At 40.2% G+C, this 57671-nt stretch carries 48 protein-coding genes and 2 tRNA genes (2 of these 50 running past the window's edge); 36 read left to right on the forward strand and 14 right to left on the reverse strand.

What is annotated here, in order from left to right; all coding sequences use genetic code 11:
• Window positions 1-1239 carry the 3' portion of a L,D-transpeptidase family protein gene (locus tag EQG61_RS00580; RefSeq protein ID WP_129459933.1) on the forward strand. It extends 441 nt beyond the left edge of the window, so the window shows 1239 of its 1680 coding nt (coding positions 442-1680); the start codon falls outside the window, past its left edge; its stop codon occupies window positions 1237-1239.
• On the opposite strand, the gene EQG61_RS00585 is transcribed toward EQG61_RS00580, so the two are convergent.
• The gene (locus tag EQG61_RS00585; protein WP_206733867.1) at window positions 1213-1899 is read right to left on the reverse strand and encodes a murein L,D-transpeptidase catalytic domain family protein; all 687 of its coding nucleotides are present in this window, start codon (window positions 1897-1899) and stop codon (window positions 1213-1215) included. The genes EQG61_RS00580 and EQG61_RS00585 overlap by 27 nt on opposite strands.
• A gap of 243 nt (window positions 1900-2142) precedes the next feature.
• On the opposite strand from EQG61_RS00585, the gene EQG61_RS00590 reads away from it, so the two are divergent.
• From EQG61_RS00590 to EQG61_RS00615, 6 genes are all read left to right on the forward strand, one after another.
• Window positions 2143-4572, forward strand: coding sequence for a DUF5916 domain-containing protein (locus tag EQG61_RS00590; protein WP_129459934.1), 2430 nt, complete (start codon window positions 2143-2145; stop codon window positions 4570-4572).
• 90 nt (window positions 4573-4662) lie between these two features.
• Window positions 4663-6180 (forward strand): 2,3-bisphosphoglycerate-independent phosphoglycerate mutase, encoded by a 1518-nt coding sequence (gene gpmI / locus EQG61_RS00595; protein ID WP_129459935.1) that lies wholly within the window; start codon window positions 4663-4665, stop codon window positions 6178-6180.
• Window positions 6181-6314: 134 nt separating this feature from the next.
• Window positions 6315-6983 (forward strand): TetR/AcrR family transcriptional regulator, encoded by a 669-nt coding sequence (locus tag EQG61_RS00600; RefSeq protein ID WP_129459936.1) that lies wholly within the window; start codon window positions 6315-6317, stop codon window positions 6981-6983.
• 1 nt (window position 6984) lies between these two features.
• Complete coding sequence (locus tag EQG61_RS00605; protein WP_129459937.1) at window positions 6985-8652, forward strand: peptidase domain-containing ABC transporter; 1668 nt, start codon at window positions 6985-6987, stop codon at window positions 8650-8652.
• Between the two features lie 2 nt (window positions 8653-8654).
• Window positions 8655-10016: an HlyD family secretion protein gene (locus EQG61_RS00610; RefSeq protein WP_129459938.1), complete on the forward strand. Its 1362-nt coding sequence runs from the start codon at window positions 8655-8657 to the stop codon at window positions 10014-10016.
• Window positions 10017-10153: 137 nt separating this feature from the next.
• Window positions 10154-11536, forward strand: a complete 1383-nt coding sequence (locus EQG61_RS00615) for a TolC family protein (RefSeq protein WP_129459939.1) — start codon at window positions 10154-10156, stop codon at window positions 11534-11536.
• 163 nt (window positions 11537-11699) lie between these two features.
• Here EQG61_RS00615 and EQG61_RS00620 read toward each other — a convergent pair whose 3' ends face one another.
• Entirely contained in the window at window positions 11700-12974 is a 1275-nt protein-coding gene (locus EQG61_RS00620) for an acetyl-CoA hydrolase/transferase family protein (protein WP_129459940.1), read from the reverse strand.
• A 141-nt stretch (window positions 12975-13115) separates the two neighbouring features.
• Between EQG61_RS00620 and map the strand changes: the two genes are divergently transcribed.
• The 6 genes from map (at window position 13116) to EQG61_RS00650 (ending at window position 20587) form a co-directional block, all read left to right on the forward strand.
• A complete protein-coding gene (gene map / locus EQG61_RS00625) occupies window positions 13116-13934 on the forward strand; it encodes a type I methionyl aminopeptidase (RefSeq protein ID WP_129459941.1) in 819 nt (272 codons plus the stop codon).
• Window positions 13934-14704, forward strand: coding sequence for a class I SAM-dependent methyltransferase (locus EQG61_RS00630; RefSeq protein ID WP_129460672.1), 771 nt, complete (start codon window positions 13934-13936; stop codon window positions 14702-14704). Before map ends, EQG61_RS00630 begins: the two co-directional genes overlap by 1 nt.
• Window positions 14705-14756: 52 nt before the next feature.
• Window positions 14757-16001, forward strand: a complete 1245-nt coding sequence (locus EQG61_RS00635; protein WP_129459942.1) for a type IX secretion system plug protein — start codon at window positions 14757-14759, stop codon at window positions 15999-16001.
• Window positions 16002-16069: 68 nt separating this feature from the next.
• Complete coding sequence (gene apaG / locus EQG61_RS00640; protein ID WP_129459943.1) at window positions 16070-16456, forward strand: Co2+/Mg2+ efflux protein ApaG; 387 nt, start codon at window positions 16070-16072, stop codon at window positions 16454-16456.
• Window positions 16457-16586: 130 nt separating this feature from the next.
• A complete protein-coding gene (gene pruA, locus EQG61_RS00645) occupies window positions 16587-18215 on the forward strand; it encodes an L-glutamate gamma-semialdehyde dehydrogenase (protein ID WP_129459944.1) in 1629 nt (542 codons plus the stop codon).
• A 104-nt stretch (window positions 18216-18319) separates the two neighbouring features.
• Complete coding sequence (locus EQG61_RS00650; RefSeq protein ID WP_129459945.1) at window positions 18320-20587, forward strand: T9SS type A sorting domain-containing protein; 2268 nt, start codon at window positions 18320-18322, stop codon at window positions 20585-20587.
• A 31-nt stretch (window positions 20588-20618) separates the two neighbouring features.
• On the opposite strand, the gene rsmG is transcribed toward EQG61_RS00650, so the two are convergent.
• Window positions 20619-21248, reverse strand: coding sequence for a 16S rRNA (guanine(527)-N(7))-methyltransferase RsmG (rsmG, locus tag EQG61_RS00655; RefSeq protein WP_129459946.1), 630 nt, complete (start codon window positions 21246-21248; stop codon window positions 20619-20621).
• A gap of 110 nt (window positions 21249-21358) precedes the next feature.
• Between rsmG and EQG61_RS00660 the strand changes: the two genes are divergently transcribed.
• The 5 genes from EQG61_RS00660 (at window position 21359) to EQG61_RS00680 (ending at window position 25935) form a co-directional block, all read left to right on the forward strand.
• A complete protein-coding gene (locus EQG61_RS00660; protein ID WP_129459947.1) occupies window positions 21359-22453 on the forward strand; it encodes a fatty acid desaturase family protein in 1095 nt (364 codons plus the stop codon).
• 41 nt (window positions 22454-22494) lie between these two features.
• Window positions 22495-23679 (forward strand): pyridoxal phosphate-dependent aminotransferase, encoded by a 1185-nt coding sequence (locus EQG61_RS00665; RefSeq protein WP_164974865.1) that lies wholly within the window; start codon window positions 22495-22497, stop codon window positions 23677-23679.
• Between the two features lie 182 nt (window positions 23680-23861).
• On the forward strand, window positions 23862-25028 hold the full coding sequence (purT, locus tag EQG61_RS00670) for a formate-dependent phosphoribosylglycinamide formyltransferase (protein ID WP_129459949.1): 1167 nt from the start codon (window positions 23862-23864) through the stop codon (window positions 25026-25028).
• A gap of 3 nt (window positions 25029-25031) precedes the next feature.
• Window positions 25032-25358, forward strand: a complete 327-nt coding sequence (locus EQG61_RS00675) for a DUF6370 family protein (RefSeq protein ID WP_129459950.1) — start codon at window positions 25032-25034, stop codon at window positions 25356-25358.
• Window position 25359: 1 nt separating this feature from the next.
• A complete protein-coding gene (locus tag EQG61_RS00680) occupies window positions 25360-25935 on the forward strand; it encodes a Crp/Fnr family transcriptional regulator (RefSeq protein ID WP_129459951.1) in 576 nt (191 codons plus the stop codon).
• A 607-nt stretch (window positions 25936-26542) separates the two neighbouring features.
• Here the strand turns inward: EQG61_RS00680 and EQG61_RS00685 are convergent.
• From EQG61_RS00685 to EQG61_RS00700, 4 genes are all read right to left on the reverse strand, one after another.
• Window positions 26543-27385: a TlpA family protein disulfide reductase gene (locus tag EQG61_RS00685; protein ID WP_129459952.1), complete on the reverse strand. Its 843-nt coding sequence runs from the start codon at window positions 27383-27385 to the stop codon at window positions 26543-26545.
• Window positions 27382-27750 carry an Ig-like domain-containing protein gene (locus EQG61_RS00690; protein WP_129459953.1) on the reverse strand — a complete coding sequence of 123 codons (369 nt, stop codon included), beginning with the start codon at window positions 27748-27750 and terminating at the stop codon, window positions 27382-27384. The genes EQG61_RS00685 and EQG61_RS00690 overlap by 4 nt, the downstream gene beginning before the upstream one ends.
• A gap of 13 nt (window positions 27751-27763) precedes the next feature.
• Window positions 27764-28462, reverse strand: coding sequence for a bacteriocin fulvocin C-related protein (locus tag EQG61_RS00695; protein WP_129459954.1), 699 nt, complete (start codon window positions 28460-28462; stop codon window positions 27764-27766).
• 511 nt (window positions 28463-28973) lie between these two features.
• Window positions 28974-29174 (reverse strand): hypothetical protein, encoded by a 201-nt coding sequence (locus tag EQG61_RS00700; RefSeq protein ID WP_129459955.1) that lies wholly within the window; start codon window positions 29172-29174, stop codon window positions 28974-28976.
• 164 nt (window positions 29175-29338) lie between these two features.
• Here EQG61_RS00700 and EQG61_RS00705 point away from each other — a divergent pair, with 164 nt between their 5' ends.
• From EQG61_RS00705 to EQG61_RS00750, 10 genes are all read left to right on the forward strand, one after another.
• A complete protein-coding gene (locus EQG61_RS00705; RefSeq protein WP_129459956.1) occupies window positions 29339-30535 on the forward strand; it encodes a response regulator transcription factor in 1197 nt (398 codons plus the stop codon).
• A gap of 258 nt (window positions 30536-30793) precedes the next feature.
• The gene (locus tag EQG61_RS00710; RefSeq protein WP_129459957.1) at window positions 30794-31522 is read left to right on the forward strand and encodes a pirin family protein; all 729 of its coding nucleotides are present in this window, start codon (window positions 30794-30796) and stop codon (window positions 31520-31522) included.
• Between the two features lie 9 nt (window positions 31523-31531).
• Complete coding sequence (locus tag EQG61_RS00715; protein WP_073365484.1) at window positions 31532-31819, forward strand: GNAT family N-acetyltransferase; 288 nt, start codon at window positions 31532-31534, stop codon at window positions 31817-31819.
• Between the two features lies 1 nt (window position 31820).
• Complete coding sequence (locus tag EQG61_RS00720) at window positions 31821-32231, forward strand: OsmC family protein (RefSeq protein ID WP_129459958.1); 411 nt, start codon at window positions 31821-31823, stop codon at window positions 32229-32231.
• A gap of 2 nt (window positions 32232-32233) precedes the next feature.
• Complete coding sequence (locus EQG61_RS00725) at window positions 32234-32458, forward strand: (4Fe-4S)-binding protein (RefSeq protein WP_129459959.1); 225 nt, start codon at window positions 32234-32236, stop codon at window positions 32456-32458.
• A complete protein-coding gene (locus EQG61_RS00730) occupies window positions 32455-32667 on the forward strand; it encodes a hypothetical protein (protein ID WP_129459960.1) in 213 nt (70 codons plus the stop codon). The genes EQG61_RS00725 and EQG61_RS00730 overlap by 4 nt, the downstream gene beginning before the upstream one ends.
• A gap of 2 nt (window positions 32668-32669) precedes the next feature.
• Entirely contained in the window at window positions 32670-33194 is a 525-nt protein-coding gene (locus EQG61_RS00735) for an NADPH-dependent FMN reductase (protein WP_129459961.1), read from the forward strand.
• 62 nt (window positions 33195-33256) lie between these two features.
• On the forward strand, window positions 33257-34129 hold the full coding sequence (gene fabD, locus EQG61_RS00740; RefSeq protein WP_129459962.1) for an ACP S-malonyltransferase: 873 nt from the start codon (window positions 33257-33259) through the stop codon (window positions 34127-34129).
• A 1-nt stretch (window position 34130) separates the two neighbouring features.
• Window positions 34131-34391 (forward strand): hypothetical protein, encoded by a 261-nt coding sequence (locus EQG61_RS00745; protein ID WP_129459963.1) that lies wholly within the window; start codon window positions 34131-34133, stop codon window positions 34389-34391.
• 156 nt (window positions 34392-34547) lie between these two features.
• Window positions 34548-34814, forward strand: a complete 267-nt coding sequence (locus tag EQG61_RS00750; protein WP_129459964.1) for a hypothetical protein — start codon at window positions 34548-34550, stop codon at window positions 34812-34814.
• 71 nt (window positions 34815-34885) lie between these two features.
• On the opposite strand, the gene EQG61_RS00755 is transcribed toward EQG61_RS00750, so the two are convergent.
• The 3 genes from EQG61_RS00755 to EQG61_RS00765 form a co-directional block, all read right to left on the reverse strand.
• Window positions 34886-40897 (reverse strand): T9SS type A sorting domain-containing protein, encoded by a 6012-nt coding sequence (locus tag EQG61_RS00755; RefSeq protein ID WP_129459965.1) that lies wholly within the window; start codon window positions 40895-40897, stop codon window positions 34886-34888.
• A gap of 123 nt (window positions 40898-41020) precedes the next feature.
• Entirely contained in the window at window positions 41021-42034 is a 1014-nt protein-coding gene (gene galE, locus EQG61_RS00760; RefSeq protein ID WP_129459966.1) for a UDP-glucose 4-epimerase GalE, read from the reverse strand.
• A gap of 26 nt (window positions 42035-42060) precedes the next feature.
• On the reverse strand, window positions 42061-43188 hold the full coding sequence (locus EQG61_RS00765; RefSeq protein ID WP_129459967.1) for a DegT/DnrJ/EryC1/StrS family aminotransferase: 1128 nt from the start codon (window positions 43186-43188) through the stop codon (window positions 42061-42063).
• 198 nt (window positions 43189-43386) lie between these two features.
• Between EQG61_RS00765 and EQG61_RS00770 the strand changes: the two genes are divergently transcribed.
• The 3 genes from EQG61_RS00770 (at window position 43387) to EQG61_RS00780 (ending at window position 47161) form a co-directional block, all read left to right on the forward strand.
• Entirely contained in the window at window positions 43387-44631 is a 1245-nt protein-coding gene (locus tag EQG61_RS00770; protein ID WP_129459968.1) for a 3-deoxy-D-manno-octulosonic acid transferase, read from the forward strand.
• A gap of 4 nt (window positions 44632-44635) precedes the next feature.
• Window positions 44636-46789 (forward strand): S46 family peptidase, encoded by a 2154-nt coding sequence (locus EQG61_RS00775; RefSeq protein WP_129459969.1) that lies wholly within the window; start codon window positions 44636-44638, stop codon window positions 46787-46789.
• Between the two features lie 156 nt (window positions 46790-46945).
• On the forward strand, window positions 46946-47161 hold the full coding sequence (locus tag EQG61_RS00780; protein WP_129459970.1) for a hypothetical protein: 216 nt from the start codon (window positions 46946-46948) through the stop codon (window positions 47159-47161).
• A gap of 133 nt (window positions 47162-47294) precedes the next feature.
• Here the strand turns inward: EQG61_RS00780 and EQG61_RS00785 are convergent.
• The 3 genes from EQG61_RS00785 to mutS all read right to left on the reverse strand — a co-directional run bounded on the left by EQG61_RS00785 (window position 47295) and on the right by mutS (window position 50205).
• Window positions 47295-47380: transfer RNA gene (locus EQG61_RS00785), tRNA-Leu, on the reverse strand.
• A gap of 13 nt (window positions 47381-47393) precedes the next feature.
• Window positions 47394-47466: transfer RNA gene (locus tag EQG61_RS00790), tRNA-Gly, on the reverse strand.
• 132 nt (window positions 47467-47598) lie between these two features.
• Window positions 47599-50205 (reverse strand): DNA mismatch repair protein MutS, encoded by a 2607-nt coding sequence (gene mutS / locus EQG61_RS00795; RefSeq protein WP_164974866.1) that lies wholly within the window; start codon window positions 50203-50205, stop codon window positions 47599-47601.
• Window positions 50206-50354: 149 nt separating this feature from the next.
• Between mutS and EQG61_RS00800 the strand changes: the two genes are divergently transcribed.
• From EQG61_RS00800 to EQG61_RS00810, 3 genes are all read left to right on the forward strand, one after another.
• Window positions 50355-50822 (forward strand): DUF1573 domain-containing protein, encoded by a 468-nt coding sequence (locus EQG61_RS00800; RefSeq protein WP_129459971.1) that lies wholly within the window; start codon window positions 50355-50357, stop codon window positions 50820-50822.
• A gap of 61 nt (window positions 50823-50883) precedes the next feature.
• Window positions 50884-51411, forward strand: coding sequence for an RNA methyltransferase (locus EQG61_RS00805; protein WP_129459972.1), 528 nt, complete (start codon window positions 50884-50886; stop codon window positions 51409-51411).
• Window positions 51412-51418: 7 nt separating this feature from the next.
• Window positions 51419-53446, forward strand: coding sequence for an Ig-like domain-containing protein (locus EQG61_RS00810; protein ID WP_129459973.1), 2028 nt, complete (start codon window positions 51419-51421; stop codon window positions 53444-53446).
• On the opposite strand, the gene folK is transcribed toward EQG61_RS00810, so the two are convergent.
• Window positions 53435-54571 (reverse strand): 2-amino-4-hydroxy-6-hydroxymethyldihydropteridine diphosphokinase, encoded by a 1137-nt coding sequence (gene folK, locus EQG61_RS00815; protein WP_129459974.1) that lies wholly within the window; start codon window positions 54569-54571, stop codon window positions 53435-53437. The two genes, EQG61_RS00810 and folK, sit on opposite strands and share 12 nt — an antisense overlap.
• Before the next feature lie 136 nt (window positions 54572-54707).
• Between folK and sppA the strand changes: the two genes are divergently transcribed.
• Both sppA and EQG61_RS00825 read left to right on the forward strand, forming a co-directional pair.
• Window positions 54708-56465, forward strand: a complete 1758-nt coding sequence (gene sppA, locus EQG61_RS00820; protein WP_129459975.1) for a signal peptide peptidase SppA — start codon at window positions 54708-54710, stop codon at window positions 56463-56465.
• Window positions 56466-56617: 152 nt separating this feature from the next.
• Window positions 56618-57671, forward strand: partial view of an AsmA-like C-terminal region-containing protein gene (locus EQG61_RS00825; protein WP_129459976.1) — the 5' portion only. 1520 nt of this gene lie beyond the right edge of the window; 1054 of the gene's 2574 nt are visible here — the first part of the coding sequence; the start codon lies at window positions 56618-56620; its stop codon lies beyond the right edge, outside the window.

The following is a 57671-nucleotide window of genomic DNA, read 5'->3' on the forward strand; positions in this document are numbered from 1 at the left end:
GTTGCCCCGCTATTACAGGAAGCGTTGCAACAACGGAATTTGACTGCAGTTATTGAGGGCTGTAAACCCAACCATCCGGTCTATCAAAAATTAAAACGAAGTTTAAAAATCTTACGAGGTTATCCCGACAAGTTTATTGGTTTGGTGAATTTAAAAGAAAAAATTCTTCCCAATCAAAAAAGCAAGTACATTCCCATTATTAAAAAACGGTTGATGTATTGGGGCGATATGCCGGAAAAAGACACGATATTGAATCAAACCTACGATGCCAAAACCCAGCGAGCGATGTTGCGTTTTCAAAAAAGGCACGGGTTGCGTCCGGATGGAATAATCGCACGGGCTACAATTGATGCGCTGAATTATTCGCGGGATCAACGCATTGAACAAGTGATTGTCAATATGGAGCGGTGGCGGTGGTATCCGCGGGAATTGGGGTACCATTATCTGTTAGTGAATATTCCGGCCTATAATATTGTGGCGGTGAAAGACCAAGACACCTTGCAATACCAGCGTGTAGTGGTTGGCAGGGACACGCGCCCAACGCCCATTTTATCTTCCAAAATATCGAATATCAATTTGAATCCGAATTGGACCGTTCCGCCCACCATTTTAAAAGAAGATTTATTCCCAGAGGCGGAGAAAAACCCCTATCATTTCCGTAAAAAAGGATTGCAAATTTTGGATAAAGACAATCAGGAAGTCGACCCAAAACTGTGGAAAAAAGAAGATGCGTTTCGGTATAAATATGTTCAAAATCCGGGACGCAATAATTCATTAGGACTCATGAAAATTAATTTTCCCAATCGGTTTACGGTGTATTTGCACGACACCAACCATCGGGATTATTTTTCTTTGAGTTACCGATCGCTGAGTTCGGGCTGTGTGCGTTTGCAAAAGCCGTTGGAAATGGCCGAACATATTTTGAACGACAGTATCATTTGGCCCTTACAAAAAATCAAAGATACTACCGATATTGCGCATTACCAAGCGTTGCGGGAATTGAAAATCAAACAACTTACCCTGCAACAAGCCAAATTGAAAAAGAAATATCCCAATCGGGTAATTGCTCCAATCGATTTACCGAAAGCAGCACTAAAAACGATTTACATCAAAGTTAAAGATGAAATCGCCATCCATCAATGGTATTGGACGGCTTGGGAAGAAAAAGGAGTTCTCCAATTCCGGGAAGATATTTATTGTTTGGACGCCAGTTTATATACTCTGCTCCGTTATAAATGACGATTGTTCCAAATAGGTTTTTTGCGGTGCATAAATAAACAAACACGACTGGTCTTTGATCATCGGAATGATGCGGTTGGCTTCTTTTTGAGCTAAGGCAGGACAGCCCTGACTACGCCCTAAACGATTGAACTTTTGAATGTGTTTTTTGGAAACATACGTGGCGCCGTGCATGACAATAGACCGTTGTTCTGCGAGATCATTAAACCCTGGTTCTAATCCTTTTAATTTTAATGACAGGCCGTGTTTGCCATAATAAATGGATGTGGTCAAGTAAAATCCGAGGCTACTTTTAAACGAACCCTCTTCATTGGAAAAATCGGTGGGCTGCACTAATCCCGAATTCATACCGTGGGAAACATAAGTATGTTCGACCACTTTGTACTGGCGCATGTCAATTACCCACAAACGTTTTTCGGTGGATGGTAATGAAAAATCAATTAAGGTCAGATACGGTTGCTGAATTTGCCCTTCATTATCAAGCTTTAGATACCCTTGCATTCCATATGCAAAACAATCCCAATGGGGAAGTTCCTGTGAATTAATTGTCAGTTGGTCATATAAACTGCGGACTTCTTGCACCGAAAAAACACGAGAGGGCACGGTTGTAAAGGAGAAAAAAAAGAAACAGACCATCCCTGCAAAAAAGCGTAAAGGCATAGGCATTAGTAGGTTAATTGTTAAACTTGGGGAATCAAATGTAAATTTTAGTTTTGGAACTACCAACATAAAAATGTTAAAATTATCGACGTAATGATTATTTTAATCGATGTAATGCATTGTTTGCTCATTTATTTGTGCAAATTCGTATTTTTAGCACTGTTCTGATATTGGAATATCTAATGTACTGTGTTACATTTGCATGCCTTTAAATATGTATATTTGTCCACCAACCAAAACTCAATGAATCTAAAATTTGCGCCTTTATTATTTTTATTCGCAATGGCTAGCTCCTTCTGCTGGAGTCAGGCTCCTAAAAAAGTGTATCACACCAAATTCACCAGCGAAAAAATAACTATCGACGGAAAATTAGATGAAGTAGTTTGGCAACAAGCCGAAACGGCAACCGACTTTGTCATGGTGCAACCGGGTAATGGCACACCAGAAGACTCCAATCGCAAATCCATTATTAAGATCACTTATACCCATGAAGCCATTTATGTAGGAGCTTTATTATTGGATGATCATCCCGAAACCATAGCCCGTGAATTGACTACTCGTGATGATTTTGCTACTGCGGATCATTTTGGAATATTTCTAAATGGATTTAATGACGGACAACAAGACTTCCGTTTTTTTGTGAGTGCGGCTGGGGTACAACAAGATTGTGTGTATACTGATGCCAATGGTGAAGACTTTTCGTGGAATGCCATTTGGGATAGTGAAGTTCGCATTGTTGAAAATGGTTGGATTGCAGAAATGCGTATTCCCTATGCGGCACTTCGTTTTTCGCCAACAGCGAAACAAACTTGGGGGTTGAACTTCTACCGTGAAGTCAACAAAACCCGATTCAAATACACTTGGAATCTTATTGATAATAAAATCAATACCGAATCCAATCAAGCGGGGATTTTAGAAGGCATTGAAAACATCAAAACACCTACCCGTTTATTTTTTATCCCCTATTCTTCATTTTATTTGAACGGGAATAGTTTTACGAAAACGAGTGGCGAACTCAAAGGCGGGATGGATATCAAATACGGTATTAATGATGCGTTCACCCTTGATGCCATTTTAATTCCGGATTTTGGTCAGACAAAATTTGATAATGTCGTTTTGAATTTGGGTCCGTTTGAACAAACCTTTAATGAAAATCGTCCTTTTTTTACGGAGGGAACTGAATTGTTCAGCAAGGGCGATCTATTTTATTCGCGAAGAATTGGAGGTGCTCCAAGCCTTTATGAAAATTTAGGTCCGGACGAAGAAGTCGTTGACCGACCCAATAATGTCAATCTTTTTAATGCCTTAAAAATTTCCGGTCGCACGAGCAAAGGTTTGGGTGTGGGTGTTTTAAATGCAGTAACGCGTCCCATGTATTCTGAAATTCGCAATACGGTAACTGGTGCAACGCGTGAAGAGTTGGTCGAACCTTTAGCAAACTATAATATTTTGGTATTGGACCAACGTTTTCGAAAAAATTCCTCGGTAAGTTTTATCAACACCAGTGTCGTCAGAAATGGTGGAAACCGCGATGCCAATGTTTCGGCATTAGTATTTGATTTAAATACCAAAAAGAATACTTATAAGTTGAGTGGTGATTACAAGTACAGCATTATTTCGCTAGCGGATACCAAAAACAGCACGGGGTACAATACTTCATTAAACTTTGCAGAAACCAGTGGCAAGTACCGTTACAGCTTTGGTGGACAATATGTGAGTACCTTTTTTGACAACAATGATTTGGGGGTCAATTTTACGACGCATTATCATTCCTTGTACATGAATGGGAGTTATCGCTTATTGAATCAAACGCCAAAACTAAATACGTTTAATATCTTTTTCAATAATTATTCTGAATTTGATAACCGCACCGGTCGTTTGCAAGCCTTAAATCACGGTATTAATGTCAATATTGTCGATAAGAAAAATGATTATTACGGCTTTGGATTTAATGGGCGGCCGCTTCATGTCTATGATTTTTATGAACCGCGAACGTATAACGAATCGCGTTTCATCCGTTTACCTCGGGTGGTGAGTGCCTATTTTTACTTCTCTTCCAATTATGCCCGAAAATTTGCCATTGATATCAATCCATCTTTCACGCAATCGGATGAGAAAAACCGCTTTACGTATGGATTCCAGTTTGCGCCTCGCTATCGTTTTTCCAACAAATTATCCTTAGTTTTAGATTATACCTACAACCATTTGAACAACAATGTAGGCTATGTGGGACAAGATGATAGTATCAATGCCATTTACATGGGTCGCCGAAAAATCAACACCCATACGTTGAGTTTGAACGGTAAATACTCCATCAACCACAACATGACCTTTAACTTAGTTACCCGTTATTATTGGTCGTATGCGCTATACAATAACTATTATGCGCTATTGGATAATGGTGGCTTATTGAATGTAACCGATACCGTACTCTTGGATGCTGACCGTAACTTCAACACCTGGAATTGCGACTTGAACTTCTCTTGGTGGTTTGCTCCAGGTAGCCAGATGAATATTTTATACCGCAACAAAGCTTTTCTCCAGCAATCTCAAAACATTGATGAATCGGTTAAAGGAAATTTAGGTCGGGTATTGAGTTCCCAAAATTTGGACCATATCTTCTCTATAAGTATTCGTTATTTCATTGATTATAATTCATTGAAAAAAAACTAACAAACCCTGTAAATTTTTACGAATAATCCATGGCTTTTCGGTTGATTTCCAGGGGCAATTTGGCGTACCTTTGTACCAAATTTGATTACCATGAATAAGAAAGTCATTCTCATGATTTTGGACGGTTGGGGAAAATCACCCGACCCGAAAGTGTCGGCTATCGACAACGCCAACGTGCCTTTTATCAATAGTCTTTATACCGAATACCCTAACGCTGAATTACGTACTGACGGACTCAATGTTGGACTTCCTGAAGGGCAAATGGGAAATTCAGAAGTGGGCCACATGAACTTGGGGGCGGGACGAATTGTCTACCAAGATTTAGCCAAAATTAATTTAGCTGTTCAAAACCATACTTTAAGTAAAGAACAACCCTTAATTGATGCATTTGAATATGCCAAAGCCCACGGTAAAAAAGTCCATTTTTTAGGATTGGTTTCCAATGGTGGGGTACATTCGCATACCTCACACTTATACGGACTTTTAGATGCGGCAGCTTCGTATGATTTGGAACACGTATATATTCATGCTTTTACCGACGGCCGTGATGTAGATCCCAAATCGGCACAAACGGACTTGGCCAACTTGCTTGCTTACACCGAAAAATCCAACGCAAAAATCGCTACTGTAATTGGGCGTTATTATGCGATGGATCGCGACAAACGTTGGGAACGCGTAAAATTGGCCTACGATTTATTGGTTAATGCTGAAGGAGAAAAGACCAATGACTTATTGGCTAGCATTCAAAATAGCTATAGTGAAGGTGTGACCGATGAATTCATCAAACCCTTAGTGGTCACTCAAGCTGATGGGCAACCCACTGCGGTGATTGAAGAAGATGATGTGGTGATTTTCTTTAATTTCCGTACCGATCGCGGAAGGGAATTGACCGAAGTATTGTCGCAAAAAGATTTCCACGAATTCAACATGCACAAACTGAATTTGTACTATGTAACGATGACCAATTACGACGAAACCTATCAAAATGTTCATGTGATTTACGACAAAGATAACATCACAGAAACCTTGGGAGAAGTTTTGGAACAAGCGGGCAAAAAACAAATTCGAATTGCTGAAACGGAAAAATATCCGCACGTGACCTTCTTCTTTTCGGGCGGCCGCGAAGTACCTTTTGATGGCGAAACGCGTATTTTACGCAATTCTCCCAAAGTGGCAACCTACGACTTGCAACCTGAGATGAGCGCCTTTGAATTAAAAGACGCTTTGATTCCCGAATTGGAAAAAGGAGACGTCGACTTTGTGTGTTTGAATTTTGCCAATGGCGATATGGTCGGGCATACCGGAGTGATGGAAGCCGCCATCAAAGCTTGTGAAGCTGTGGATGTTTGTGTGAGCGAAATTGTAACAACAGCTTTAGCCCACGATTATACAACCATCATCATCGCTGACCACGGCAACTGCGAAACCATGATCAATCCTGACGGTTCGCCCAACACTGCCCACACCACGAATCCTGTCCCTATCATTCTAGTTGACAAAGAATTGACAACCATTCAAAGTGGGATATTAGGCGATATTGCGCCTACCGTTTTAAAACTAATGGGCATTCCCCAACCGGCGGCAATGACCTGCCATTCTTTAGTGTAAATCACAACTACAACATACGTTAAGAGGTTCCTAAAAGGAGCCTCTTTTTTTATAATTAAAAGTTAAATTCTCAAAACTGAAAGTATTACTATTATATTTGCATGAAATTATATTAAATAGCTTACAAGAATAGTATGGAATTACTTTCACAAATCGTGATATCGGTCAATCCGAAACTGTATGTTAAAAATCCCGAAACCTCTGAATTGGGACGGAAAATCATACAACAAAGTATTCTTTTGATCGACGAAATTGGTTTCGAAGCTTTTACTTTTAAAAAACTAGGGGAACGCATCGGCTCGAATGAGAGTTCGTTGTACCGTTATTTTGAAAACAAACACAAATTATTGCTTTATCTCACTTCTTGGTATTGGGGATGGATGGAATACCGAATGGTTTTTGAAACTAATAACATCTCCGACCCAAAGCAACAGTTGTTGAAAGCCATCGAAATTTTAACTGAAAAAATCAAAGACGATACGAGCACACAACATATCAATGAAGCGGTTTTAAACAACATCATCATCTTTGAATTTACCAAAACCTTCCTGACCAAAGAAGTGGATCAGGAGAACCGCGAAGGGTTCTTTATCATTTACAAAAAAGTGATCAATCGTTTGGTGCTAATGATCCAAGCGGCAAAACCCGAGTATCCCTTTGCCAAAAGCTTGGCATCATCCATTGTAGAAGGTTCATTGCATCAGCATTTTCTTAAAGATCATTTGAAAACCATCACCGATTGCAATGATACCCAATCGCCGACCCATTTTTACCAACATTTAATTGAACAAATCTTGAAATAACATGAAATATACTCCTTTTCAACGTTTAACAAACCTACTCAAACTCGACCGAAAAGATGTCGTACAAATCATCTTGTACGCCGTATTTGCAGGTTTGGTGAGTTTATCTCTACCACTAGGAATTCAAGCGATTATCAACCTGATCCAGTCGGGACGTGTAAGTGCTTCCTGGGTGCTTTTGGTAGTCATCGTGATCATCGGAGTGGCGCTGGGCGGCATATTATCCGTGATGCAATTGCGGATTACCGAAAACTTGCAACAGAAAATATTCGTGCGCTCTTCTTTCGAATTCAGCTACCGCCTACCCAAAATCAAATTGGAAGCGCTCTACAACCAATATGCGCCTGAATTGGCCAACCGCTTTTTTGACACCTTAACCATTCAAAAAGGAACGTCAAAATTGTTAATCGACTTTTCATCGGCCTTGCTTCAAATTATTTTTGGCATCATCTTACTTTCGTTGTATCACCCGTTTTTCATCTTGTTTGGTGCGTTATTGTTGGTTTTATTATATTCGATTTTTAAATTTTCGTATACCACCGGACTCAACACTAGCTTGAAAGAATCCAAATACAAGTATAAAGTCGTAGGCTGGTTACAGGAAATTGCCCGCAACAACAGTAGCTTCCGTAAAAAAGACAATTTTGAATTTGCTTTAGCAAAAAATAACAGCTTGGTCGAACAATACTTGGTGCACCGAGAAAAACATTTCAATATCATCAAACGTCAATTCCTTCAATTGATTGGTTTCAAAGTGATCATTACCGCTTCTTTATTATTGATTGGAGGATATTTAGTGGTAAGTCAGGAAATGAATATCGGTCAGTTTGTCGCCGCAGAAATCATTATCCTTTTGGTGATTAACTCGGTTGAAAAAGTAATCCTCGGTTTGGAAACTTTCTATGACGTCTTAACTTCTGTGGAGAAAATCGGTCAAGTGGTGGATATGGAAACGGAAAAAACCATTTCTAAAGAACCTGATTTTTGCTACACTAACATTCAAATGGAAACGGACAACCTAAGTTTTAAATTCCCTGATAGTCCGGATTATGTGTTATCAAAAATTAATCTCGTCATCAATCCCGGAGAGAAAATTTATTTGGATGGAAAAAATGGTTCCGGGAAATCCACCTTAATTCGGATACTTGCAGGCTTAATGCAACCTACATCGGGTTCGTTTGCCATCAATGATGACACGTATCGAAAGGTCGATATCAACCAGTTTCGTTCACATATTGGCACCATTCTTCACGAAGAAACCCCGTTTGAAGGCACCATTTTGGAAAACATTACCTTCAACAATCCGCACGTGACGCATGACCAAATTAAATGGGCTATTGACAGTGTAGGTTTGGGCGAATTCATCAAATCACTTCCTGACGGACTCGACACGATGATTTTCCCAGAAGGGCGCCAACTCTCCTCGTCCAACGCGCAAAAGATTTTGTTAGCACGCAGTATTGTCAACCGTCCGAAAATTTTGTTCTATGAAGATCCTTTGGACAAAATGGACGACGATGCCGCTGCTCGCATCATCGACTTCTTAACGGATGCTAAAAATCAATGGACGCTGATTGTCACTTCAAAAAATCCGTATTGGAAACAAAAGTGTATGCGTGTCATCGAAATTCAAGAAGGAAAAATTAATAACGATATTTTAAAATCATAACCATGCTTAACTTATCCAAAGAAAACCCCATAACTGAAAACATTGATCAGTTTAGCACGGTGAAAAACTTAAGTAACCGTCCGCATTACAAAATCCTGAACCGCATTATTTTATGGGTTTCCGGAATCACTTTGGTCATTCTCTTTTTGCCTTGGACACAAAATATTTCAGGCTCGGGAGCGGTGACCACTTTGAAACCCGACCAACGTCCGCAAACGGTGCATAACGCCATTGCGGGTCGTATCGAAAAATGGTACGTGAAAGAAGGGGATTATGTCAAAAAAGGCGACACCATCCTATTTATTTCTGAGATTAAAGAAGATTACTTCGACCCGAATTTGGTGGACAACACCAAAAACCAAGTCGAAGCTAAAAAAATGGCTGTAGAATCGTATAGTGGTAAAGTTTCCACACTTGGCACTCAAATCAGTGCCATTGAAGCGGAACGGAACTTGAAACTGCAACAGGCAAAAAATAAAATTCGCCAAAGCATCCTAAAAGTGCAAAGCGACAGTATGGATTTGGAAGCGGTGAAAACCCAATTGAAAATTGCCAACACCCAGTTCAATCGTTCCCTAACCTTGAACAAAGAAGGCTTGAAACCGCTAACGGATGTCGAGGAAAAACGCTTGAAACTTCAAGAAGTGGAAGCCAAAATCATCACCCAAGAAAACAAATTCATTTCCAGTAAAAATGAATTGATCAATGCGCAGGTAGAAGTCAACCGTATTGGCGCTGAATATGCAGAAAAAGCTTCCAAAGCGCGCAGCGATCGTTTCACCGCGATGAGCAGCCAATACGATACCGAAGCGCAAGTCAACAAATTGCAAAACCAATACACGAATTACAAAATTCGTAACGGCTTGTATTACATCACGGCGCCCCAAAACGGCTATGTGAACCGCGCTTTGAAATCGGGTTTGGGCGAAACCATCAAAGAAGGGACCGAAATCGTGAGCATCATGCCGGCCAAATACGACATCGCCGTGGAAACGTATGTGAGTCCGACCGACCTACCCCTGATCCACAAAGGCGAGAAAGTTCGCATCTGGTTTGACGGATGGCCGACTATCGTATTCTCGGGCTGGCCGAATATGTCGTACGGAACCTTTGGTGGCAAAATTGTTGCGGTGGAAAATTTCATCAGTCCAAACGGAAAATTTCGCGTACTCATTGCTCCCGACAACGAAGATCATCCGTGGCCGAAACAAATTAGTATGGGTTCGGGTGCTCAGACTTTGGCGTTATTGGACAATGTACCAGTTTGGTATGAAATCTGGCGAACGCTCAACGGATTCCCACCGAATTATTACCAACCCAAAGGTGGCGGGAAAGGCGACGCCAAATCAGAGGCGAAGAAATAATTTTTGGGAACTAATGGCTAGGGCTTCCCGGCCATCCCTATTCCTGCTTTCCGTTGCAATCTGCTTTCGCTAACGCTACAGCAGGATTTCCACTGCAATCAGGGTTAAAATAAGAGGCTATTGGCCAACAAAAAATTATGAAAAAATTACTTTTTATACTGCTTTCCTTCCCGCTCTGGAGTCAGGCTCCATCGATGAACACGCTCACTTACGACGAATATTTGGGCTATGTAAAAAAGTTTCATCCCCGGGTAAAGAGTGCCGATTTGAACATCAGCAGTGCGCAAGCCAACTTGATGATGGCGCGGGGTGCATTTGACCCTAAAATCGAAGTGGACTTTGACAACAAACAGTTCAAAGGCAAGGAATATTATTCGCTTTTAAACAGTAGTTTCAAGATTCCAACTTGGTACGGAATCGAAGTTAAAGCCGGATTTGACAACAGCGAAGGGATTTATGTGAATCCGGAGAACACTTTGCCAAATCAAGGATTGACATCATTGGGAATCACAGTTCCTTTGGGACAAGGGTTGTGGATTAACCAGCGTATGGCCGACTTGCGAAAAGCCAAAATCCAAATCAACTTGAGCAAAGCCGAACGCCAATTGGAAGCTATTAATGTGCTTTATGATGCTTCGGTTGCTTATTTTAATTGGAAACGTACGTACGATGAAGTGCAGTTGTATAAAAATTATTTGGTCAATGCCGAAACCCGATTTACAGGGATTCGGAGTTTGATCAAAAACGGAGACAAACCGGCCATAGACAGTGTAGAAGCGGGAATTGTAGTGCGCAACCGAAAACTAAGTTTGACCGATGCTACTTTGAAATTGGCCAAAGCCAAATTGGAATTGTCCAATTACTTGTGGTTGGAAAACAACATCCCGATGGAATTGCAGGATGGAATGCTTCCTGAGGAAAACCTGGACAAAACCATTCAAGAAATTTTGCGCACCAATGCGTTGCTTTCGGGGGATATCAGTATTGACAACCATCCCAAAATTACGGCCTTGGAAAGCAAAGTTAATTTATTGGACATCGACCGAAAATTGAAGGCCAATATGCTCTTGCCAAAAGCCAATGTGGGGTATTTCTATTTATCGGAGCCCAATTATTGGAATTCGACCGACTTCAACAATTATAAAGTCGGGGTGAATTTCTCGTTCCCCTTATTCTTACGCAAAGAACGCGGGAGTTTAAAGTTGGCCAAATTCAAAGTCCAAGATGCGCAATACGATTTAAGTTTAGAACGGGTGCAATTAAGTAACAAAATCAAAGCACAACAAACTGAGTTGAGTTCGCTCCTCGAGCAACAAAAACTGACGGGTGATTTGGTAACCGATTATCAAATCATGTTGCAATCGGAAGAACGTTTGTTCTCGTTGGGTGAGAGTTCGATTTTCTTGTTGAATTCCCGTGAAAACAGTTTGGTTTCTGCCCGACTCACGGCGATTGCTTTGATGAATCGGTATTTGATTTCGAATGCCGAGTTGTTTAAAATCATGGCGCAACCCGATTAGTGATTTGAAAATCGTTCGTGTCATTTAGCCCCGAAAGAGCCGGTATCCACGTAACGCAGTGGAGAGACCTACCTGCCGGCAGGCAGGTAAAGGCGAAAGCGGGAAGACATGTGAAAAAAAACCCTACTTCTGCTCCAAAAAAAACTCCCCGAAGGGAGTCTTTTTACATTTGATGGAGCAATTCGTAATACTCCTTATCAATGCGCTCCCTATGGGAAGGATGCGCGATTTTAACTAACTCATCAGCACGTTGTTTCAAGGTTTTGCCATACAAATCGGCGATACCGTACTCGGTGATCACGTAATGAATGTGGGCGCGAGTGGTTACCACTCCGGCACCTTGTTTTAGAAAAGGAACGATGCGACTCTCCCCTTTTTTGGTAATGGATGGCAAAGCGATAATGGCTTTTCCGCCCGGACTCAAAGACGCGCCACGGATGAAATCCATTTGACCGCCTACTCCGGAATACATACGTGGCCCAATGGAATCGGCACACACTTGACCGGTTAAATCGACTTCAATAGCCGAGTTAATCGCCACCATATTCGGATTTTTACGAATACGTGCGGTATCGTTCACCATCGACGATTCTTTCATTTCGATAAACGGGTTGTCGTTGACAAATTCGTATAAGCGTTTGGAACCGATTAAAAAAGTAGCCAACACGCGCCCGCGTAACGTTCCTTTGTAATTGCAATTGATCACATCTTTTTCAATCAAATCGATCACGCCATCGGAGAACATTTCGGTGTGTAAACCCAAGTCTTTATGATTGGTCAATTGGCGAAGGGCTGCGTTGGGAATGGAGCCAATACCCATTTGCAGGGTGCTTCGGTCTTCGATAAGTGAGGCGATGTATTCCCCGATTTTATTTTCCTCGGGCGTACAAGGTTCGACATCATGCGCATAAATTTCAGTATCGACTTCGACCAAATAATCGATTTCAGACACGTGTAAAATACCGTCACCAAAGGTTCGGGGCATATTGGGATTCACTTGCGCTACCACGATTTTGGCGTTTTCAATGGCTGCTACGGTCGCTTCAATGGAAACGCCGAGTGAGCAATAGCCGTGGCGATCGGGTGGGGAAACATGGATAAAAGCCACATCGATGGGCAATACATTTTTGCGAAACAAATGCGGCAATTCACTCAAGAAAACGGGCGTATAGGAACCGTTTCCTGCTTTGAGGGTGTGGCGCACATTGGATCCAATAAAAAAGGAATTCACATGAAAGCTATCCGCGAGTTCGGGATTGGCATACCGTGCTTCGCCTTCGATATGCAAGTGGCATATTTCAACGTTGCGCAATTCTTCGGCACGCTCGGTGAGGGCGTTGGCCAAAACAGTGGGTGCAGCGGCGGCGGCCTGTAAATAGACCCGATCGCCGGATTTCACGACTTGTACAGCTTCTGCTGCAGTTACATATTTGCTCATACCTGTAATTTTGGACAAAGTTAGGGTTGGATTTTAGGTAAAAATATGACATTTCTCATGGTTTATCCGTAAAGTAGTGTGGGTAAAAAAGTCCGTTTTTCGAAAAAAAATACCTACTTTTGCCCACTCATTTTCAGACTTATGATTATACCTAAAACCCGTGAAGAAATTGAAATCATGCGTGAGAGTGCGTTGTTGGTTTCCAAAACCTTAGGGGAAATTGCCAAAGTTATTCGTCCTGGTGTTACCACCTTACAATTGGATAAATTGGCGGAAGAATTCATTCGTGATCACGGTGCTGAACCCGGTTTTTTGGGGATGTATGGTTTTCCCAATTCGTTGTGTGTAAGTCCGAACGCCCAAGTGGTTCACGGCATTCCCAACAACAAACCGTTGGAAGAAGGCGATGTGATTTCGGTGGACTGTGGGGTGTTGAAAAACGGGTATTATGGCGATCATGCGTACAGTTTTGAAATTGGTGAAGTAGCACCTGAAACTAAGAAGCTCTTACAAGTGACCAAAGAAAGTTTGTATGTGGGTATTCGCGAATTTCGTGCGGGCAACCGTGTAGAAGATGTGGGGAATGCCATTCAAAAATACTGTGAAGGACATGGTTACGGGGTAGTGCGCGAATTGGTCGGACATGGTGTAGGAAAGAAAATGCACGAAGAACCTGAAATGCCCAATTACGGCAAACGCGGTCGCGGAAAATTATTTGTGGAAGGCATGGTGGTGGCGATCGAACCGATGATTAATATGGGAACAAAAAACATCAAGCAGTTGAAAGACGGTTGGACGATATTAACGGCGGATGGTAAACCCAGTGCGCATTTTGAGCACAATGTGGCGTTAGTGGATGGCAAACCTGAATTGTTATCGACGTTTCAATACATCTATCAAGCGTTGGGCATTCAAAGTAATGAGGAGGATGAATTCCGTAAAAATCCGTTGGTGCTATGATCAAAAAAGTTTTCAAATGGGTTTTAAATACAATTCCGCGTCCGGTGTTGATTCGTTTGAGTATCGTGGTGCGTCCGTTGTTGGCTTTTTTGTTGAAAGGAAACCGATTCACCGACCCGATTGACGGCAAAAGTTTCCGTATGTTTTTACCGTATGGCTACGGGAGTCAGCGCAACAACGTGCTTTCTCCGAGTACGCTTTCGTTGGAAAGACACCGCTTGTTGTGGATCTTTCTTCAACGGGAAACCGACTTTTTTACTGCGACTGAAAAGAAGAAAGTCTTACATTTTGCACCAGAGCAAGAGTTTTATAAGCGCTTTAAAAAGCAAACCAATATTGAGTATACCACAACCGATTTATTATCGCCCTTAGCGGATGTGAAAGCGGATATTTGTAACTTACCTTTTGAAGACAATACCTACGATATTATTTTCTGTAACCATGTATTGGAACACATTCCGGATGATACCAAAGCGATGCAAGAGTTGTATCGGGTGATGAAACCGGGTGGGATGGGCATTTTTCAAATTCCTCAAGATTTGAATCGTGCGGTTACGTTTACGGATGATAGCATCACCGACCCGAAAGAACGGGCGAAAATCTTTGGACAATACGATCACGTGCGTGTGTACGGGCGGGATTACTTTGATAAACTGCGCCAAATTGGGTTTACGGTTGTGGAAGAAGATTACACTTCAAAATTAAATCCAGCCGATGTAGAACGTTTTTGTTTGGCCAAAGGCGAAATCATTCCGGTTTGTTTTAAATAATTTGGCTTTTTTTTCGTTGCTTTAGTATCTTTACGAAATAAACAACGATCACATGAAGCGATTTTGGGCAGTGCTCGCCGTATTGGCAAGCGTATTCACCTTTGCACAAGAGAAAGAAGTCAATCCACCGTATTATATCAAAACCATCACTTTTGTTCAAAACGGACAAAACATGGTACCTGTTTTCCAATTGGGGGATGACATTCAATTGCAGTTTGATGACTTACAAGGCTCGGAAAGCAATTACTATTACCACATTACCCATTGTGATTACGATTGGAAACAATCCCAATTAAGCATCAATGAATATTTGACAGGGTTTAATGACCAACGTATTATTGACTATACGAATTCGTTGAACTGTTTACAGATTTATTCGCATTACCGTGTTACTTTTCCCAACAAATTCACCCAATTGAAAGTGAGTGGCAACTACATGATTAGCATTTTAAATGAAGATCGAGAAGTTGTTTTTTCGCGAAAGTTTGTCGTTTATGAAAATCTGGTTTCGGTACCGTTGCAAGTCAAACGAGCACGCCAAGTGAATGATACGCCTTACAAGCACAATATGGATTTTGCCATAAAATCTGGGACGATTAATTTCCAGAGTCCGCTAAAAAACGTCAAAGTAATGGTGCTTCAAAACGGACGTTTGAACAATGCCCTGACCAACATCAAACCCATGTATACGGTGGGCAATGATTTGATTTACAAATACGATAGCGAAACCCAGTTTTGGGCGGGGAACGAATTTTTATATTTTGAAAATAAAAACATTCGGGCGGCCACCAATACAATTGCTAAAGTGGACACCAATTCTGGTTTATACGGCTGTTATTTGTACACCAATACCGCACGTGGGAGTCAGCCCTACACCTATTGGCCTGACAAAAATGGGAATTTCTTCATCAACAATGTGAATTCGACGGTACCTGAAACAGAAGCTGATTATGCTTGGATTTACATGTCGTTATCCGCTCCCGCTTTTTATGAAAACAAAAATATTTACATTACAGGGATGTTTAATAATTACGCCTTGAATGACGAATATAAGATGGATTATAATGAAAAGAAAGGGCTTTATGAAAAAGCGATTATGGTGAAACAAGGCTTTACCAATTATTGTTTTACGGTAGCGGATTCCAATGGAACGATTGACAATGCTAATGCGATTGACGGAAATTTCTACCAAACCGAAAACGATTATATGGTATTGGTATATTACCGTGAAAACAACCAACGCTATGATCGCGTGATTGGTAAAGGCATTGCTTCCTCGGTTGACATCATTAATTAACACTATCTTTAAACGGTAAAGCGTTGATTATTACCTTTTTTTTGTAACTTTACGTCAAATAATTGAACATGGTAACCCAAATCACAAAAGGCATTAAAATTTCGGTGAGCACGGTTTTCGAAGGGACTTACTTCAAAAACTACAAGCTTCACTATGCTTTTTCGTATGAGATTACCATTGAAAATCACAGCAAAGACTCGGTACAACTCCTTTCCCGCCATTGGGAAATTTACGATTCTCTAAATGATTTAGAAATTGTCGATGGTGAAGGAGTGATTGGAAAAAAACCGGTATTGAAACCCGGCGAAACCCACACCTACACTTCCGGTTGTCTGCTTACTTCTCCTCATGGCGCCATGCACGGTTGGTTTAACATGGTGAATTTTACTACGACACGCAACTTCCGTGTAATTGTTCCTGCTTTTCGCTTGAATGCGCCTTACGCCTTAAATTAATCATTTCATGAAATTGTAACATGGGTTGACAAGTTTTTAGTCAAACCTTTGTATTTTTGTTCGTTGTTGGCAAATTCGTAAAAAGCCAGCCAACTTTTTTATTATTGTTCAATTTCAAAAAATACAACTCATGCCTAAAGGATTTTTCAATGTCCCTAAAGCGGTCAATGAACCCGTAAAATCATATATTCCGAATTCACCGGAAAAAGCAGCGGTATTAGCCGCTTATAAAAAAATGTGGAACGAAACCATCGACGTCCCAATGTACATTGGTTCGTCAGAAGTTCGCACCGGAAATACCCGCACCATGAGTGCCCCTCATGACCACAAACACATTGTGGGCACCTATCATTTGGGAGAAGCACAACACGTAACACAAGCCATTGACGCAGCTTTGGAAGCGCGTAAAAAATGGGCCAACATGCCTTGGGAGCACCGTGCTGGTATCTTTTTAAAGGCAGCCGAATTGATTGCCGGACCCTATCGTGCCCGAATCAATGCAGCGACAATGATTGCCCAATCAAAAACGATATTTCAAGCCGAGATTGATGCAGCCTGTGAGTTGATAGACTTTTTGCGTTACAATGTACAATTCATGACGCAAATTTATAGTGACCAACCGGCTTCGGTATCGGATATTTGGAACCGTGTGGAATACCGTCCGCTAGAAGGATTTGTGTATGCCATTACACCGTTTAACTTCACGGCTATTGCAGCGAATCTTCCTGCAAGTGCGGCGTTAATGGGAAATACCGTGGTTTGGAAACCAAGCGACAGTCAGGTGTTTTCTGCTAAAGTAATTATCGATGTATTCAAAGAAGCGGGAGTTCCTGACGGAGTAATCAATGTGGTGTTTGGCGACCCCGTAATGATTACGGATATAGTTTTAAAACACCCTGATTTTGCAGGTGTTCACTATACAGGCTCGACCTTTGTTTTCAAAGAAATTTGGAAGAAAATTGGCGAAAACATTCATACTTACAAAACCTATCCCCGTATTGTTGGAGAAACAGGTGGAAAAGATTTTGTGTTAGCACATCCTTCGGCAAATGTGAAACAAGTGGTGGCCAATACAATTCGCGGTGCTTTTGAATTCCAAGGTCAAAAATGTAGTGCGGCTTCCAGAGCATATTTCCCAAAATCATTATGGCCGGCTATTAAAGAAGAAATGGGCAAAGAATTGGCGAGTATCAAAATGGGATCGCCTGAAGATTTCTCCAACTTTGTGACTGCAGTGATTCACGAAGGTTCGTTTGACAAATTGGTTTCTTATATCGAACAAGCGAAACAAGATGCGGATGCTGAAATTTTATTTGGTGGAAATTATGACAAATCGGTGGGGTATTTTATTCAACCTACAGTGATTTTGACAACCAATCCAAAATACAAAACGATGGAAACCGAGTTGTTCGGTCCTGTTTTGACGGTATATATTTACGAGGATGCCGATTGGGCAAAAACCTTAGAGTTGGTGGACAGTACTTCAGAATATGCGTTGACAGGCGCTATCTTCAGTCAAGATCGTTATGCCATTGTAGAAGCCACACAAGCGTTACAAAACAGCGCGGGTAACTTCTACATCAACGACAAACCGACAGGAGCTGTCGTAGGAATGCAACCGTTTGGTGGTGCACGTGCTTCAGGAACGAATGACAAAGCGGGTTCAATGCAAAACTTATTGCGTTGGGTTTCGCCACGTACAATCAAAGAAACGTTTGTAACGCCAGCTGATTACCGTTACCCTTTCTTGGGCGAATAATCACAAGAAATTAAAAGTTTAAAATCCGATTCTTTACAGGGTCGGATTTTTTTATTCGCTTGATTCTTAATTTTTTGTACATTCGAAAATCAAAACAAAAAACTATGCATCGAAAATTACTTGTAACCGCTTTCGGATTATTTTCATTCTTCCTTCAAGCGCAAGAAAAATCCTTTGATTTATTGGAATCGGATTCAAAAACCCATATTCTTATTGATCGGGTTTGGTGCAGTTCGAAGATCAACGAACAACTGCCGACCGAATTCAATGCGAGCAATTTCCGACAACTATATAGCGAACTTCAGCGGGCCGATTTTGACCATCGCTTTCCAGAATTGTCTGATTTAGACACCCAAAAAGCGATAGCAATTGCCCAACATGAAATTCCGTTGGCAGTTTTGGTGGCTAATTTCGAATCGATACCCCAAAATCAATTCGCCAGTTTACAAAAAAACAGCCAAGGCCAATGGATAGCCCAAGGCAATTCTGGCTATTTGAAACAACATGCATTGAATTGCATCGCTCCGTTGTTTTTATCTTCGCGAACCAATACGGTAACTTTCACGTTGCCTGAGGCGCTGATTTTTAGCACCTCCAAAACTCTACAATCCGTTCAATTGCAATTGGAAAATGGAGCAACATTTGTTTTGAACAAAGGGCAGCAACTCCCCGTTACTTTTTCAACGGCTGGGCAACATACGATTCAAGCAACCTTACATTTTACAGACGGGAGTCAGACCCAAAACCAATTCACCTTGACTACAGAAGGACAAGTGTATGGCAAACACAATGGATTTACCGTTATGCCCAATGTTGTGAATTCCATTACCTCTACCCTTGCCTATCAAGGTTATGGTGAAACCGCGGCTTTTCAGGGACAAGGTGAATACGAGATTTTCATGGACACGACCAATGGTGTTTTGGATAAGCCTATCATTTTGGTGGATGGCTTTGACCCTGGAGATACCCGAAATACTTCTATCGTTTATAATGCATTGAATTATGGAACAGGTCAAAATATGGGTGATGACCTCCGAGCTTTAGGCTTTGATGTCATTGTGTTAAATTTCCCGAATTATGTTCGACCCAATACCACCACAACCGTTGACGGCGGCGTCGATTTTATCCAGCGGAATGCTTATATTTTGATTGAACTAATCAACCAAATCAATGCCCAAAAAGTCGGAAACGAACAAAATGTAGTTATTGGGCCGAGTATGGGTGGTTTGATTTCGCGCTATGCCTTACGGTATATGGAGCAAAACAGCATGAGTCACCAAACCCGCTTGTATATATCTTTTGACTCGCCACATTTGGGTGCCAATGTTCCGATTGGGTTCCAACATTTGTTCAATTATATGGCGTACGGACCTTTAGGCGACACGACGATGCAAACCATCGTCAATGGGATGTTGAAGAGTCCGGCTGCACGCCAAATGCTTATTGATCATTTGGAAGGCCATTTGCAATCGGGAAGTGCCTATGAATTCATGACGGCGACCAATTCGTTATTGCCGACTGGCGCACCCAACTACCGGGATGCTTTTCAAAACGAATTGAATGCCATGGGATTCCCTGCAACCGTTCGCAATGTTGCTATTGCAAATGGGGCAGGAAACGGCACCATGACGGGAACGCCCGATATGGTAGTGATGGATCATACGTTTAACCAATCCTCAACCCAACGTGCGATTATCAACTTACGGTTTACACCAGCAGCGGGACAAACGAATCAAGTGAGTCGTTTTCGGGGTCAAACTTTTGTGTTTACATGGATTACCTTATTGGAAAGTTTAGCCAATTGCAAATACCCAACAACAACATCCGGATTGGATTCGGCACCCGGCGGTCGCTTTGACATGAATGGTTTGAATCCGGGGACAACGAATGCATTGCTCACCGAATTCTTCAACAATTTACAAATCTTGTATTTTGATTTTATTCCTACGGTTAGCTCTTTAGCGATAATCAATACCAACAACTATTACAGTCCGGTGACTGCAAATTCAACTACTCCATTTGTCAATTATCATGTGCCCACCACTAATGAGAATCACGTGACGTTGACGCCAACGAATATGTTGTTTGCCTATAATGAAATTGTACAAGGTCAATTGGGAACGCCTTCGTATGCTTTGGATCATTTGCAAATCAAAAACCCAGTGGGAGAACAATTGGAAATCTTTGCACCTTATGCAATGCATCCGTCGCAAATGACCGTAACGGATGCTTTAGGAAAAGTGATTTGGACACACAATCAATCCAATTTCACAGGGCAGCTCACGCTACCGCTCACTTTGGAAAATGGCATCTACTTGTTGACCATCCAAAACGAAAGCGGAAAATCAACATACAAACTCATTAAATCCTAATAAAAAAGTCCCTTGCTACAAGGGACTTTTTTTATGACTTATATTTCAAGGGTAGGTAAACCACTTTCTTTGTTTCAAAAAATTCGTCTTCAAAATAATCGGAGAGATTGTACAAAACAGTCTTTTGGAACACCGCTAATTCTTCGGTCAAATCCCCGCCTTTTAAATACAATATACCGTTGTCCAAGGTATGTTTGGATTGCTTTTTCACTTTACCGCGCACCCACTTGACAAAATCGGGCATGTTAGTTACGGCACGACTCACGATAAAATCAAATTCTTGCTGTACCTTTTCGGCACGCATTTGTTCGGCTTTCACGTTGGTCAAACCCAAACCTGCGGCTACTTCATTCACCACACGGATTTTCTTGGCGATCACATCGATCAAATAGAATTGGGTTTCGGGAAATAAAATCGCCAAAGGAATGCCCGGAAATCCACCGCCTGTGCCCACATCCATCACCGAGGCACCGGGTTGAAATTCCATGATTTTGGCAATTCCTAACGAATGCAATACGTGACGGGTGTACAATTCGTCAATATCTTTTCGAGAGATTACATTGATTTTTGCATTCCATTCCGAATACAATTCGTGCAACTTGGCAAACTGAGCACGTTGATTATCAGAAAGATTAGGAAATTGCTTAAGAATTTCGTCCATGAAGTTAATTTTGTGCAAAATTACATTTTTTCGTTGATAAAATATGATGAATATCAGGATGGAAAAAATTATAATCCGTAAATTTGACACAACTTTAAAATTTAGATTACATGGAAGCAGGAAGTCCTATCTTCTCCAAAAATGACCAATTAAAATTCTTCAGAACGTTGAACAAACGTGTCAACGACTACTTCAAAGACAACAATATTGACCGTACCGGAAACTGGAAATTACATTTAAAAACCATTGTAATGTTCTCGCTATTCTTGGTACCTTACTTTTTCCTAGTCGCTATGGATATGCCCTTTTGGACCTATCTTTTACTGAACATCGTAATCGGTGTGGGTATGGCTGGCGTAGGGATGAACGTGATGCACGACGGGAACCACGGCTCGTATTCATCAAAATCTTGGATCAACAAAATCATGGGCGGAAGCATCTATATCTTGGCAGGTAACGTGTACAATTGGCAAGTACAGCACAATGTGTTGCACCATACCTACACCAACATTTTAGGCCATGATGAAGACTTGGAGGCCGGACGTATCTTGCGTTTCACCAAAGAAGCCGAATGGTACAAACACCACAAATTCCAACACATCTACTCGGTATTTTTATACGGTTTATTAACCTTCAACTGGGCAATCACTTCGGATTTCCAACAAACCAAACGCTATTTACAACGCAAATTATCGTATGGCGAGTTCAAGAGTCCTGTCTTCCGTTGGACAACATTAATCATCACCAAAATCATTTACTTCTCGATTTGGTTGGCAGTTCCGATGGTGATGGGAATCACTTGGTGGAAAGTCGTTCTAGGTTTTGTAGTAATGCACTATACCGCAGGTTTGATTTTAAGTATCGTATTCCAATTGGCGCACGTGGTGCATGAAACGCACAATCCTGTTCCGAATGAGGACGGCGAAATGGAAAACACGTGGGCGATTCACCAGTTGTATACTACAGCCAACTTCGCTCCGAAAAACTGGTTGGTGAATTATTACACGGGCGGATTAAACCACCAAATTGAGCACCACATTTTCCCTAATATTAGCCACATTCACTACGACAAAATTGCGGAAATCGTAAAACAAACGGCCAAAGAATGTAATCTCCCTTATTATGAGTTCAAAACCATGCGAGAGGCGGTGATTTCTCACTTTGGACACTTGAAGGAATTAGGAAAAAAACCACAATTCGCTTAAAAAATAGGGCTATATTTGCCCGAAACCAATAACACAACATAATGAATCCACTTTCTGACCGGATCAACAGTCTGAGCACGTCACAAACCTTGGCGATGGCTGCATTAGCCCGTGAATTAAAAGCACAAGGAAAAGATATCATCAGTTTAAGTTTGGGCGAACCCGATTTTAATACGCCCGATTTTATCAAAGAAGCGGCCAAAAAAGCCATCGATGATAACTACAGCACCTACTCACCCGTTGACGGCTATTTAGATCTTAAAGAAGCCATCTGTAGAAAATTCAAACGCGATAACAACTTGGACTATACTCCAGCCAATATCGTGGTTTCTACCGGCGCCAAACAATCCTTGTACAACATTGCTCAAGTGATGATTAACCCGGGTGACGAAGTTATTCTTCCAGCACCGTATTGGGTTTCTTATTATGAAATTATCAAAATCGCGGGCGGTATTCCAGTAGAAGTGCCTACCACCGTGGAAAGTGATTTCAAAATTACCCCCGAGCAATTGGCACAAGCCATTACACCCAAAACCAAAATGATTTGGTACAGTTCGCCCTGCAACCCCAGTGGTTCGGTATACAGCCGCGAGGAGCTAACGGCACTGTCGGAAATCATTCTACAACACGACAATCTTTACGTCGTTTCGGATGAAATCTACGAACATATCAACTTCTCGGGAACTTTCTGCAGTATTGCGTCAATCCCTGGGATGTTTGACCGCACGATTACTGTAAATGGTGTGGCCAAAGCCTTTGCCATGACCGGCTGGCGCATTGGTTACATCGGCGCTCCCGAAGTTATTGCCAAAGCCTGTACCAAAATGCAAGGCCAAGTAACGAGTGGTGCCAATTCCATCGCACAACGGGCCACGCTAACCGCAGTGGATGCCGACCCAAGCGTATTAAACGACATGGTTGCGGCCTTCCAACACCGTCGTGATTTGGTGGTCGGATTATTACAAGACATCCCAGGCATGAAAATCAACGTTCCCGAAGGCGCATTCTATGTCTTCCCCGATGTATCGTCGTTCTTCGGAAAAACATTGCGCGGAAAATTGATTCAAAACGCCGACGACTTCTCCATGTATTTACTGGCAGAAGCCAATGTGGCCACGGTAACCGGCGACGCTTTTGGTAACCCCAACTGCATCCGTTTCTCCTACGCTACAAGCGAGGATTTACTAACGGAAGCCCTACGCCGCATCAAAGAAGCCGTAGCATAAACCCATCGCCTCAAGGAAACTTGGGGCTTTTTTATTTTATTTTTTGGGCGTTCCCTTTCAGGTCGGGTGTTTCCCTACAAGTCCGTTGCCTTCGTAAACTCCGGCATCCGGGCTTTCCGGTTCACCCCCTAACGCGACCTGAAAAAGACGTTATCCATAAAGAACCTCTCAACACAACTATCATGAAGAAAAAAATTGTACTCTTAGGCTCGGGCGAACTCGGTAAGGAATTCGTAATTGCCGCCCAACGCATCGGACAAACCGTGATTGCGGTCGACAGCTATGAAAACGCACCCGCAATGCAAGTCGCCCACGGCTTTGAAGTCATCAACATGCTCGATGGCGCTGCCTTGGATGCTGTCATTGCCAAACACCAACCCGACTTTATCGTTCCCGAAATCGAAGCCATTCGCACGGAACGCTTTTACGACTATGAAGCGCAAGGAATAACGGTAGTTCCTTCTGCCAAAGCAGCCAATTTCACCATGAACCGCAAAGCGATTCGCGACTTGGCGGCCAAAGACTTGGGTCTGCGCACTGCCAACTACCGCTATGCGACCTCCGCTACCGAATTAGAACAAGCCGTTGCTGAAGTGGGCCTACCCTGTGTGGTAAAACCGCTGATGAGTTCGTCGGGCAAAGGCCAATCTACGATAAAATCAGCCGAGGATATTGCCAAAGCTTGGGCATATGCGGTGGAAGGTTCGCGCGGTGATGTGGTTGAAGTGATTGTGGAAGCTTTTGTGAACTTCCATTCGGAGATTACCTTACTCACCGTTACGCAAAACAACAATCCGACCTTGTTTTGTGCGCCTATTGGTCACCGTCAAGAACGCGGCGACTATCAAGAGAGTTGGCAACCAGCTCGCGTCTCTGATCGCGACTTGGCCGAAGCCCAAGACATGGCGCGTAAAGTTACCGAAGCGTTAGGTGGAGCAGGATTGTTTGGCGTTGAATTCTTCTTAACCGATGAAGGCGTCTATTTCTCTGAACTCTCTCCGCGTCCGCATGATACGGGCATGGTAACCTTGGCGGGTACGCAAAACTTCAACGAATTTGAATTGCATTTACGGGCCGTGTTGAGTTTGCCTATTTTTGAAATCACTCAAGAAAAAGCAGGGGCCAGTGCGGTACTTTTAGCGTCAGCCAACTCTGAAAACCCTACGTACACCGGCATGGCAAACGTGGCGGGCTTACCCAAAACTGATTTTCGTATCTTTGGAAAACCAACCTCACGACCCTATCGAAGAATGGGTGTGGTGTTGACCCACGATGTTTTAGCAACACCGATTGAGCAACTTGTTGAACGCGCGCAAGAAACGGCGCAAATGATCACTGTAAACCCGTAAGTTATGAAAAATATAGTCATTACTTTTTGCTTGTTTGTATTATCCTACACAACACAAGCCCAAACAACCCAAACGCAACCCAAAACACAGTTGGTCGAAGTCTCCTGTGGGCAATGCCAATTTGGAATGAAAGACAAGAAAGGTTGTGATTTGGCGGTGCGCATTGACGGTAAATCTTATTTTGTCGTTGGCACTAAACTGGACGATCATGGTGATGCCCATGCCGAAGACGGTTTTTGTTCGGCCATCCGTCAAGCGGAAGTGATTGGCGAAATCAAAGGGAACACCTTTGTCGTGACCTATTTTAAATTGTTACCGTTAAAACACTAACGTGCAATCCTTGATCGCACATATCCAAAAACACAGCCCCCTCACTCCGGATGAGGCGGCTTTGTTTTTGGTCCATACTGAAACCCGAAAGTACAAATCCAAATCGGTGCTACAGCATGCGGGGACGGTATGTACGGAAACCTATTTCATCACTTCGGGTTTGGTGCGGAGTTTTTACATCAACGACAATATTGTGGAGCACATTCTCCATTTTGCGTGTGAGGGTTGGTGGATCAGCGACATGTACAGCTTGTTTTCGGGGAAGCCCGGCGATTTGTTTATTGAAACGTTGGAAGACACTGAGGTCATTGTTTTGTCCAAAGCGCAGCAAGAACTCCTTTATCAACAACTACCCCAACTGGAACGGTATTTTCGCATACTGGCTGAAAATTCGTTGGTGGCTCACCAAGAGCGACTGATGGACAATATGAGCCGCAGTGCTGAAGAGCGTTTTGAAAAATTTTGCAAACGCTACCCTTCCTTGATTCAGCGTGTTCCCCAAAAGCAGATTGCTTCGTATATTGGGGTTACGCCCGAGTTCTTTAGTAAGATGAAAGGGAAAATGCTTCGGAAGTGATTGAGTTTTCTTAGAAATAAAAAAAACACTTTGACACGATTGTGCGGATATGTTATCCGTGCCCACCCTGTAGAAAGCAAAACCTACACCTAAATAGATGCAGTTTTACCTATTTTTGAAGAGTAATGTAAAAGCCAATTCTAGTGTATTGGCACGGATTGAAAATCCGCGCCATCGGGATTCCATCAGATAAAAATTTAATTGATTGGAAAAAGTGGTTTAAACGAAACAAGAAATACTTGTATTGGGATGAAAAAGAGCAAAAAGTAAAGTTAAAATTATAGACAATTCAGCTCAAAGTAGGGAAACTTCACCTTTACTTTGAAAAGCAATTAAAAAGAGTAATTTTACCCAGATGGCTCGAATTTACTTCGTCCGTTCAGCCAAAGCCTCGGGGTTACTGCAACTCAAAGTCAGGAGACTTTGCACAACAGGTTTTAAAATATGCTTTGTAAACCAACCTCACCCATTCAAATAAAAAAAGCACTCCTCTCGAAGTGCTTTGTTATCCAAACACAAAATGTATATAGACTTTTAACAGTAATATATAATTTGTGTGATATTAAAATAATTTCAATAATTGTGAAACAAATCAAACAATTATATTTTATGGCTTCAAATAAATAAAATCAAGAATAAATAACAAATCTACTGAACCTCTAAAAATAATTCTCCCATTTTTTAATACTAAAATTGTTGGAAAAGACTGAACATTGAGTTTTTCACTAATTTTTCTATTTTGAAAATAGTTTTTAAAATTATATTTTAGTGAATCCATTATAAGTTTTCCCTCTAGAATTTCATTGTTTTCTTCAAAAGAATTTATTGTAAGAAATAAGATATTATTATTCGATTTAAATTTATTTTCAAGTTTCTTGTATGAAGGAAATTTTTTATAACAAGGTGCGCAATTATTATTCCAATAGTCTAATACAATTATTTTACTTTTTAAATTTGAAATATTAATATTTTTTTTCGTTTTAAAATCATATACAATCAAATTTTTAGAATTTACTTTATAATTAACTTTACCAGTTATAGTCCCATAAAAATCAACTTGTTCACTTAAAACTGTTATTAATTGAGAAACGAAAAAAATAAAAACAAAATAAATTATTGTTGTAGAGTAAAATAATATCCTCCCTTTTTTTGAGATGTAATTCCCAAAAATTAATGAACAAAAGTTAATTGCAACAATAATGTTACCGCCTAACTTCACACCAGCGAACCCTTTAACAATTAGTGCCGTTATTAAAAAAAAAGTATGAATCAAAATAAAAAAAACAATAACTTTCAATGAAGCTTGACTAATGTTTTTTAGAAAAAATACAGGAAGAAAAAAAAAAATAAAACTAGAAAGAAATACACCAATATACCCTAATTCAACTGAGACAATACCAGAAATAGTATATAAAATTAAAACTGTAACAAATAATAATGAATTTTTCATTTTACAACTTTAGCTTTGAATTTAATAATATTAAACTTTTCTTTAGTATTTAAATTGAATGCAATTGATTCCTCATTTAATCCTATCTCTGTAGCATGAAATTCAAAAATAATTTCGACATCATGTTTAGGTTTCAAAACACCCATATTATTGTTTACTTTAACACATTGGCATGATGGCTGTATTTTATGTATGATAAGATCGCTTTCTCCTAGATTCTTTAACCTAACAATAATTCTTTTTTTATTTCCAATTTTTATCTCACCAATATATTTTTCATAGTAAATTCCTACTTCTGTAAGTTTTTCATTATTCATACAAGCTGAAACGAAATAAAATAAAAAAAGACAAATTATTTTTTTCATCTAAATCTAAACATTAATATTTACATCTTCCAGTATTGTCTGACTCCCATAAACCAAAAAAATATGTCCTTGTATAACAATTTCCACCACAAGTACCATATTCCCAACTTACCCCCCAAACACTAATTCCTGTAACTCTAACACATTCAGAACTGCTCTCACAAGTACAAGATCTTAATGCTTTACTCATATCACCTTCTTTTTCAATTTCATTTAAAGCATTAATTCTTGCTATTCTATGATTAATATTTTCAACCTTTGTTAACAGATACCACCCTTCTTTTTCACCAAAAAGATTCTTTGCGTTTTGCATTATTTCATCACTTCTATTTTGAAGAAATTCAATCCTCAAATTAGATTTTTCATCGAATAAATTTTGGTTCAATTCTGATATCAAGCTATTGATAAAATTTATTTGCTCACTAGTAAGTGAATTATTCTCTTTAAAGTTTTCTAATTTGTAAATCCAAAGTGATAATTTATCCTCTGGAGAAAGTGTTGATGCTGCAAGAATTTGTTCATTTGTATCGTTAAGTGATACAATTTTATTGAAAGTATCTTCTATTTCAGCTGAACTCATTCTTTGAACATTTGAGTTACTACTAGAGTTGAAGAAATTTGATTGTTTAGGAATATTAGAATCATCATTACTACAACTGATAAATCCAAAAACAATAAAACTAAGTACAATTTTTTTAAATAATTTTCTCATGATATTAAATTTAAATGGTTAATATTATTTATGAAAGTGAATATAAATATTCTTATAAACTTTATTAAAATTTATTTATTTTATATGACATTCTTAGAAATTCATCTAATCAAACTAATCTGTTTTGAGTCAAATGTAAAAAAAGGAAAAGTTAAAATTGAAAAAAAAGTAAAGGAAAAAACCCTGTAACTATTAGGAAAAAACCCTGTAACTATTAGGAAAAAACCCAATGGCGCAGATTTGCAAACCGTGCCCACACAACAAAAATTATATCCCTATTGATGTCGTTTTTTTACTTTTGAGAAAAACTATATAGGCCTATTTGTATTAGCACGGATTGCAAAACCAAGCTATAGGAGGTTACTGCAGCTCAAAGTCGGGAGAATTTGCGCAGCTGGTTTTAAAAAAATGTTTGTAAACCAACCTCCCCCATTCAAATAAAAAAAGCACTCCTCTCGAAGTGCTTTGTTCCCCAAATAAAGTCGGTGTCAAAATTAAGTTAACCCATTAATTAATAATGATCGAATCCTTCTTTACTTCGGTTTTTTATGGCCAATAATTTGGCGTCTCTTTCTTTTCTTTGTTTTAGAATGCTTTCCACTTCACGAATATTTTCATCCGTGAGTGCGATATCGTTTTTTAAACAAGTAAGAATGGCTTCTTCTCGTTTGGTCGAAAATAGTTTTAAAAAATTCTTGATTTGGGAAAACATATATCGAGGAAAATTTAGATTTCAAATTTCAGAAAATAAGTACAACTCACACCATTTGGGGCGGGTAGTTCGCGGGTAGTTTTTTATTTACTCTTAAAAATTTAGGTAATGTTCAATGATAATCTATATTTGCAATTCCAATTTTTTCTACAATTTTTAAGCTGATGAACTACCGATTTTTACTGCTATTCCTACTCTGCAGTAGTTTTATTTATAGTACGCCTATTACCATAGAATCGCTGGAAAAAAAGGTATTTCAATTCAACGATTCATTTGAATATGAAAAATCCATTTTGGCAATTAACACCTTTCTTGATTCTCATAAAAATGAATCCGATCAAAAGCTTAGGGCATTAATCTTAAAATCCCAAACCTACAAGCGCCTTTTTAATTACGAGGAAGTGCTCCTTACCTTAAAATTGGCAGAAAAAGAAGCAATTCGCACCAAAACTCCTCAAAATAGTTTAAATGTTGTACGTGCCGAAATGGCGTTTGCCTTGTTTGACATTCATAAATACGAAGCAGCCCGAACACTAATGTTGGAACTCGAACTTAAAAAGTTTGAGGGCTTACCTAAAATCAGTGTTATATTTCTAAAAATGCAGGAAGGCTACTTGGAGTATTTGGATAATCGCTTACCGGAATCGGAAAAAAAGCTTAACGAAGCATTGACCATGGCAAAGCGTTATTCGCCGAGGGATGTGCCCAATATATTAGCCAAACACTTGGAACTGTATGCTAAAATGGGAAATCCCGCAAAAATGGAAGCGGCGTTTCAAGAAGGATTAAGGTATTCCCGTCAGTACAAAATTCTAAAGTACGAACTGTACTTGTATGAAATCCGGAAAAAAATAGCCTTAGCGGAAAAAGATTACGAACATTTTCCAATGTATCAAAAAGTATTTGATTCTTTGAGTACGCTGTATAATTCTACTGAAAACATTGGTAAAGTACATTTGCTTGAACAAAAATTACAACGTCAAAAAAATGATCTTGACAAAAAATACGAAAAGGCTTTTCAAACTTTTTTATTGCTACTCATTGCGGTACTTGTCGCGTTGGCTGTCACGCTTTTTAAATATAATATTGTCAATAAAACCAAGCGTGAATTGGCTGAAAATGAAAATCGACTCATTCATGATGAATTAATGCGCTTGACGAATTCAAAAAATGAAGAAAAGCTTCAACTTACGGATTATAATTTGACCGAACGCCAATTGGAAATCATTCAATACCTGAAAGAAGGCAAAACCAATAAGGAAATAGGCGCTTTACTTTTCATCTCTGAAAATACTGTAAAATACCATTTGAAAGCGATTTATGAAATCTTGAATATTGCTAATCGGACGGAGTTAAAGTAAGGGTTTTTTAGAATTTAGAATTGGATAAAGAGTACTAAAGAAAATTCGTCATTAAAATCAAAACTTGATTTCTAGCCCCGATAGGAGCGGCATCCCCGTAACGCAGTGGAGGGATATAGCGGATAGCGGGAAGACACTGGATAAAGAACAAAAACGTCTGCTTCAAAAAATCAAAATCATTTTCTTAACCTAGATTAAGTGGCCTAAAGTGAGTCGCGCCCTACCTTTGTATCGTAATAATGATTAAATTTAAACGATATGAAAAATACAGTTATCCATAAATCAAATACCCGTGGTTATGCGAATCACGGTTGGTTAGAAGCTCGTCATACTTTTAGCTTTGCGGGCTATTACGATCCCAATCGCGTACAGTTTGGCGTATTGCGTGTGTTAAATGATGATATTGTAGCCGGTGGTATGGGCTTTGGTACGCATCCGCACGACAATATGGAAATCATTACGATTCCGCTGGAAGGCGATTTGGCCCACAAAGACAGCATGAACAATGCTGAAACCATCAAGTTTGGCGATGTACAGGTGATGAGTGCGGGAACGGGAATTCAGCATAGTGAGTTTAACCCGAATCATGACCGCCGTACCAATTTGTTGCAAATCTGGGTGTTCCCTAAATACCGTAATGTCGAACCCCGTTACCAACAAATTACGTTAAATGTGCCGGATCGTGAAGGGAAGTTTCAACAAATTTTATCGCCCAATGCGGAAGATGAAGGCGTTTGGATTCACCAAGATGCTTGGTTCCACATGGGGAATTTCAAAGCGGGAGAACAAGCGAACTATACCTTTAAAAAAGAAGGCAATGGGTTGTATGTTTTTGTAATTAAAGGCGGGTTAACCGTAGATGGACAAGCACTCGAACTTCGTGATGGCATGGGCATTTGGACCGACGACAATAGCTTGGCTACGGTGGATTTTCAAATGACTGAAGACACTGAATTATTACTCATGGAAGTTCCCATGTTTCAATAAATAAGTGGTATGGAACCGATTGTACATCTCGAACAAAACGACAAAAATGGTTTTTTTCAAATTACCATTGACGGCACAGAACAAGGTCGCATGACCTTTGTGTATGCGGGACCGGATAAGATCATTATCGATCATACGGAAGTGAGACCCGGCAACGAAGGCAAAGGGTTGGGCAAAAAAATGGTAACGGCTGCCGTTGAAATGGCCCGCGCCAACGGATTGAAAATTTTGCCCCTATGTCCGTTTGCCAAAGCGGTTTTTGATAAAACACCCGAATTTAACGACGTACGCGTTTAACATGAAGAAGTTATTAGAAAACGATATCATCGGAAGTATTAGTACCCAATTGTACCGTTGCACCATTCAGTGGCGCAACGGTCAACTGATTATGGACGAACCCGAATCGCTGGGCGGACAAGATTTGGGGCCTGACCCCTACACGACTTTGTTGGCTTCTTTGGCGGGTTGTACCCTCTCGACCTTACGGATGTATATTGACCGAAAGGGATGGGATATCCCTGTGTTTGCAGTAACTTTAAATATGGAACAAGAACAAACCCCGGAATTGGTTACCCATATTTCGCGAACCCTCACTTTTCCAGAAGGTGTGGATGAAGCAATCCAACAACGGTTGTTGGTGATCGCTGAAAAATGTCCCGTATCTAAAATCTTAGAAAACAAAATTGTTATTCATACCCAAAACCAATAATTATGGATCCAAAAGACCTTACCAAAGAATACAGCAATGGCGAAGTGACCATTGTATGGAAATCGGGATTGTGTAAACATGCCGCTGAATGTGTTAAAAACAATCCGGCGGTATTTAAACCCAAAGAGAAACCGTGGATTGTTCCCGAGAATTCGGATACCGAAGCAATTGTTGAAACGATTAAAAAATGTCCTTCTGGGGCTTTGACCTATTATTATAACAAATGAAACCACCCAAAAAATGGAAGTTTGCCTTAATGGTTTGGATTGCGATTTATCCTGCCATTACTCTAGCTTCTTTTCTTTTAGGCGACTACATTAAAGACTTGGCCCTGCCGATTCGCACCTTGATTATGACCGGAATTTTGGTTCCGCTCATGGTGTATGTCCTATTGCCTTTATTACGAAAACTATTCGGAGCTTGGCTCCACACCTAACCATGAAAAAAATTATTGCTTTTGGCGGTTCGACCAGCCAAACTTCAATCAACAAACAATTAGCGACCTATGCCGCTCATTTATTTTCCGATGCTGAAATCGAAGTATTGGATTTAAACGATTACCCTCTTCCCGTATTTTCTGTGGATTTAGAAAAAGAAGGCATGCCAAAAGCTGCTCAGAATTTTTATGCAAAAATCGGTTCAGCCGACTTGCTCGTTGTGTCTCTTGCGGAGCATAACGGGGCCTATTCGGCGGCATTTAAAAACCTATTGGACTGGACTTCGCGCATCAATGGCAAGAATTTCCAAGATAAACCAATGGTATTGCTAGCGACCTCACCGGGTGGTCGTGGCGGTGCCAGTGTATTAGAAATTGCCAAAAACCGTTTCCCTTTTCAAGGCGCACAGGTTAAAGGCACTTTTTCTTTGCCTAGTTTTTATGAAAATTTTGATGTCAACAACGGCATTATCCAACCCGAATACAAAGCCCAATTGGAGGCAATTGTTCGCGGCATCGAATTCTAATCAGGGCCCGTATTTTTTTGTATTTTTGTCGCCAAGACAATAATTAATACCCGATACATACTATGAAAGCATACGTTTTCCCGGGTCAGGGAGCACAATTTACCGGAATGGGTAAAGACTTATATGAAAACTCAGCTGTAGCACGTGAGTTATTTGAAAAAGCCAATGAGATTTTAGGTTTCCGCATTACCGACATCATGTTTGAAGGTACAGCTGAGGAATTGAAAGAAACCAAAGTTACCCAACCCGCGGTGTTTTTACACTCGGTGATTTTAGCCAAAACCCTTGAAGATTTCCAGCCCGAAATGGTGGCCGGACATTCGTTAGGGGAATTTTCAGCCTTGGTTGCTAGTGGGGCTTTGTCGTTTGAAGACGGGTTGAAATTGGTTTCACAACGTGCCCTAGCGATGCAAAAAGCCTGTGAAATTACTCCTTCCACTATGGCAGCCGTATTGAACTTGGACGATAAAGTAGTCGAAGACATTTGTGCTTCTATTGATGGAGTTGTGGTTGCTGCGAATTACAACTGTCCCGGACAATTGGTGATTTCGGGCGAATTCAAAGCGGTAGAAGCGGCTTGTGAAAAAATGAAAGAGGCAGGAGCGAAACGCGCTTTATTATTACCGGTTGGTGGTGCTTTCCACTCACCCATGATGGAACCGGCTCGTGAGGAATTAGCGGCAGCCATTGAAGCTACGCATTTTAACGATCCAATTTGTCCTGTATATCAAAATGTACCTGCAAGTGCGGTGAGCGATGCGGCTACTATCAAACAAAATTTGATTACCCAATTGACTGCCCCAGTAAAATGGACGCAATCGGTACAACAAATGATTGCTGATGGCGCCACTTCCTTTACCGAAGTTGGTCCGGGCAAAGTATTGGTTGGATTAGTAAATAAAATCAATAAAGACGTAACTACCTTATCCGCATAATATGAAAAAGTTCATTGTAAGTTTTGCACTGCTTGCTGTATTCGCGTCATGCAAAGAAGAAACTCAAGAGAAATTGGATGCTGCAAAAGATGCCCTATCGGAAGAAGTTAAAGAGAATGTAGATTCGGTGAAAGCTAAAACAGAGAAAGTTTTAGATTCTACGAAAGAAAAACTGAAGTCCAAAGTAGACACTCTTTTGGTAAAAGGCGCTTCCAAAGTGGAAGAAAAAGCCAAACAAATCAAAGAATCTGCAAAAAAATAAATTTAAGAAGCCCCGTAAACAGGGGCTTTTTTATTTTTAAAATGTTAAAATTTATTCTTTTTTTCGTTTTGGCTCGGTACTACTATTTTTTTGGCATTCGATTTGTAATAAGGGAAAAAGTTCTTATTAATTATTAATTCTTAATCCCTTAAAAAAATGAAAAAAGTAGTTTTAAGCTTAGCGCTTATCGGAGCATTAACTGTTGTTTCTTGTGACAAAAAAGCCGACCAAAAAGTAGAATCTGAAACTGAAATTTCGGCAGATACTTTGGAGCAAAATCAAGATTCAACGAACACTGAAAAAGATTCAACTGTTGAAAAAACAGGTGAAGCGGTGAAAGAAGAAGCTTCAAAAGCAAAAGCAGAAACCCCTGCGGCTCCTGAAAAAGTAGCCAAAGAAACGAAAGAAGCCGTTAAAAAGTAGGCTGTATTTAGTTGTAAAAGGAAAGGGGGCGTTCAATTGAACGCCCCCTTTGATTTTATATTCTCCAAAAACTATCGTTTTACTACACGTAGTGTTTTGATATTCGCTCCTTGTGTTAAGATCACATTGTAAACACCTGCTGGGAAGTTAGCCCCCACTTCTGTGCTTTCTACTGAATCAGCAGCTACCGTTTTGGTTTCTACTAATTTACCTAACATATCATACACTTGGATAGTATACTCTTCGTTACTCGCTGAATTCACTTTGAAATAGAAGTTCTCTGCAAATGGGTTCGGATAAACTGTAGCTTCGAAGCTGATGGCTCCTGCTGCTTGTGTATCTTCGATAGTACGTGCTACGTTTGGCACTACAAGCGTACATGTTTTTCCGAATGGACCAAAGTCAGGTTGACCTGGCATACTCACCGCTACTTGTACTGAATACGTTTCTCCAGGTACTAAACCAGGGAAATCAGTCAATTTGAAGTAGTTGGCATTCTTGTCTACACTGTAGTCGTATCCTTGTGATACGTTATACATACGGTAACGGTACAACACTACATTACGAACTAAGTTCGCGTAGATATTTTCGTTATAGCTTGATACCGCGTAGTCGTTACATTGTGTAGCACGAACTTCACTAGTTGGGTGTTTCGGTGCTTGAATAGTACATGCAGAACCGTAAGCCATAAACACACCGTCTAAGTTACGGATTGCACACGATACGCTATAATTAGCATCGTAACGGAAATCGGCTACTTGATCAAAAGTAAAGTAACGAGAACCACTTGTAATTACTTGTGTACTCAATACGTTATTACTTGCGTCCAAACGTTGTACTTGGTAACGGTATACCGATACTAAGGCAACTGGTGAACTTGTTACTTGAGTAGTCATATTCGAAATCTGAACACCACATGCAGCCACTGTACTTAATGGTGTTGGCGTGAACACGAAGAATGCAGGCGCATAGTTCGGTTGCCATACGTTATTGATACGAACCGTAGTTTCTACTTTAAACTTCGCACCATAAGCATAGTTAGACAAGTTAGACAAGAACAAGTTACGCATACCCATATCCACAGTTAAAGGAGCTGACATCGGTGTATCATCGGCTGGATTCACACGTGTAACCACGTAACGGTATCCTTGTGCATTTGCAACTAAGCTCGTAATGATAGAAGCACCATAATTGATGGTTGAGTTAGGTACTGATACTGCAGGAACTGTATAGTTTGATGGACAACCACCGGGCAAACCGATGTTATCGATGTTACCGTTACAGTCGTTGTCAATACCATCGTTACATACATCAACTGCTACGGGGTTTACGTTTGCACGTGCATCATCGCAATCTAAATTATTTGACACGAATCCAACAGGTATTGCACAAGCTTGTATACTTGAACTTCCATTTCCATAGCCATCACCATCTGTATCCGCATAAAAGGATTGCACTGAAGCAATAGTCAAAACCAATTCTTCATTTACACAACCTACTTGATGGGTATAGGTCCCCGAAGTGGTATAGGTTTGACCGTTAACAGACCATTGGTAACTATTACAAGATGTAACAGTCGTTGTATTGGTGGAATTTGAAGTAATTGTCAAGTTTAGTGTCGCCGTATTGCATCCTACGCTATAAGTATACGTACCTGAAGTTGTATACGTTTGCCCATTTAATGGCCAAGTATAATTTGAACAAGTCGTAATAGACTCGCTTCCATTAGTAGTTAATGGATCCAATGTTAAATTTAAAGTATAAACATGATTACAACCATTTCCAAGCGGTACACTATGTGTGTAGACACCACTTGTTGTATAGTTTTGACCGTTGATTGACCAGGTATAATTGCCACAAGCGGAAATAGATTCTGAGGATGTAGTATCCGCACAATTTTCTGCCAATTGAATCACACCAAAAGTGGTAAGACCGGTTAATTCAACACTAGTAGCCGTTCGATTTCCTACCGATGGATAAGTCCATGATGATCCATTATACAAACCTGCCTGCATCGTTAAAGGATTCGCTCCATTATCCAATGTTGAAGAAGGATAAGTGAAGGTTCCTTGATAACTGCTAAAACCGACACCATTGTTCACCAAGGTCCAATTTTGATTTACCGATTTATTAGCGATAAGTGAAGAGGTGCCGATAAAACTACTATCACCCTCACTGGAAGAAACAGTCAATGCGCCGTTAGTGGTTACTGTATTAAAGGTTAACGCAACAGGAGAATAGGACGAAATTGTTGATCCTCCGATTTCAAACTGTGGACTGGAGCTCGTTGACGAAACAACTTTACTCAATTGTCCAAAAATATGACCAGACGTTCGAGTTACACTGCCATTGGCAGACATTATCACTTTATTTGAGCCCGTAATCAGTAAACCATTAGCTAGTTCTAATACCCCATCGACAGATAGATTTTGATTGGAATCTAAGGATATTCCATTGGCATTATTGAGTCTGAAATTTTTAGCAGTAAGCGGTGCCGAACCCAAAATGCTTTGACGTAACTGCCCCGAAAACTCCAACGTTGATGAGCCTGGATTGACAACCCCATTATTAACCCAATTCCCTTTCGTTATCAATGTAAATGTTGTGGGGTTTACAATGCCGTTATTCGTTACCGTATTTAAAACGGTTAGATTGGAATTCAGCTGTAAACTTGGGGTATTTGTACTATTAATTCCTAAGTCAAATAAAGGTACATTTGAATTAATTTTGAATAGTTGACCACTTGGAGTCGTTGAATTTCCGAAAGTAATCGTTCCTCCAGAAACTACATTATTGGTTGCTAGATTGATAAAATCATTACTATTCGAACTTTGTCGTACAAGTGTGATGGTTCCACCCGTTACTTGATAGGTACAATTAACCGTCATTTCAAACAAACCTCGAGTTGTACTTGTTGAACCAAATAGCCCCACATTAACATTCCCGCCATATTGTTGGTAAATTCCATATGAAGTAACGCTATTGGGAGAAATTCTTCCTGCAACATTAAAAGTACCTCCTTCAATAATGAATTTCCCACTATTCAAATAGGTTATCGTGTTATTACTGGCGGTTCCAAAATTGAATGTCCCACCCGAGATTCGAATTAAACCTGAATTATTAAACCAAGAAAAATTACCCGAATTTACTACTCCTCCATTAATCCATAACCCCATATTCGTTCCAATTGAGGTTGAGGAAGTAAAGGGTGTAATCGTTGAATTACTTGACAATTTAAATGTTCCTGAAGTCAACGTCAACGGATTTGTGGGCCCTGTGAGTGCTATTTGTGATGTAGCCTCCAGTATAGTATCGACAAGACCTTTGGTCACTTTTAAATTATAAAATGAGGTTGTAGAATTACCACCAATTTCTTGATAGGCTAGCGTATTATTGAATTCTACAGTCCCAATGCCACTACTAAATGAACCATTATTAATCCAATCGCCTGATACAGAAAGTGTGTACGCTGTACTATTACTCATGGATAATGTAGCCCCTGAATCAATGGTTATACCGGCACAAACAGCGCCTACTTGATTGATTAAAGGTTGATTGGGAGCAGAGGCTGGAATTACTACATTGTCAGACGCTGTTGGCACCAATCCACTTGCCCAGTTATCGCCATTAAACCAATCTGAAGAAATCGTTCCTGTCCAACTTAATCCTGCACAATTGCTATCTCCTGGAAGTTTAGTAATAGTAAGACAACGTTGTCCTTCTGAAACACCCGAAACTGCACTTACTGCATAGTATTCATTCGCGGTTGTACTTTGTCCAGTTAATACGGCAGTCGAGCCAGAAAATGTAATATTAGTTGTCACTTCCTCCATGTATTGTGTTCCTAAACGGTACACTTTATATTGAGTAGCACCATTTACAGGAGACCATTTTAATGTCACTTCATCGGCACAGGATTTAAACACTCTAAAATTAGTGGGTACCGATCCAATATAATTGACTTCACTAAAGGAAGTTAATCCATTACGCTGCACTCTGAACTTAACACTAGCAATACCATTGACAGTGGGAGCTATCCATTGAAAATTGCGCTTATTCGCATCATAACCCGAAGTAATTGCAACCCAATTCCCACTGTTATTCAATTCATAAGCCAAATTGAAAGTCCCAGTTTCCCCATAACTATCCCAACGTAAATAGTAGTTTTCTCCTGAAATCAATTTCTCATTATACAACGGATATGAAAACGTCAGTTCATCAGCCAAAAACTCATAAACGATATAGTAGGTTTGTGGACCAAAAGGAACAGAAGCGCCAGAAACTTCCACAGTCCAATTTCCTGCTTGCGGATTATCAACAGTCACTTGCTCAATAGTATTTATCCCATCGACACCGCGAGTAGCAGGTAAACTCAAATTGACAGCATTGGGAGTAGAATCCAATACCCATGGATTATAATTCGTATTTGATGGATCTTTTAAGGATAGATTCAAATTATTGACAATAGCAGGATTCGCATTCACTGCTGCTGCTACATCGGGCCAAACAATCATTACGCGTACTTGCTTGGTGTTGGCAGGAACCGTTATGGATTGCGTTTTTGTCTGTCCGTTGGATATTGAAGTGGTCCAATAGCGATTCTCATTGAGGGTATGGTAAGCACGACGAAGATTAGGTCGGCCATAACCATGAATATGATCGGGTCCCTGATTCCCTAGGTCATCGGCGGTATTCATCATTACTGCACGCAACAAAGAAGAAGCGGGTTCAGCACCTCCATTTTTTGTTTTGTACACTTGAGTAATTTGCGCCAATTCTCCCACAAATTTCGGCGATGCATAAGAAGTTCCTTCTTCACCTTCAACTACCAATTGTGGAATAATTCGTCCATCATACATAGGTCCGCGGCTACTAAAACCCGTCACTTGGTCATCTACTGTTAATGCTCCAATCGCCACATGATTTTTATTTTGCTTCACTTGTCCTGTAATATTGGACCAGCCTGCAAAGTTGTAGGGTGCATACCCAACATCGGTTCCTGAATTTCCAGAAGAATAGGATACCAAATGATTAGGGTAAGTGACAATTCGCAAATCATGATTCCGAGCCGAACTATCATACCCACCCGAAATGGCATATCCATACGAATGATTGGTAAATCGTAAATTATGCGAATTGTAAAGACTTGAATAGTTTGGTCCACCATCAGCACTTAAAATGGTAGCGCCCCAAGCATTATTACGATCATTGGGATCCTCATTACCTGCACCACCCGAATTTTGAGCACAACCCACTTTGTGACTTTGGATAACGGTTGATGTCCCTACTTCTTGAGTGCGACCTTTAACATCAATTAACGACGATAACAAACCGTCTTCACCAATAGCTATTACAACACCTGAACCATTGTAATTTAAACCGTTATACCCCGAGTTTAAGTAATTGGATCGTGCTGTAGAATTACGGTGAGAATAATTGGATTCTTTAATGATGGGCCCCGGAATAGCACCTACAAATTGAATGTAAGGTAAGTTTACAACATCTGTAAAAATTGACTCCGGAACCTCAACATCGACTTGGAACGAATACTCCCGATGCGCGGTTACAACGCCATTTTTTGCACTTAAATCCGCAATAACTTGTGCGGCATTCAGTGTTTTATAATAACTCAATGTTAACAATACTTTACCTCCTTTTTTCGCATGGTCAGGAATACCAGACGATTGTAGTGTAGACTCTAATTTAAAACCAGGATCTACCGCGAATACTGCTCTTATTTTCGATTGTAATCCCGAAAGATTAAAACCTTCATCAATAACCGCATAATAGGTGTTTCCTGAGAGATAATCGGTTAAAACAAGTCCTTGTTGCTCCCACAATTTTCGTTCATCATCGGTGGGTAAAGAGTAGAATTGAACCAGTCGAAAATACTTTCCAAAATAGGGTGTTTCTTTTCGAATGGAAAGTTCATTTTTCGGGGTTTCATTCACTCTAAGTGTTCCGTTCGTTGTTGAAATTGAATAAGGATCGGTATTTTGACCCACAGCTGAAAACTGAATGGCACAAAAATAGAGTACTACAAAAACCCGTTTTACAAAAAAGGTTAGGGTTGCTTTTTGCATAAACGTTTGCTATTTAATTTGTTTGACGCTTCAAATATAATACAATACATATTATTTTAACATTTTGTTAAGAACAAAAAAAGGCCACCAAATGGTGACCTTGTTATTTATAACTGTAAAAATTTAACTCCGAATTTTCTGCTCCCATTTCCAAGCACTCGCTAGCGCTTCTTCCAAGCCTAGCTCTGCTTTCCAACCCAAAACGTTGTTTGCACGATCGGTATTGGCATAAGCTTCTGTGATATCACCTTCTCTTCTGCCTACAATTTGATAGTTCAAGGCTTTTCCACTTACTTTTTCAAAAGCTTTAATAACTTCGAGTACCGAACTTCCTTTTCCAGTACCCAAATTGAAAGTCTCCACTTTGGTTTCATTTTTTTGGTGAATCAATCGCTGTAACGCCACCACGTGGGCTTTGGCTAAGTCGACTACATGGATATAATCACGAACGGCTGTGCCATCTGTTGTGGGATAATCATCCCCAAACACCGATAATTTCTCACGCAACCCAATGGCTGTTTGCGTAATAAACGGCACTAGATTTTGTGGAACACCCAACGGTAATTCTCCAATTTCTGCGGATTCATGCGCTCCAACTGGATTAAAATAACGCAACAAAATGGCATTCAACGGAGTCACCTTTGCGGTATCTTGAATGATTTCTTCTCCGATTTGTTTGGTATTTCCATAGGGAGACATCGCAGGTTGCACGGAAGCATTTTCAGTAATTGGCATTTGCTCTGCCTGACCGTAAACGGTACATGACGAACTGAAAATAAAATTCGCTTGCTGTAATTGGGTCAATTCCTGTAAAACATACACCAACGCATTGATGTTGTTTTCGTAATACAATAACGGATTTTCAACACTCTCCCCTACTGCTTTACTCGCTGCAAAATGGATAACACCGGCTAAATCATGGTACTTTTTAAAAAAATCTTGAACCGCTGCTTTGTCGCGTAAATCAATATTTTCAAAAACGGGTTTCTTTCCTGTGATGCGCTCAATACCGTCCAAAACTTCGATGGAAGAATTCGACAAATTGTCAATAGCAACGACATCAAATCCCACATTTTGTAATTCTACAACGGTGTGGGAACCGATAAATCCTAACCCTCCGGTTACTGCGATTTTCATAAATTAATAGTTGTGTTAGAGTTCGTTTATACAAACGCTAAAATAGCATCCGTAATATATTTTATTTGTTCGTCATCCAATTCGGTGTGCATTGGTAACGCGATTACTTCATCTACCAATTGATTGGTTACTGGGAAATCTTCTTCGCGATAGCGCACATCCAAATAGGCTTTTTGACGGTGCAACGGAATCGGGTAATAAATTGCACACGGAATTCCCATCCCTTGTAAATGCGCTAATAAACCGTCGCGTTTCCCATTCAAAATACGAATCACATATTGGTGAAATACATGGCAATCACATGCATCACAAATGGTAGGTACCCAAATATTGGGATTGGCCCCTAACGCTTCTGAATATTTGCGGGCTGCCTCTTGACGGGCTTTATTGTAGGTATCCAAATGCGGTAATTTCGCTTTCAAAACCCCAGCCTGAATACTGTCTAAACGGGAATTTACCCCCACTACATCGTGATGGTAGCGCTCGTACATTCCGTGGTTCACGATCCCGCGAAGGGTATGGGCTAACGCATCATCATTGGTGAAAATCGCTCCACCATCGCCGTAACACCCTAAATTTTTAGAAGGAAAAAAGGACGTAGCGCCCACATGTCCGATGGTTCCCACTTTGCGTTTTGAACCGTCTTTCGACGTATAATCGGCACCAATGGCTTGCGCATTGTCTTCAATTACAAATAGATTATGTTCGTTGGCAATTTCCATAATCGCATCCATATTGGCCGCACGACCAAACAAATGCACGGGAACAATCGCTTTTGTATTGGGAGTAATCGCTTGACGAATACGCTCCAAAGAAATGTTCATATTATTCAAATCCACATCCACCAAAACAGGTGTCAATTGCAACAACGCAATCACCTCAACGGTTGCGGCAAAGGTAAAATCAGCGGTAATCACTTCGTCACCCGGCTGTAAACCCAACCCCATCATCGCAATTTGTAAGGCATCAGTTCCATTGGCACACGGAATAACGTGTTTCACGCCCAAATAGGCTTCCAAATCAGCTTGAAATTGATGTACTAAAGGGCCGTTAATATAAGTTGTAGTATCGAGAACGTCTTGAATGGAAGCGTTTACTTCCTCTTTTATTTTATCGTATTGACTTTTTAAGTCAACCATTTGTAATTTTCTCATGGTCTGTTTTTAAAGCGTAACAAAAGTACACATTTTCTGATTTTATGGAGCAAATGGCTCGGGCTTTTTCAGCCATCGTCTTTCCCGCTTTCGGCCATAGTCCCGTAGGAATCGGGAGCTATTTGCCTCTTTCGGGGCTAAACCCGCAACGTCTTTCGAGAAAATAATCGTACTTTTAACCCCCGTAAAGCTGAGGGCATGTTGTTTTTCTACAATTTACTGGTTCATTTATTGGCGGCATTGCTTCCGCTTCTTGCCCTATTCAGCTCCAAATTGAAATTATTTGTCCAAGGTAGGAAATCCGTTTGGGACACTTTGACTTCTAAACTTCAAGCTTCAGACAAAACCATTTGGTTTCATGCTGCCTCATTGGGAGAATATGAGCAAGGCTTACCCGTAATTGAGGCCATCAAAGTAAACTATCCCCAGCATAAAATCGTCGTGACTTTTTTCTCTCCTTCGGGTTATGAAGTTCGAAAAAACAATACGATTGCCGATGTAACAGTTTATTTGCCATTGGACACCCAATCCAATGCTCAACGATTTATCGAAACTATTCAACCCGAACTGGTCTTCTTCATCAAATACGAATACTGGCCCAACTATTTGAATATTCTTAAAAAGAAAGCAACACCTACTTATTTACTATCGGGTATCTTTCGTCCCAATCAAGCGTTTTTTAAATTCTACGGCGGATTTTATCGCCAAGCCTTGCAAACCTTTGACCATTTTTTTGTCCAAAATGAATCCTCAAAAAAACTGTTGCAATCGATTGGATATTCCCAATGTACGGTTTCTGGGGACACGCGTTTTGATCGGGTAGTTGGAATATTGGAACGCGACAATCAATTGGACTTTATTGCGAATTTTAAAAACAGCCAAACAACATTGGTTGCAGGAAGTACCTGGCCCAAAGATGAAGAATTGTTACTTTCCTTTATCAATCAAGCGCCATCCGACTTAAAATTCATCATTGCACCACACAATATCAAAGCGGAACAAATTGCCAATCTCCAACAACGATTACAAAAACCGACCGTTTTATTTTCAGAAAAAGAAGGCAAAGACCTTTCTTCTTATTCTGTCTTCATCATTGACACTATCGGAATTTTGACCAAAATTTACAGTTATGCCGATATTGCTTATGTGGGCGGCGGATTTGGTCATCCCGGCGTGCATAATGTCCTCGAACCCGCTACGTTTGGGATTCCTATTGTTGTCGGACCCAATTATAGCCATTTTGCAGAAGCGACGGCTTTGGTCGATTTGGGCGGTTGTGTTTCCATTCAAAACACCCAAGAATGTGAAGAAGCGCTGAATCGTTGGATTCAAAATGAAGACGAACGTTATGAAAAAGGACATATTTGTGCCACTTTTGTTCAAATGAATAAAGGGGCTACAGCTACCATAATTAAATATATCACAAACACACACCAACTTTAATCCTATGAAAAACTTGAAACACTTGTTTTTGTTTTTGTTCTTATGCCTTAATGCCGTTGCACAACAAGGCGGAATGTGGTTGCCCAACTTATTGAAAGGCGACCGTGAAACGGAAATGAAAAATCTAGGCATGAAATTAACTGCCGAACAAATTTATTCGGTGAACAAATCCAGCTTAAAAGATGCCGTTCCGCAGTTTGATGGCGGTTGTACGGCAGAAGTTATTTCCAACAAAGGTTTGATTTTAACCAACCACCATTGTGGATTTGACGCGATTCAAAATCATTCTACCGTAGAACACGATTATTTACGTGATGGATTTTGGGCTTATAAAATGGAGGACGAATTGGCAAATCCCGATATGGTCGTCACGTTTGTGGTGCGCATTGAAGATGTGACTTCAAAAGTATTAGAAGGCACTACAGGCTTAACTGAAGCCGATAAACAAAAAAAGATTCAAAGCACTATTGCTGAATTGACAAAATCGTTACCCAAAGAAGCTTGGCAAGACAACTTGATCAAAACCTTTTACGATGGCAATCAGTACATTCGTTTTGTGACCGAAACCTTTAAAGACATTCGTTTAGTTGGCGCACCACCGAGTTCGATCGGGAAATTTGGCTCCGATACCGACAACTGGGTTTGGCCACGCCATACAGGAGATTTCTCGATTTTCCGTATTTATGCGGATAAAAACAACCGACCTGCGACCTATTCCAAAGACAATGTTCCTTACACACCAAAATACTTTTTCCCTATTTCTATAAAAGGAGTTAAAGAAAATGATTTTACGATGGTGATGGGGTATCCGGGTCGCACACAAGAATACTTGCCTTCTTATGCGGTTGAACAATTGGTGAATACGTTAAATCCCGCAAAAATTGAAGTAAGAGACGCTGCCTTGAAAGTGCAAGATCGTTTTATGCGCAAAGATCAAGCGATCAAAATTCAATATGCTTCGAAATATGCCAGTATTGCCAACTATTGGAAAAAATGGATTGGCGAAACCAAAGGCTTGAAAAAATCAAATGCGATTGTAGAAAAGCAAAAGTTTGAAGCAGCATTAACTGCAAAAATTAATGCGGCAGGTAAACAAAGTGAATACGGTCAATTGTTAAGTGATTTTGAAAAAAATTACAGCGCCATTCGCGATTATGCGTTAGCCCGTGATTTGTTTACAGAAGTGGTGTTGCGCAATACCGAACTTTTACAAACGGGGTATAAATTGTACCAATTGGAGCAATTGTATACCAACAAAGGAGAACAAGCTTTTACAGATCGTAAAAACACCTTACATAAAGGTATCGATGCATTTTATAAAGATTACAATAATGAGGTCGATAAAAATGTATTTGAACAATTGATCGCCATTTATGCGCAACGCTTACCCAAAGCGTTTTTACCAAGTACTCTAGAAAATTTGAATGCGACTCAAATGGCTCAGGATATTTATTCAACTTCAGCGTTGACTAATTTAGAGGCATTTAGAAAAATGTTGGAAGGCGATACGGCTACTGTTTTAGCAAAAATGAATCAAGACAAAGGCTATCAATTGGTGAAATCCATTGCTGATGCCTATTTGCAAAAAGTGGCCCCTAAATTTGATGAATTGAATTTAAAAAACATGGCCACGCAACGCACGTACATGAAAGCGATTGTGGAATTGAGTCCGAAGTCGGCCCGTATTTTCCCCGATGCCAACAGTACGCTGCGCGTGACTTACGGTAAAGTTAAAGGTTACAAACCCACGGATGCTGTGTATTATGAACCTTTTACTACACTTGATGGTGTCATGGAAAAATACGTTCCAGGCGACTATGAATTTGATGTTCCTCAAAAACTGATAGAATTGCACCAACAAAAGAATTATGGCCGATATGCCAATACCCAAGGCAAAATGCCAGTTGCTTTTATCGCTACGAATCATACTACAGGAGGAAACTCGGGTAGTCCGGCTTTGGATGCAGAAGGTAATTTAATTGGTTGTAATTTTGACCGCGTTTGGGAAGGCACGATGAGTGATGTTTTCTATTCTCCAGAGATCTGTAGAAACATTATGGTGGATGCGCGCTATATCTTATTTATCATTGATAAGTTTGCAAACGCTCAAAATTTGATTAACGAACTGAAAATCATTAGCCCAAAAAAGAAGAAATAAATATTTCAAAAATAAGACTTTGGCACGGTCTTTGATAAATAATGGACGGAATTCAAAGTGCGAATTTTTTAAAAAAATAAGAACTTTTGTTTTTGTGATTAAAAAAATTTATATCTTTGCTCCGAATTAATAATTAACCTTTTATAATTAAGTAAGATGAAAAAAGTATTTTTAAGCTTAGCTGTTATCGCTGCTTTGACTGTTGTATCTTGTAAAAATTCTGAAAACGCTGAAGCAACTACAACTGACTCAACTGCTGTTGACTCAACTGCTACTGATTCTACTGCTGCTACTACAGATTCTACAGCTACAGATTCTACAAAAGTAGATTCAACTGCTGCTAAAACTGAAGCTCCAGCTGAAAAAAAATAATTAGAACTCAGTTCTGATTAAGAAAAAAGTCCCGATACCGGGACTTTTTTGCGTTTATATACTTCGTGAATTGTTTATCTAGCTTAAATAGTTGCAATAAAAAAAGCTCCTAATGAAACATTAGGAGCTTTTGTACTCAAGGCGGGACTTGAACCCGCACGGGCATTACTACCCACTGGATTTTAAGTCCAGCGTGTCTACCAATTCCACCACTCGAGCATTTGGTATGTTGAGCGAAAAACGGGGTTCGAACCCGCGACCTCAACCTTGGCAAGGTTGCGCTCTACCAACTGAGCTATTTTCGCATTATCAATGTATTTAAGAACTGCACCGCATTGCTTGCGATTGCGGATGCAAATGTAACACTTAAATTGAATTCTGCAAATGAAAATTAGAAAAAAATTCAGGGTTTTTCTTAACCCACTGATTGCCAAACTTTACTTTCTGTTTAACATTCGTTTTAATTCATTTAACTTCATCAATGCCTCCACAGGCGTCAATGTATTTATGTCCAATTGCTCAATATCCGTTTTGATTTCTTCTAACAAAGGATCATCCAAATTGAAAAAGCTGAGTTGCATTTCATCTTGCGCCGACTTGATGCCGTTCAACACTTCTGACGAATGTCCTTTTTCCATCTTCTTTAACATCTTCTGTGCTTTTTGAATTACGGTTTGTGGCATCCCAGCCATTTTCGCCACATGAATACCAAAACTGTGTGCGCTACCGCCTTCTACCAACTTACGCAAGAAAAGCACATTGTCTTTTAATTCTTTTACCGAAACATTATAATTTCGAATTCTCGGTAATACCTCCGTCATTTCATTCAACTCATGGTAATGGGTCGCAAATAAGGTTTTGGCACGTGCCGGATTTTCATGCAAATATTCTGCAATCGCCCAGGCAATGGAAATACCATCATATGTACTCGTTCCGCGTCCAATTTCGTCAAGTAAAACCAAACTTCGTTCCGACATATTGTTCAAAATAGAAGCTGTTTCATTCATCTCCACCATAAAAGTAGACTCACCCATGGAAATATTATCACTGGCTCCTACCCGCGTAAAAATTTTATCCACCACCCCCATACGAACGGATTCGGCCGGTACAAAACTTCCAATTTGCGCCAACAGTACAATAAGCGCTGTTTGACGTAATATGGCCGACTTACCCGACATGTTCGGACCCGTAATCATGATGATTTGCTGACTGTCGCGATCCAAATACACATCATTAGCAATATACGGCACACCCACCGGCAATTGTTTTTCAATTACGGGATGACGACCGTTTTTGATGTCCAAATCAAAACTATCATCCAATTCCGGACATACATAATGATGATCCAAAGCCAATTGAGCAAAAGCAACCAAACAATCCAATTGCGCAATCAAATGCGCATTCATTTGCACTTGCTTGATATACGTTCCAATCCAATTCACCAATTGCTCAAACAGTTGGGATTCGATTTGGTGAATCTTTTCTTCAGCACCAAGAATGGTACTCTCATACTCTTTTAATTCTTCCGTGATGTAGCGCTCTGCATTGACCAAGGTTTGTTTTCGAATCCAATCTTCGGGCACTTTGTCTTTGTGGGTGTTTCGAACTTCGATATAATACCCAAAAACGTTATTAAACGAAATCTTCAAAGAGGTAATTCCTGTTCGTTCCGATTCCCGCTTTTCAATTTGCTCCAAAAATTCTTTCCCAGAAAAAGCAATATTGCGCAACCTATCCAATTCTTCGTGTACACCCGGAGCAATTGCATTTCCTTTAGTAATGGAAACAGGCGCATCTGGATTTAAAGTAGTCGCGATTTTTTCCCGCAAAACATCACACGAATGCAACGTATCTCCCAACACACGAACAGCTTCTTGGGGACTTGCCAAGGCTATCGTTTTTACTGGAACAATAGCATCCAAGGATTCTTTTAGATACATCACTTCACGCGGCGCAATTCGTCCCGTAGCCACTTTCGAAATCAGTCGCTCCAAATCCGATATCTGTTTGATTTGATATTGAATTTGTTGCATAATCTCTTGATTACTTTTCAGATAGGAAACCACTTCATGGCGCTCTCTGATTTTTTGAATATCCTTTAACGGGAGTGCCAGCCATCTTTTTAACAGGCGAGCTCCCATAGGCGAAAGCGTTTTATCGATAATATCTAAAAGCGTTACCGCATTGGGATTATAGCTATGGTATAGTTCTAAATTGCGAATGGTAAATCGGTCCATCCAAACATACGCCTCTTCGGCAATGCGTTGAATAGACGAAATATGCTGTAATTTATTATGCTGTGTTTCGGATAAATAATACAAAATCGCCCCAGAAGCAATCACTCCTTCCACCAAATCGTCAACTCCAAATCCTTTTAAGGAATTGGTTTGAAAATGTGTAGTTAAGCGCTCTAAGGCATAATCTTCTTTATACAACCAGTCTTCGAGATAAAACACATTGTACTCTTCACCAAAAACATCTTGAAATTGCTTTTTCTGCTGTTTGGGAACCAGTAATTCAGCGGGTTGAAAATTCTGAATCAATTTATCCAAATATTCTTCATTCCCTTGAGCCGCGAGAAATTCACCCGTTGATACATCAAGAAAAGCGATTCCTAATGTTTTTTTACCGAAATAAACGGAAGCCAAAAAATTGTTGGATTTGGCTTGCAGCACCTCATCATTCATGGCCACACCTGGCGTAACCAATTCCGTAACCCCTCTTTTTACAATGGTTTTAGTCATTTTGGGATCTTCCAATTGGTCACAAATGGCAACCCGCAAACCGGCTTTAACTAATTTAGGTAAATATGTGTTTAATGAGTGATGAGGAAATCCAGCCAATGCCGTTTCTGATTCCGAGCCATTCCCTCTTTTGGTCAAAATAATTCCTAAGATCTTAGAGGCGCGTATGGCATCTTCACCAAAGGTTTCATAAAAGTCGCCTACGCGAAACAACAAACAAGCATCGGGATACTTGGCTTTAATCTCGTTGTATTGCTTCATCAATGGGGTTTCCTTTGTACTTTTTTCTTTGGCTGCCACGCTATTTCAATATTAAAAAATGAGGTACGAATGTAACGAAATCTATTGAAGTTTGCCACGAAATTTATTAGTGATTTTTACTCGGAAAATTTGGACAATACATGATTTTTTTTGCTAGATTTGCTTGTAAATCTAAATTTTGTTAGACCATGAAAAAAATTCTTTTGGTTGCAGCACTTTCAGTAATGGGTTTAGCCAATGCACAAACCCCTAATGCGAAAACAACTACTGCTCAGCCAGCGCAAACCACTCAACCTGTTGACGGTGCACAAATTACATTTGAAAACGAAACGATTGACTACGGCACCATTGAACACAATGCCGATGGTAATCGTCAATTTGTTTTCACTAACTCAGGCAATAAACCGTTAATTATTGAGAGCGCTCAGGGTTCTTGTGGTTGTACAGTTCCAACGCCTCCTAAAGATCCGATTCAACCCGGTCAAAAAGGAGTAATCAGTGTTCGTTACGCAACAGACCGCGTAGGACAATTTACTAAAAACGTAACTGTGCGTTCCAATGCAGTAGGCAACGAAACTAAGGTTTTAACCATTAAAGGTAACGTTTTACCCGATCCGCAACCCGCTACTCCAGCAGCTGCACCGGTAAAAAGTTAAATAAAATCTTATTTTTCCATATTTAAAGCTCCTCAACGGGAGCTTTTTTTATTTTTGTAGTATGAGAAAATTAGCCAATAGCGAACTCGATCGTAAATCCGTTGAAGATTTTAAAAAAGCGACAAAAACCCCAATAATCATTATACTTGATGATATCCGAAGTCTGCATAATATCGGATCTGTATTTCGCACATCGGATGCTTTTTTAGTAGAAAAAATTTACCTCTGCGGCATCACGGCTACACCTCCTCATAAAGAAATTCATAAAACGGCATTGGGTGCGACAGAAACTGTTGCATGGGAATATGCTGAAAATATTACAACTGTTATTCAACAATTACAAAAAGAAGGCATTAAAGTCTATGCAATCGAACAAGTCGAAAACGCTACGTTCCTAGATCAATTTCTACCCATCAAAGACGAACGTTACGCCTTGATTTTTGGCAACGAAGTGTATGGCGTTTCTCAAGAAGCCATAGCTCTTACCGAAGGTTGTATAGAAATTCCGCAATTGGGATCTAAACATTCACTCAACATCTCCGTAAGCGCAGGCATTGTCGTTTGGGATTTTTTTCAAAAATTAAAATAATCAATAAATGTCCCGCATCTACGCCATTTTTCTATTTTTCTATTGTATTGCAATATGGTCACAAACGACTAATGTTGCCCCCGTACTCCAAGCCACAGGCAACCAACCCTATTGTGCGGGAACTTCAGTAAAAATTGCCACTTCCATGACCATTACAGACCCCGATGATTTGGGCGTCAACAATATTTTTATACAAATTTCTAACGGCTATGTTCAAGGGCAAGATCTATTGACATTAACTGGCATTCATCCTAATTTAGGAAGTTCCTGGGATGCAACTGCTGGAAAATTAACCTTATTTGGCATTACTGGACAACCTACTTATACCGAACTCACCGCTGCAATTCTGGATGTGGAATTTTCGAATAACTCGCCTAATCCATCAGGAACTCGGTCGTTTTCAATTTCTGTAGGTGATGCCAACTACCTCCCTTCCACCGGCCATTTTTATTTGTTTGTCCCCAATCTTGGTATTACCTGGACCAATGCTTTAGCATTAGCGAATTCAAGTACCTATTTTGGTTTGCACGGTTATTTAGCTACCCTAACTTCGTTAGACGAAGCCGTTTTTTCAGGCAACCAAGCCTCAGGAACCGGTTGGATTGGTGCGAGTGACGAACAAGTGGAAGGACAATGGAAATGGATGTCCGGACCCGAACTCGGCACAGCACTTACCTTTACCTATTGGAATACGGGCGAACCGAATAATCTCAACGATGAAGATTATGCCCATATTACGGCGCCTGGTGTTGGACTTTCCGGTTCGTGGAATGATCTCTCCAATACCGGAGCAAGTTCAGGAAGTTACCAACCCAAAGGCTATATCGTCGAATTTGGCGGTATGCCCGGTGATCCTGTTCTACAAATTTCCACGAGTACTTCCCTTTATATTCCACAAATTACAGCAACTACAGACGGAAGTTCGTGCGGACCTGGAACAGTAAACTTACAAGCCACTACCAATCAAGGAACCGTAAATTGGTACACCTCTGCCACGGGTGGAACGCCAATTGCAACTGGAAATTCTTTTACAACACCCCTATTAAACACAACTACAACTTTTTACACCGTAACTTCCGATTGTTTAAATAGTCCGAGAACAGCAATAACTGCAACCATAAACGACATCCCTGTGCTCTCAGTAAATCCTGTTGCTTCGGGTTGTTCTGGTTTAAGTACCATTTTAAGTGCTACCACAACGGCCGGTGTTGTTCGATGGTATGCGTCAATGACTAGTACACAACCGTTATTTACAGGCAATCAATACACGACGCCCGTTCTGAACCAAACGACGACATTCTATGTTGAAGCCGACAACAACGGCTGTATTTCAACACGAATTCCGGTGACGGTAACCTTACTTCCAACACCGAATCTTGGGCCGGATGAAACCATTAATGTATGTGCCAACCGATCCGCTTCACTCGCGGTATTCTATCCCAATGCCACGTATTCATGGTCGAATGGCAGCACAACCCCTTCCATTAGTGTCACACAAGCAGGCGTTTATCAAGTGACGGTTACCTCTGCTGCAAATTGTGCAGATACCAAAACCTTTACCGTCAATCATTATCCTTTACCCGAATTAAATTCCTTATTAATCAACGGACTAGACATGACGGTTTTTATGGTTGAAAATGGTGATTTTGAATACAGTATTGACGGTGTTACCTTTCAAACTAGCCCCATTTTTCATTTGGACGAAGGTGGTTTTTTCACCCTCACAATTCGCGAAATTCACGGTTGTGGCTTACTCGAAATTCCGTTTCAAGCCAATGTTTTTCCAGCTTACTTTACTCCCAATCAAGATGGTATAAACGACAGTTGGTCTGGCAAAGGCTTGCTTATTTCTGCATCAGAAACCCTAACCATTTATGATCGTTACGGAAAAATTGTATTTGAAATTAACCCACGTAATCCAAGTTGGAATGGTCAAATCAACGGACAGTTGGCACCCGCAGATGATTATTGGTTTGTGTATGAAAACAAAACCAATGGATTACGTCAAAAAGGGCACTTTGCGTTAAAGCGATAATTGCTTTTGGATGGCCTTTAAAATGGTTATATAATCGGATTGATTTTTAACAAAATCCAATTCGGATACATCAATCACCAATACGTTTAAATTTTGCTGGGTTTTGATAAAATCCAAATAGCCGTTATTAATTTTCTCTAGATAGTCAGCCGGAATTTCTTGTTCATAGCTTCGCCCCCGTTTACGGATATTTTGCAGTAAGCGTTCCGTATTTTGGTACAAATAAATATACAAATCGGGCTTGGGCATTTCTTTGTAAATGATATCAAACAGCGTTTTATACAGACGGTATTCGTCTTCGGCCAACGTAACTTTGGCAAATATTAACGATTTGAATATGTGGTAATCTGCCACCACAAAATCTTTAAACAAATCAAATTGGGACAAATCATCAGAAATTTGCTGGTAGCGATCCGCTAGAAATGACATTTCCAAAGGAAAAGCATAGCGGTTTTGATCTTTGTAGAATTTAGGTAAAAACGGATTGTCAGCAAATCGTTCATAGACCGTTTTTGCATTAAAATCTTCGGCCATTTTGGTTGCCAATGTCGTTTTTCCAGCACCAATATTCCCTTCGATAGCGATATAATTGCATTGCTCTAAATGAATCGCTTGCAAAGGAGCCGAAAGATTACCAACAATTTGATATTCGCCATTATCCGAGCACTTTTGAATCAATTCATGCACGGATTGTTGGGTTTTCGGATGCGTCCAATTGGGCAAAACTTTAGCTAAAGGTTGCAACACAAATTGCCGTTCTGTAAGTAAAGGATGTGGAATGGTCAACTGTTCCGTTTCAACCAATTCATGATCAAAACTTATGATGTCGATATCGATAATTCGGTCTTCATAGCCTTCAGAACCGCTTCGTGTTCTACCCATTTCGCGTTCAATTTTCAAAATGGATTTCAGAATTTTCTGAGGCGTTTTATGGGAATGAACCACAAGTATACAATTGTAAAACGAAGCGCTTTCAAAGCCCCAAGAAGTGGTTTCGTATACCGGAGAAACAGCGATTACCGTGGCCGTATTTTGATGTATCAAATGTACACATTGCTCCAAATTACTGAGCCTTTCGCCCGAATTGGTCCCCAATGCTAGTACAATTTGATGCTGTGAATTCATACCCCGCAAAATAACTAAATCTAATTCAGAAATCGCTATTTTTGCGCTCGGTGTTGATAACTATTTTTGAGAAGTTAGACCCAAAATTCCGTAACAATTTTAGTGAATTGGAAACTAATGTGTTAAAATTTAAACTATGCGCTTTTTAAGTAATGTATTGGCCACTTTGGTCGGACTCTTTTTATTCTTCATGATTGCTTTTTTTGGGCTCATTTTTATAGCTGCCCTTTTTGGTGGTGATGAAGAAACCGTAACGGTTAACTCAAATTCGGTAATTGAATTGGATTTATCCAAAGTCGAATTGGACTATGCTGGAAAAATTAATTTCACCGACATTGGGCAATTTACGGCAAATCACGACGGGTTAATCGATATTTTGAATGCTATTGATTATGCGAAAACCGATGCAGACATCAAAGGAATTTCATTGAAAAATGTGAACTCCGGTCTCGGTTTAGCTCAAACCAAAGCGTTACGGGACAAATTAATTGATTTCAAAAAATCAGGTAAGTTTGTGTATGCCTATGCGGATGTCTATTCGCAAAAAGACTACTATTTAGCTTCTGCTGCGAATAAAGTTTGTATCAATCCGGTGGGCGAATTGGATTTTAAAGGATTGGGCGCCGAATTGATGTTTTTCAAAGGCATTCAGGAAAAATCGGGCATCAAAATGGAAGTCATTCGCCATGGAAAATACAAAAGTGCGGTCGAACCCTTTTTGGAAGACAAAATGAGTGACGCCAATCGCGAACAAACGAGTCAGTTACTACAATCTGTTTGGAATGCTGTCATCGCGGATATTTCTAAGAGTCGGAACATCTCTGCAGAAGAATTAAATGCTATTGCCGATAACCTCAGCGCACGTACGCCTGAATTGGCCAAACAAAACCGTTTGGTTGATGTGATTACGTACGAAGATCATTACGATGATTTAATTCGGAAAGCCCTAAAAGAAGACCCTGACACCGATTACAATACAATTTCAATCGTCGATTATGCGGAAGCCAAAGCCACTGCAGCGGTGAATTTAGATGCTACAGATGAAATTGCAATTATATACGCTCAAGGTGAAATTGCGGCTGGAGAAGGCGATGTGAATGTGATTGGGGATGGCGCTATGCGAAGAGCCATTCGCGATGCCCGCAGGGATGAAAATGTGAAAGCAATCGTATTGCGTGTCGATAGTCCAGGTGGTAGTGCATTGACCTCCGATTTGATTTGGAGAGAAATTGAATTAACGAAAAAAGTGAAGCCCGTGGTCGTTTCTATGGGGAATTACGCAGCTTCTGGCGGGTATTATATTTCGTGTAATGCCAATACCATTTTTGCTGAAGAAACCACCATTACAGGTTCGATTGGTGTATTTGGGGTGATTCCTAATTTTACGGAATTGGGTCAAAAAATTGGCTTGAGTGTGGACCAAGTGCAAACTAATAAAAATGCCTTAGATTACAGTCCGTTCCGCCCTATGGATGAAAATTTCAGAATGGTAACACAAGAAGGAGTTGAACGAGTTTATGCCACTTTTGTAAAACGTGTGGCGGATGGCCGTAAATTAACTCCAGAGCAAGTTGATGCTATCGGGCAAGGTCGGGTATGGAGTGGCGCCGATGCCATCAAAATTGGTTTAGTCGATAAAATTGGTGGTTTGGACAAAGCTATTAAAGAAGCTGCCAAATTAGCTAAACTCAAATCCTATCGCACCCAAGATTATCCAGAATACGACCGTGAATTGTTGGCTTTCTTTGAGGATATGGGGTTAGTTCAAAGTCGGGCCGAACTCTTAAAACAAGAAATTGGCGAACAGAATTATGAAATCTTACAACGCATTCAATTACTTTCCCGTCAAAAAGGAGTGATGACCCGAATGCCGTATGAACTAAAAATAAATTAAAATGTAAAACCGCTTTTCAACGAAGCGGTTTTTTTTAATCTTTTTTTGGGAAAATCAAGAGTGGATTCCACCACAGTAAATTGTATTTTTGTGGAACAAGGTCAATTTAGGCAAGGTATTTGCGTTTTGGCTTTTTATAAATATTGAATCCTATGTTAAAGAAAATCGCCAAAATTACCGGAATCACTTTGGGAGTAATCGTCTTACTTGCTTTTGCCATCCCCTATTTTTTCAAAGATCAAATCAAGGCTCGCATTGAAAAGGCCTTAAACGAAAGTGTAGATGCCAAAGTCTCTTTTGCAGATGCCGAAGTAAGTTTGTTTAAAAACTTCCCGAAAGCCACCGTCTCCGTTGAAAAAATGTCCATCATTAATAAAGCACCTTTTGAGGGTGATACGCTTGTAGCCTTTGATGAATTGCACTTAAAATTATCGGTGATGGAATTGTTTAACAGCGACACCGAACCCATGCATGTTGATGCGATTTCAACTAATAATGGATTAATCAATATTATTTTTAATGAAAAAGGTCAAGGGAATTACGACATCGCCTTAAAAGATAAAAAAGAAACAGACTCTGGTGAAGCCAGCAAACCGTTATCGTTGAAAATTAAAGAATACGAAGTCGAAAATTATACGTTTCGCTTTACGGATAGAAAGTCCAAAATCAAAATGCAATTGGACAGTATCAATCATACCGGTGAGGGAGATTTCAATAATGATGTATTGGATTTAAAAACCAAAACGACGACCCAAGTATCAATGTCCATGGACAAAATGAACTACATGAATCACGTTCCTGTGGCGCTGGATGCGGTTCTGGGAATTGATTTAAAGCAAAGCAAATACAGCTTTAAACAAAACGAAGCCAAAATCAACGACTTGCCATTAAAGTTTAATGGTTTTATTCAAATGGCGGAGAACGCGCAAATTTATGATCTCACCTTTGAAACCCCCACTTCAGACTTTAAAAACTTCTTAGGCTTGATTCCAGCGGCTTACCGAAGCAATTTAGACAATGTAAAAACAACTGGTGCTTTTTCTGTAAAAGGATTTGCCAAAGGCCAATTAACCGAAACTACCGTACCCAAATTCAACATTGGTATCGCGTCAAACAACGCCTCTTTCCAGTATCCAAATTTGCCAAAAGCGATTAAAAACATTCATATTGACACAAAAATTGTGAATGAAACGGGAACAATGAACG

This window comes from Flavobacterium stagni (assembly GCF_004122105.1).
Classification (GTDB): Bacteria; Bacteroidota; Bacteroidia; order Flavobacteriales; family Flavobacteriaceae; genus Flavobacterium; species Flavobacterium stagni.

Bases quoted from the DNA above. Each gene is read 5' to 3' on its own strand.
- EQG61_RS00615 (WP_129459939.1), top strand. From the start codon at position 10,154: ATGAAAAAATTACTTTTTATACTGCTTTCCTTCCCGCTCTGGAGTCAG.
- EQG61_RS00730 (WP_129459960.1), top strand. From the start codon at position 32,455: ATGAAACCACCCAAAAAATGGAAGTTTGCCTTAATGGTTTGGATTGCG.
- EQG61_RS00650 (WP_129459945.1), top strand. From the start codon at position 18,320: ATGCATCGAAAATTACTTGTAACCGCTTTCGGATTATTTTCATTCTTC.
- EQG61_RS00700 (WP_129459955.1), bottom strand. From the start codon at position 29,174: ATGTTTTCCCAAATCAAGAATTTTTTAAAACTATTTTCGACCAAACGA.
- galE (WP_129459966.1), bottom strand. From the start codon at position 42,034: ATGAAAATCGCAGTAACCGGAGGGTTAGGATTTATCGGTTCCCACACC.
- purT (WP_129459949.1), top strand. From the start codon at position 23,862: ATGAAGAAAAAAATTGTACTCTTAGGCTCGGGCGAACTCGGTAAGGAA.
- rsmG (WP_129459946.1), bottom strand. From the start codon at position 21,248: ATGGACGAAATTCTTAAGCAATTTCCTAATCTTTCTGATAATCAACGT.
- EQG61_RS00715 (WP_073365484.1), top strand. From the start codon at position 31,532: ATGGAACCGATTGTACATCTCGAACAAAACGACAAAAATGGTTTTTTT.
- EQG61_RS00600 (WP_129459936.1), top strand. From the start codon at position 6,315: ATGGAATTACTTTCACAAATCGTGATATCGGTCAATCCGAAACTGTAT.
- folK (WP_129459974.1), bottom strand. From the start codon at position 54,571: ATGAATTCACAGCATCAAATTGTACTAGCATTGGGGACCAATTCGGGC.
- EQG61_RS00660 (WP_129459947.1), top strand. From the start codon at position 21,359: ATGGAAGCAGGAAGTCCTATCTTCTCCAAAAATGACCAATTAAAATTC.
- EQG61_RS00585 (WP_206733867.1), bottom strand. From the start codon at position 1,899: ATGCCTTTACGCTTTTTTGCAGGGATGGTCTGTTTCTTTTTTTTCTCC.
- sppA (WP_129459975.1), top strand. From the start codon at position 54,708: ATGCGCTTTTTAAGTAATGTATTGGCCACTTTGGTCGGACTCTTTTTA.
- gpmI (WP_129459935.1), top strand. From the start codon at position 4,663: ATGAATAAGAAAGTCATTCTCATGATTTTGGACGGTTGGGGAAAATCA.
- EQG61_RS00710 (WP_129459957.1), top strand. From the start codon at position 30,794: ATGAAAAATACAGTTATCCATAAATCAAATACCCGTGGTTATGCGAAT.
- EQG61_RS00775 (WP_129459969.1), top strand. From the start codon at position 44,636: ATGAAAAACTTGAAACACTTGTTTTTGTTTTTGTTCTTATGCCTTAAT.
- EQG61_RS00720 (WP_129459958.1), top strand. From the start codon at position 31,821: ATGAAGAAGTTATTAGAAAACGATATCATCGGAAGTATTAGTACCCAA.
- apaG (WP_129459943.1), top strand. From the start codon at position 16,070: ATGGTAACCCAAATCACAAAAGGCATTAAAATTTCGGTGAGCACGGTT.
- map (WP_129459941.1), top strand. From the start codon at position 13,116: ATGATTATACCTAAAACCCGTGAAGAAATTGAAATCATGCGTGAGAGT.
- EQG61_RS00755 (WP_129459965.1), bottom strand. From the start codon at position 40,897: ATGCAAAAAGCAACCCTAACCTTTTTTGTAAAACGGGTTTTTGTAGTA.
- EQG61_RS00725 (WP_129459959.1), top strand. From the start codon at position 32,234: ATGGATCCAAAAGACCTTACCAAAGAATACAGCAATGGCGAAGTGACC.
- EQG61_RS00665 (WP_164974865.1), top strand. From the start codon at position 22,495: ATGAATCCACTTTCTGACCGGATCAACAGTCTGAGCACGTCACAAACC.
- EQG61_RS00635 (WP_129459942.1), top strand. From the start codon at position 14,757: ATGAAGCGATTTTGGGCAGTGCTCGCCGTATTGGCAAGCGTATTCACC.
- EQG61_RS00695 (WP_129459954.1), bottom strand. From the start codon at position 28,462: ATGAGAAAATTATTTAAAAAAATTGTACTTAGTTTTATTGTTTTTGGA.
- EQG61_RS00800 (WP_129459971.1), top strand. From the start codon at position 50,355: ATGAAAAAAATTCTTTTGGTTGCAGCACTTTCAGTAATGGGTTTAGCC.
- pruA (WP_129459944.1), top strand. From the start codon at position 16,587: ATGCCTAAAGGATTTTTCAATGTCCCTAAAGCGGTCAATGAACCCGTA.
- EQG61_RS00705 (WP_129459956.1), top strand. From the start codon at position 29,339: ATGAACTACCGATTTTTACTGCTATTCCTACTCTGCAGTAGTTTTATT.
- EQG61_RS00675 (WP_129459950.1), top strand. From the start codon at position 25,032: ATGAAAAATATAGTCATTACTTTTTGCTTGTTTGTATTATCCTACACA.
- EQG61_RS00750 (WP_129459964.1), top strand. From the start codon at position 34,548: ATGAAAAAAGTAGTTTTAAGCTTAGCGCTTATCGGAGCATTAACTGTT.
- EQG61_RS00780 (WP_129459970.1), top strand. From the start codon at position 46,946: ATGAAAAAAGTATTTTTAAGCTTAGCTGTTATCGCTGCTTTGACTGTT.
- EQG61_RS00610 (WP_129459938.1), top strand. From the start codon at position 8,655: ATGCTTAACTTATCCAAAGAAAACCCCATAACTGAAAACATTGATCAG.
- fabD (WP_129459962.1), top strand. From the start codon at position 33,257: ATGAAAGCATACGTTTTCCCGGGTCAGGGAGCACAATTTACCGGAATG.
- EQG61_RS00590 (WP_129459934.1), top strand. From the start codon at position 2,143: ATGAATCTAAAATTTGCGCCTTTATTATTTTTATTCGCAATGGCTAGC.
- EQG61_RS00765 (WP_129459967.1), bottom strand. From the start codon at position 43,188: ATGAGAAAATTACAAATGGTTGACTTAAAAAGTCAATACGATAAAATA.
- EQG61_RS00745 (WP_129459963.1), top strand. From the start codon at position 34,131: ATGAAAAAGTTCATTGTAAGTTTTGCACTGCTTGCTGTATTCGCGTCA.
- EQG61_RS00605 (WP_129459937.1), top strand. From the start codon at position 6,985: ATGAAATATACTCCTTTTCAACGTTTAACAAACCTACTCAAACTCGAC.
- EQG61_RS00620 (WP_129459940.1), bottom strand. From the start codon at position 12,974: ATGAGCAAATATGTAACTGCAGCAGAAGCTGTACAAGTCGTGAAATCC.
- EQG61_RS00770 (WP_129459968.1), top strand. From the start codon at position 43,387: ATGTTGTTTTTCTACAATTTACTGGTTCATTTATTGGCGGCATTGCTT.
- EQG61_RS00805 (WP_129459972.1), top strand. From the start codon at position 50,884: ATGAGAAAATTAGCCAATAGCGAACTCGATCGTAAATCCGTTGAAGAT.
- EQG61_RS00685 (WP_129459952.1), bottom strand. From the start codon at position 27,385: ATGAAAAATTCATTATTATTTGTTACAGTTTTAATTTTATATACTATT.
- EQG61_RS00735 (WP_129459961.1), top strand. From the start codon at position 32,670: ATGAAAAAAATTATTGCTTTTGGCGGTTCGACCAGCCAAACTTCAATC.
- EQG61_RS00690 (WP_129459953.1), bottom strand. From the start codon at position 27,750: ATGAAAAAAATAATTTGTCTTTTTTTATTTTATTTCGTTTCAGCTTGT.
- EQG61_RS00810 (WP_129459973.1), top strand. From the start codon at position 51,419: ATGTCCCGCATCTACGCCATTTTTCTATTTTTCTATTGTATTGCAATA.